Below are 49274 nucleotides of genomic sequence, written 5' to 3' on the forward strand. Positions count from 1 at the left end.
ATTCCGAGCTTGTCGAGGAATCTCGCGTGCTGACGAAAGATAGTATCTGGCATCAGCACGCGAGATTCCTCGACAAGCTCGGAATGACGTTCAATAAGCATTGGCCTTTCTACTGCCCGCTAGCTGAACCAAACCCGGCCGGGTTGTTGTCTGCTCTGTTATGATGCTTGCTGAACTTTTCTTTGCTGGTTTTCTGACGTTCGCGCTGCCCGAAGCGCACGTGCCGTTTGCCGCGCCCGCGAGGGTAGTGACCCTTGGAAGCGTAGACCCCTGCCGCATCTACGGCTCCATCTTCCTCGAAACCGACCCGCGCCGCCGCAACCAGTGTTTTGCCGTCGTGTACGTAGAGCAGGAAACGGCCTTCACCAACCTCATGGTGTACAAAGAAGACAACAAGCTCTTCGCCGACCAGGCCGGCCTGTGGGCCTTCACCGACGCCCGCGACTTTGCCGACTATCGCATTTTTGTGACCGAAAATCGGAATCTGGCCGACTTCACAATTCACTATACCGATGTGCGTTCTTATGCCGGCTGTCGGCCGCAGTAGGGCGCACTCCACCAACTACCGCAGATTTTCCTGCGAACTTGCCGCCCGAACTATCACGGGCGGCATTTTTTTTGCCTTCGCCCATTCTTTCCCCACACTATGGATTTTGTAGAAGTACGCGTTCAGGCCCCGCGCGAGCTGGCCGACATTCTGGTTGCCGAGCTAAGTCAGGTAGGCTTCGATACGTTTGAAGACAACGACGAAGGCTTTTGCGCCTACACCACCGAAGACGTATTCAACCCCGACGACGTAGCCGAAATCATGAGTCGCTACCAGGGTACCGACGTCATCGAGTACGACCACCGCATCATCACCCGTCAAAACTGGAATGCCGAGTGGGAAAAGAACTTTCAGCCCCTCATCATTGCCGATAAAGTATCGGTGCGTGCTCCCTTCCACCCTAAGCCCGACGGCGTAGAGTACGACATCGTGATTATGCCGCGCATGTCCTTCGGCACCGGCCACCACGAAACCACCGCGCTGATGATTGAAAATCAGCTAACGGTAGACCACCAGGGCAAGCGCGTGCTGGACATGGGCTGCGGCACGGGCATTCTGGCCATTATGGCTGGTATGCTGGGCGCCCGCGAAATCCTGGCTGTAGACGTGGAGCCCTGGACTGTAGAAAACGCCCGCGACAACGTGCAGGACAACGGTTTTCCCGAGGCCGAGTGCCGCCTGGGTGGGGTAGAGGTGCTAGAAGGAGAAGCGCCGTTTGATATTATTCTGGCCAACATCAACCGCAACGTGTTGCTGGAGGATATGCACGCTTACGCCGCCCTGCTGCCAGCTGGCTGCCCTATAATATTCAGCGGATTCTATGAAGAGGATTTATCCAAGATTCAAGAGGAAGCTAAGAAGCAGGGATTAGCCTATCAATCAAATAGAAAGAAGAATAACTGGGTTTCGGCAATTTTTACGAAATTGTAGCCTGTTTAGTGGGTTTTGACGGCATTAGTATGAAAAAACAGGTTCTTGGTTGGCTTTGTGCGGTGATGGTAGGCCTGGGTGCACCAGCTTGGGCGCAGCAAACCCGCCCGGCGGCGGGCACGGCAACACCAGCCCCGCGGTTTGTGGGCAAGCTCTCTTCCGACCCGGCGCAGTTCATGCAGGATGTGCAGGTGATGATGGCTTCGACCAACAATGCGGCAGCCAAGGCCTCTGCTGCTCGCTTGCAGGAGCTGTGGGCCAGCAACCGCCTCACGGCCACGCAGCAAGGCAAAATAGTGACGCTGTCGCAGCAGATGCTAGCGAAGAATTTCAAGCCGCGCCCCCACCTCGAAACGCTGTACAACCTGCTGGTAACGGCCAAAACCAAGCAAAACTTTTCCGACCAGCAAACCGACGAGCTGCTGGACGTACTGACCAAAACCGTAGACAAGGACGCCCCCCGCGATGCGGAGAAGTTCCTCTTGGCAGCCACGCAGTTCATCGAAACCCGCTACCTCTACCACTCGCGCTATAGCACGCTGCGCGCCGATGGTGGCTCGTTCAGCTTTGCCTACAACGAGGCAGACATGCCGGCCGTTGCCGAAGCGCTTCGGCCTACCCCAAAGCCCGTAGCACCCAAGCCCGAGCCGGCCAAGCCGGCGCCTACCCCTGCCAAGGCTGCGGCCAAACCAGTTGCGAAAGCTAAGCCGGCTCCCAAGAAGAAGGTCAGCAGTGGCTGGGATACCAGCGACTTATGGAGCAGCAGCGACGGCAGCGGCTGGGGCGATACCGACGATGGCTGGGGAACACCCGTTAAGAAGAAAACGCCGGCCAAACCAGCCGCCGCTGCCAAGGCTACCCCCGCCAAAGAGGCGGCCGCTCCCGAGCCGGAGGCTGAGCCAGAACCGGAATCATCGGCTGCGCCGTCCTACGTATTCGATTCGTATATGGCACCCAGCACAAAAGGACCGGTGCTGGTATTAAAAGACGTGGACCTATACATGGCCAGCGGCGGCGACTCTGTGGTGCTGCGCAAAACCAGCGGCGCGGTAGTGCCCTCTAGCCACCATTTCGTAGGTGGAAACGGTGAATTTGCCTGGACTGTGAACAACAGCCCGGCTACCGCTGTGCTAGGACCGTATGATTTCGACATCAACAAAGCCGAGTTCAAAGCCGAGCCAGTGAAGTTTACCTACGCTGCTGTGCTGGAAGAGCCCATTTTGGGTGCGTTGGCGTATAAGCTGATCAAGAAAAAACCGGGCGCTACCGACACGGGCTACCCGCGCTTTATCTCCCTCACCAACGATGCCCGCGTGAAGGACCTGGGCCAGGACATCCGCTACTACGGTGGCTTCTCCTTGGCAGGCTCGCGCATGTTGTCGGCTTCGCTGGATGGCAGCCTGTCGCGCATTTTGGTGGACGCCAACGGCAAACCCAAATTTCGGGCGTCGTCGAAAGCGTATGTGCTAGGCGACACGCTGATTTCGGCGGCGCGGGCGGCCGTTACCATTTTCGAGGATAAAACGGATTCGCTCACGCACCCCGGTGTGAAAATGAAGTTCTCGAAGCCGCGCCAGCTGCTGCAACTTACCCGCGAAGCAGGCTTGTACAAAAACACGCCCTACTATGACTCCTACCACCAAATGGAAATCGGGACGGAACTGGTGACGTGGCCGCTAAACTCGCCCGACATCAACTTTTCGATGCTGACGGCCAAAAACCAAGTAACAGCCGATTTCGAGTCGCGGGAGTTTTATACCAACACGCGTTATCAGCAGATCAAAGCCATCAACAAGCTGCACCCGTTGCAGATGGTGGTAGGCTACAGCCAGCGCCACAACAATCAGAAGCTGATTACGGTGCAGGAAATTGCGCAGGAGTTGAACATCAAGGAACCCAACGTACGCACCGCCGCCGCCGGCCTAGCCCGCGACAGCTACGTGCGCTGGCGCCCCGAAACCGACGAGATTGTGGTGCTGCCCAAGGCCACGCACTACGTCAACTCGGCCCGGAATAAGAAGGACTACGACCACCTGGCGATTAAGTCGCTGGCACCAAAGGGCAACAACGCTACCCTGAACCTGAACACCAACGACCTGCTGGTGCGCGGGGTAGAGCGCTTCAACTTCTCCGACGACTCGGTGACGGTATATGTGAAGCCGGACTCCTCGATTATCCACATTCAGAAAAACCGGGGGGTGGTGTTCAATGGTACCGTAGTAGCCTCGGCCTTCGTGTTCAAGGGGCAGAAGTTCAAGTTTGACTATGACGGCTTCTACATCGACCTGACCAAGATTGACTCTATTATTGTGAAAGGCAAGGGTGCCAAAGGCTCGGTGATGAAGGCCCGCGTACGCGATTTCAGCATTGCCAATCAAAAAGGTGAGTCGGCTGGTAAGCTCTATATCAATAGCCCCGACAACAAATCGGGCCGCAAGAAGCTAGGTGCCTACCCTGCCTTTGATGCCAGCACTGGTGCAGCCGTGTTCTTCAACAACCCCGACGTACTAGGCGGCGCTTACGACAGCACCATGTACTTCGACATTCCGCCATTTCGCATCGATTCGCTCAACAACCGAAACCGCTCGGCAGTCGGGTTTACGGGCACGTTTCACTCGGGTGGCATCATGCCTGATTTCAAGACTAAGCTGAGCTTGCAGGAAGATGGGGCGCTGGGTTTCACCTACGATGTGCCCAAAGAGGGTTTTCCGCTCTATGGCGGCAAAGGTGTGCTGTTTAACAAGGTGAACATGAGCAACCGCGGGTTGCTAGCAAAAGGGAATATCAAGTACCTGACCGGGGACTTCAGCAGCGACCAATTTATCTTCTACAAAGACTCGGTGGTAACCGTGGGTAAGACTGGTACCATCACGCCGGGGCCGCTGAAGGGGGTAGAGTTTGCCAAGGTAACACTGCAACCCGGCTACCAGATGAAGTGGGCCGTGCTGCGCGACTCGATGTACCTGAGCACTCAGCGCGACGGCGACGCCATGCGCTTCTACGACGGCAACTACAAGTTTAAGGGCACGGCTACGCTCACACCCGGTGGCCTCTACGGCAACGGCGGGCTTGATGGGCCGCAGTCGTTTATCCGCTCGCCGCAGCTGGCCTTTAAGACGAAGAACTACACCGGCAAGCAGTCGACGCTGAGTATTAAATCGGCGGAACCGAACAAACCAGCGCTGGTAGCGAATGAAGTAGCCTTTGAATATGATTTGCAGAAAGGTTTTGCCGACTTCACCCGTGAGGAGGGTAGCAAGGCCAGCATCGAGCTGCCCTATTCCGACTACCGCACTACGCTGAGTGGTGGCCGCTGGGACTTCCAGAAAAAGCTGGTGCAGATGCGCGTGGCACCCGGCGCCGACTCGTCGCGTTCCTACTTCTACTCCACCAAGCCTGAGCAGAACGGGCTGAAGTTCCGGGCCAGTACCGGCAACTACGACCTGAGCCGCTACCGCCTGGTGGCCGGCGGCGTACCCCGCATTGCCTCTGCCGATGCCTGGATTACGCCCGATTCGAGCAAGGTATACATTCTGGCAAATGCGCAGATGCGGCCATTCCAGAATGCAGGTATTGTGATGGATACGCTGGCCAAGTACCACAATCTGTACCAGGGCGCCATCACGATTCAGTCGCGCACGGCGTTCAGCGGTAATGCTATGTTTAAGTACCAGACCGCTGCCGACTCGTTTGCTATTAAGTTTTCCAACTTCCACTCCGACTCTACCGCGATGCGGGGGACGCTGGCCTCTACGGCCAAAACGGGTGGTGTGCTGGGTAAGCTGCGGGGCAACAAAAACGCACTGAATGCTGGTCCAGCTTCGCCGCCGACTATTGCTGTGGGCGGCATTCAGGCGGCCGATAAGTTCTTGCTGGCACCGCGTATTTCCTACCGGGGTAGTATGATTATGAACTCGCAACAGCCGGGCTTTACGTTTGAAGGGCAGGCACGCTTGCAGTTCAGCCAGTTACCCGGAGCTTCCGATTGGTTTGCCGTGAAGGATAGCATCGACCCGAAAGACGTGCGCATTCACCTCAATGAGCCCAAGACGGAAGATGGGACGCCTATGCTCACCGGCTTGTTTTTGTCCAGCGGATCGTCCAAAATCTATCCGTTGTTTGTGGCTGCCAAGCATAACGCCGATGATTTGGGCCTGTTTACGGTGGATGGCGAACTGCGCTACAACAGCAAAAAGCGCGACTTCACCATCAGCCGCCACGATCCGGCGGCCACGGACATCTACGAAGGCGACGTGCTGACCTTTAATGATACCACGGCGGCAATCAACTTTCGGGGTAAGCTGAACCTCATCAACTCCAATAAGGATTATACTCTGGTAGCGGCCGGCTTAGGCTATGCCAAGCCCGATAGCGCTATCTACCAGTTGAATACGATGCTGGGCTTTGACATTAACATGCCCGACAAAGCAGTGCAGGCCATGGCCGACGACATTGCTAAAAACGCCAAGTTTGCCCCCCAGGCCTTGGATGGGTCGCGGGAGGATCTGTACAAAATCGGCGAGTTTGCGGGTAACAGTGCGGCCGTAGCCTTCGACACACGCAAGGGCAATAACGCGTCGTTGCTGAAAGTGTCCAACAAGTTCACCTACACCATTTTGCTGAATAAGGTGAATCTGGTGTGGTCGGAGAAGCAGAAAGCGTGGTACTCGGAGGGTAAGATTGGCGTGGCCAACATCATGAGCAAAGACCTGAACGTACTGATTGATGGCTACGTGGAAATCCGGAAAGATGAGAACGGCGACGTGGTGGAACTGTATCTGGAAGCCGAGCCGCAAACGTGGTACTACCTCAAGTATGCCAACAACCTGCTTCTCACCAAAGCGCAACACGGCTCCTACGACGAGCTGATTGGACAGAAAGCCAAGGGCGACTACAACACGGCCACGTCCTATGGGTTCTTCCTGGGCGATGATCTGGAAGTGGAATCCTTCTTGACGCACTTCCGCAAGGACTACCTGGGCGAAACTGGCAAACGTAAAGTGGTAGTGCAGTCGTCGGGCAGTACGGGCAACTTCGATTTTGCGGAGGACCCCGGTAAAAAGAAGAAAAAGAAGAAGGGCCAAACCGACGAGGTAGCCGCCGATGGCAGCCAACCCGCCGATGAAGCACCAATGGAAGAGCCCAGCAAAAAGAAGAAAAAGGCCAAGGAAGAAGTAGCGGCCGACGCAACAAACGCCGACGCCCCGCCCGCCGAGGAATCGAAGAAAGACAAGAAGAAAAAGGAAACTGCTACCGAAGCCAAGCCTGACGAGCCCAAGGCAGAGGACGACAAAAAGAAGAAAAAGAAACGCGCCGCCAACGACCCCTTCGGCGAAGACTAAGCAAGCAGCCCTACCCCGATAATCAGGGTAGGGCTGTTTCGTGCTAGGCGGTTCCGGTGCCTCGTCATTTGCTGGTAGAAACCATTGAGAAGTAGGCAACCTTGCCAAAGCCTGTATCTTTGATCGACTTCCTGTTCTCTCCCTTATGCACTTTCTCTACATATTGGGCGCGCTGCTGGGCGCCTACCTGCTTGGCTCTATCCCCACAGCCCTCTGGGTAGGGCGCAGTTTCTACCACCTCGATATTCGGGAGCACGGCTCCGGTAATTCGGGGGCTACCAATACGTTTCGGGTGTTGGGCAAGAAGGCCGGCTCCTTTGTGATGGCCGTAGACGTGCTGAAGGGCTGGCTGGCTACCTCGCTGGCCGCGTGGCTGGTAAGCCAGGAGGCCATTGCGCCGGGACAATTGCTCTACTTTCAGCTAGCCTGCGGAGTGTTGGCCGTGTTAGGGCACATTTACCCAGTGTTTGCGCAGTTTCGCGGGGGCAAGGGCGTGGCCACTATTCTGGGTGTGATGCTGGCCATAGCACCCGCCACGGTAGGCATATGCATTCTGGTCTTTATCACGATGCTGCTGCTGACACGCTACGTGTCCCTGTCGTCGATGACGGCGGGGGTGGCGTTTGCTGTGTTGCAGTTGCTGCCCGCGTTTCGGCCCGATAATCAGCTGCTATTGTGGTTTGGGTTTGTGCTGGCGGCGCTGCTGATCTACACGCACCGGGCCAACATCGGCCGCCTGCGCGCCGGCACCGAAAGCCGCGTGCCCATGCCGTGGGATAAAAAATAAGCCAACATAATAGAAGAAGCCTCCTCCGCGGCGGCCTACCCTGGGGTAGGCCGCCGCGGAGGAGGCTTCGGTTTAGCGGCAATGCTCGTTAGCTAGTGCTACTTCAGCAGCTCGGCGCCTTGGCGCATCACGTCGCGGGCAATAGCCAGGTTGGTGTCGCGGGCATTCACCACGAGGTAGATGAATTTCTTGCCTTCGTCAGCAAGTCTGATAAGGTGCAACTGGTTGCTGAGCGTCATCAGGATGTCTTCAATTTTCTCGCCGGCCAGCTTTAGCGCAGTCATTGCTTTCTGCTTTTGTTTCACTACCTCGGTGTTGTAGGCAGCGGCCGTTTCGGGGTTCAGGCTGGGCGTGTTGGAGTGCGAGGCCAGGGCCATGCCCGATTGCACGTCTACCACCGCTACGGCCATCAGGCCAGGCAGCGAGTTGATGATTTCTTGTACGGTTTGGCCAGCGGGGGAGGAGGTAGAGTATGCCATGATGGTAAAAGGTAGGAGGGGTGATGACGTAAGTTTGTTTGTAGAAAAGAGTTGTTTGGTCTACAGCATTAGGTAAGCAGAGCGTGCAAGGTGCCGCGGTGGCTTTGTTGCGCTGTTGACAATACAAGAGTACTGCGGAAGTTGACCCAGTGCTGGGATTTCTGCCGAATGGGCCACTTTTTGTAGTGAATGGCCGTAGTTTTAGAGTGAATGAAACGCAGCATACCGCCGGATCATCAACCTCATTCTGACTTATGGCTCCTGGGCGTATTGTTCCTACCCTTGCCTGGTAGAAGCGCTACACTAGATTATACTAATTGACGGGACGCTTCTATTGGTTTCGCTATGCTACCTACCCCCAGCTCTATGCTTGCACCCACCGATGCAGCAACGCGTATTGCGGAGCTGGAGCAGGCACTGCTCGCCGCCAACGAGCGAGCCGCCGCCGCCGAGCGTCGCTTGGCTGAGGCGGCAGCCAACAGCAAGCCGAGCGCGTTTGGCATAGATCAGGTACTTTATGATTTGCCGGCGCCTGTGGCCGCGCACGACCTTTACGGTCGATTACGCTTTTGCAACTTGGCCTTTGCCCTATTATTGCAGCGGCCCATGGCCAGCCTAGTAAACCAGCCGCTTAGCGAAGTGATACCCGCTGCCGAGCTGTCCGCCTACCTGGCGCAGGTAGGAGCACCCGGCCAGCCCGTAACGGGGCAGCTGTCTCTGCTACCCACTGGCGGCAAGCAGCCCCGACAACTGCTGTACCGCGCCCAACGCCTCGACCCACCAAGCCAGGCAACGTACGTGCTGCTGTGCGCCCTCGACGTGACGGAACAGGCACAAGCAACGGCCGAGCTGCGCCGCAGCAAGGAAAAAGCCGAGGCCTCGGCACAGGCCAAGGAAGCCTTCCTGGCCAATCTCAGCCACGAAATTCGCACGCCCATGAACGGCGTGCTGGGCATGGCGCGCCAACTCACCAAAACGCCCCTCGACCAGAGCCAACAAGAACTGCTGCGCATTATTCAGACCTCGGGCGAGCATTTGCTGGCGGTGCTAAACGAGGTGCTGGACATGACCAAGATCAGCTCGGCGCGTTTGGAGCTGGAGCAGATGTCGTTTGATTTGCGGGAGTCGATGGAGGTAGCGTTGCAGCCGCTGGCCGTGCAGGCCGCTGAGAAAGGCTTGCTGTTCCACGCTACCCTGCTCCTTCAGCGCGAGCCGCTACCCCGCGTAATGGGCGACGCCTACCGGCTGAATCAGGTCCTGATCAACCTGGTATCCAACGCCATTAAGTTCACGCCAGCTGGCGGCAGCATTTCCGTGGGGGGGTACCTGCTCAGCCAGACCGACACACACCTGACGGCCGGCTTCCGCGTTACAGATACCGGTATTGGCATTCCAGAGAATAAGCTCGATCATATTTTCGAGGATTTTGTGCAGGCTGGTACCGATACGGCCCGGCGGTACGGCGGTACGGGGCTGGGCCTGGGCATTGCCCGGGCGCTGGTAGAGCAAATGGGCGGCACCATTCAGGTAGAAAGCCAGGTGGAAAGCGGCAGTACCTTTCAATTCACCGTGACGCTGCCGCGGGCCGAGGGCATCGAAACCACACCGCGACCGGTGCTGACGGACACCGGGGCACTGCGCAACTGCCGCGTGCTGGTGGTGGAGGATAATGGCATCAACCGCGAAGTGGTGCGCCGGCTGCTGCAAGGCTGGGGCGTGCAGGTAGATGAGGCTGAAGATGGCCCTACTGCATTGCTCCTGCACACCGAAAACCTCTACGATGCCGTGCTGATGGATATTCAGATGCCGGGTATGAGCGGCGCGGAAGCTACCACGCACATCCGGCTGCACCCCGACCCCGCACGGGCACAGGTGCCAGTGCTGGCTCTCACTGCCAACGCTTTTCGCTCCGATCTGGACCGCTACCTCAAAGCCGGCATCAACGATTGCCTGACTAAGCCATTCAAGGAAGAAGAGTTTTACCACAAGCTAGTGGCGCTGCTGCAACTGCCAGCGTTACCCTACGACTTGGCGCAGGTATACGAACTGGCCGATGGCGAAAAGACCTTTGTGCAGCGCATGGTGCGCTCTTTTCTGCTGCACATCCCGCCTAGCTTGCAGCAGATGCAGGCCGCTGCTGCCGCTGAGCATTGGATTGAGGTGGCCAGGTTGGTACACCACATCAAACCAAACCTTATTCAGTTTGGGGTAGCGGGCATTGCACAACCTTTACAGCTGCTAATAGACCCACCCCGGCCGGGAGCTGAAGACCAGAAGTATCGGGCCGCCGCTGTGCAACAGTTGATACGGCAGGTAGAGCAAGTGGTAAATGGATTGGCAGCGGAAATACCGGCTGTTTCTTAAGGACTCCTTTCGTCAGGGGCTTACCCGGTGCAAAGACGCCTGCTTGCATCTTTGCACCGGGTAAGCATTCCTTTTTTAAGGAGAAGAGGAATATTTATTTATAAAGCTTGTAGTCGCTGTACTAGCTCTTCCTGGTAGGCACGGCTCACAGGTACCTCGTATGTTCCGAGCTGCAGCATATTGTCTTCCAGCGCCTCTATACGGTGCAGATTCACAATATAGGAGCGGTGCACGCGCACAAAATGACGGAAGGGTAGGCGCTCCTCCATATTCTTGAGCGTGCCGCCCACGATGTGCTTTTGTTTGCTGGTTACTAGCACCACGTAAGTGGATAGGGCCTCTATAAAGAGTACGTCTTCAAAATTAATGCGTAGCAGCCGGCCATTCGTCTTCACAAACAAATCGGTGCCAGTGGCCGAAAGGTCGGTGGGAATGGTGGGCGCAGCGGGAGTAGGAGAAGCAGGTGGAGTGGCGCGGTACTGCTCCGTCACCCGGTCGATAGCCTGGCAAAAACGGGCGTAGTTCACGGGTTTTACGAGGTAATCGAGCACGCGCAGCTCAAACGCATCTACAGCAAAACTAGCGTGCGTGGTTACTAGAATAACAGCAGGCTTGGGGTCGGGCAGCAGCTTTACCAGCTCCAAACCACTGATATGAGGCATCTCGATGTCGAGCAGCAGTACGTCTACCGGGTTGCCAGCGTGCAGGTAAGTCAGGGCCTCCACAGCATCAGGGAAAGAGGCAGCCAACGTAAGCTGGTCGTGGCGCTGCACGGCGCGCTCCAGCGTGAAGCGATTGATTTCGTTGTCGTCGATGATGACGCAGGCAAGCGGAACAATAGCCGACATAAGTAGGTGATAAGTATAAGTGGTAGGCAACGCGGATACGACTACACTATCATACGTGCAATGGCAAAAGTAGGGAAGCTTTGGGGCTTGGTTGCAGCGCCGAAAGCGGTACAGCCAAGATCAAAAGCACGCAACAGATACAACGTCCATTGCCGAACTTGCCTACTTTCGCATTGCCAACTGATTATCTAACGCCGGGCGCGCCCCGCGTCCCTACCCCCACGATATGCCTACCTACCTCGAAGAAAACCAGAATCGTTTCATTCATGAGCTAATGGACTGGCTCCGCATTCCCAGCGTTTCCGCCGACCCCAAGTTTCACGGCGACGTGCTGCAAGCCGCTGAGTTCCTGAAGCAGCGCCTGGAAGAAATTGGCGTGGACAACGTGGAGCTGTGCCAGACCGCCGGCAACCCCATCGTCTACGGAGAGAAACTGGTAGACCCCGCCCTACCCACCGTACTCGTCTACGGCCACTACGACGTGCAGCCCGCCGACCCCTACGAGCTGTGGAACTCGCCGCCGTTTGAGCCGGTGATTAAAGACGAAAAAATATACGCCCGCGGTGCCTGCGACGACAAAGGCCAGGTGTATATGCACGTGAAGGCTTTCGAAGTGATGCAGCAGCAGGGCGGCGTGCCCTGCAACGTGAAATTTATGGTAGAGGGCGAAGAGGAAATCGGCTCCAACAACCTGGCTATCTTCGTCAAAAACAATAAGGAAAAGCTGAAAGCCGATGTCATTCTGATTTCGGATACCGGCATTCTGGCCAACGATCTGCCCAGCATTGAGGTAGGGCTGCGCGGCCTGAGCTACCACGAGGTGGAAGTGACTGGCCCCAACCGCGACCTGCATTCCGGCCTCTACGGCGGTGCCGTGGCCAACCCCATCAACGTGCTGTGCAAGATGATTGCGAGTCTGCACGACGAGCACAACCATATTACCATCCCCGGCTTCTACGACAACGTGGCCACTCTGAGCGAGGAAGAACGCGCCGAGCTGAACCGCGTGCCGCACTCCGACGACGAGTTCAAGCAAAGCATCGGCCTACCCGCCACCTACGGCGAAACCGGCTACACCACCGTGGAGCGTACCGGCATCCGGCCTACCCTCGACGTGAACGGCATCTGGGGCGGCTATACCGGCGAAGGCGCCAAAACGGTAATTCCGTCCAAGGCTTTTGCCAAAATCTCGATGCGCCTGGTGCCTCACCAAACGTCCGACGAAATTACGGCCTTGTTTCAGGAGCACTTCACCCGCATTGCGCCCGAGGGCGTAACGGTGCAGGTGCGCCCTCACCACGGCGGCGAGCCTGTGGTAACGCCCACCGATTCGGTGGCTTACCAGGCGGCCGCGCAGGCCATGGAAACCACCTTCGGCAAGCGCCCGGTGCCTACCCGCGGCGGCGGCTCCATTCCTATTGTGGCCATGTTCAAATCGGAGCTGGGTATCGACTCGGTACTGTTTGGCTTTGGGTTGGATTCGGACGCCATCCACTCGCCCAACGAGCACTACGGCGTGTTCAACTTCCTGAAAGGTATTGAAACCATTCCGTTGTTTTTCGAGAACTACGCGGCACTGGAAAAGGCGAAATAACCTAACTGAATGCACCAAAAAGGCCGATTCCTAAGGGTAGGAATCGGCCTTTTTGGTGCATTCAGCCTGGCGCTTGCTACAAACGCCCGAACATATAGCCCACGTACAGCTGAATGGCGCTGTTGTAGATATTGCGGGCTGGCAGGTTGATGATGCTTAATCGCCGGTCGTAGCCAAGCTTAGTGGCGCCGCCATTGTAGCGCAAGCCCACCAAAGCGCCTTTAGGGGTTTCGTAGCCCAAGCCCACTGCATAGCCCAGGTCTACATCACGGGTATGGTTTTTCCACTTGATGCTGGCTGAGTTGGTCTTCAACTCTGAGTCGGAACGAAATCCAAACTGCGGACCAACTTCCAAAAAGAGGCCATCGAGCTTGTATTTCAGCATCACGGGCACATCCAGATAAGTGATGTTGTAACGAAGGTTGGTGTTTTCGTAGCGCGAACCCTTCATAGAAACCAGAAGCTCGGGCTGGACAGACAGGTTTTTATCCAGACTCAGCTCCAGCAGGCCGCCACCATGAAAGCCGGGCTTATACCGGGTGCCGATGGCATCATCGCCCACGAAAGAAGTGAGGCTTAGCCCGGCCTTCACGCCCAGACGTATATCCTGGGCGTAGGCCGAGGAAACAGAAAGGCCGCCAGCAAATAGGAGCGACCAGTAAAGTTTTTTCATAGAATGCGGTGATTACAAAGTCTACCGCCGCGGGCCGGCAATATTCCTGCCGAGTTATTGCAAGAAAAAGGTCCATCCTGCTTAGCAGGATGGACCTTTTTCTTGCAATAACTCGGCAGTTGTGCACGCGTCTACTTGCCGCCGAACATGTAGCCTATATACAGTTGGAAGGCGCTGTTACGTACATTACCAGCTTCAATGTCGATACCGTTGTAGGAATCATTTTTGCCTATTTTGCTCAAACCACCATTATAGCGCAGGCCAATCATAGGGCCACTGGCAGCTTGGTAGCCTAAACCTGCCGCATAACCAAGGTCAACGGTTTTGAAAGCTTCTTTAGAATCGACGGATAGGTCGTCAACTTTGAACTTCGAGCCTACTAGAAAGCCAACTTGTGGGCCTACCTCAAAGAACAAACCATCAGCTTTAAATTTTAGTAGGACTGGGACATCGATATAACTCTGGTTAAAACGATAATCACCCATGCCTTCAGCTTTGGCTCCCTTCATTGAGAATAACACTTCAGGCTGAACAGCAAAGCTTTCAGAAAGACCTATTTCCGCTACTCCACCACCGTGAAATCCAAATTTGTATTCAACATCCTCGATATCCTTACCAGTAAAGCTGGTGAGGCTAGCGCCAGCTTTTACACCCAACCGTACGCCTTGTGCATGAGCAGCCGTAGTAGAAAGACCAACCGCTACGAGAACAGATAATAAAACTTTTTTCATACTGAAAAGAGTAAAAAATAATATAAGTAATGCGCGATATTGCGCCGCGGCTGCTAAGCAATATTCTTGCCCGACTTCACTAATTCTTCATATAAAAAGCAAAATGCCCACGCTGGCAAAGCAACGTGGGCATTAAGCATTAGTAGTAAGCGCGCTGCCTAGCGCGAGGTAATCAGGTAGCCCAACGAGAGTTGGAACAAGGAGTTGCGGGCATTGCGTAGGTCGTTGCCCTGGTAGCCATCCTTGGTGAAATCAGTGAACGAGCCGTTGTAGCGCAAGTCCAGGATAAGGCCATTCTCGGATTGGAAGCCCAGGCCAGCGGCGTAGCCTACCTCAAAACGGTTCACGTTGCTTAGGTCATAGTCGCCGGAGTTGTAGTCGGCGCGTGTGCCCGTAACGTTGTTGGTACGTACGGTTTTGTCGTTGCGGTTGAGCAGATAGTTGAACTGCGGACCAGCCTCCACAAAGAAGCCGCCAGCGTTGATTTTCACCAGCACTGGCAGATCGAGGTAGTTGTAGTTGGCGCGGCCCTCGTACTTGTAGGTGCCGAAAACAGACGAGCTGTTGTTCTTGTAGCCTTTCTGCGAGTACAGCAGCTCAGGTTGAATCGAGAGGAAACCATCGGCAATCAGTGGGGCGTTCAGCATGACGCCGCCCACAAAGCCAAACTTGTTTTCGAAACGGTCTTCGTTGGTTACGTCGCCCGCTAGATTGGAGAGGTTAGCACCGGCTTTCACGCCCACGCGCACGCCCTGTGCCCGCGACTCTTGGGCTCCAAATGCAGCTGCAATAGCCAATGAACCAGCAATGATAAAAGACTTTTTCATGAATTTTATGAAAAAAGGTAGGTGGTGTGGCGTAGCCTATCAGAAGCACGCCAGTTAGGGTAGTAAACGAAAAAGAACGTAAATGGGTGGGGTAGTTCAATAAAAAAAGAGCCAGATGACTCACGAAGAGTTACCTGGCCCTTTTTATTCCTCTTGAGATTATTTACCCCAGGGGATGAGGTAGCCAACTTGCGCCGTGAAAGCGCGGTTGAAAGCTTTTGGCTCGTTGCGGGCGCTAGTGTTCTTTGTGTCGAATAGCGTCTTGAAGCCTTGGTTGTAGCGTACGCCAATGCTGAAACCACCAGCCGTCTGGTAACCAATGCCAGCTACACCACCGATGTCGAAGCTAGCGAGGTCTTCTTTCTCCTTGCTAGTGCCCATTTTTTCGTTGCGCTCTGGCGTATTGTCGTTGTACTTAATGTTGGTTTCCGTTTCTTGTTTGGAAGCCACCATGTAGCCTACTTGTGGACCCAGTTCGAAGTACAGGCCCGACCCGCCGGGAGCAGTGTTAATCCGCACCGGAATGGGTAGGTCGATGTAGCTCAACACGCGCTTGTTCTGGTATTTAAATTTATCGACGTTAGCGCCGTAGCCATTGGCCGTGAGGGTACTACGGTCTTTTAGCTCATAACTACGCTCGAAACCTTTACGGTTGTAAAGCAATTCGGGAGCCAGCGTCCAAAAACCGTCGCTGCTCAAAGGAAGCTGGTAAGAGATACCGGCATTGTAGCCGAGCTTGTATTGTAAGTCACCGGCGTAGCCATTTACTTGGTCGGCATCTTTGCCGCCAATATTAGCCAGTGTACCGCCTACCCGAATACCGAGACGAGGACCGGATTGCGCCTGAGCAGCCGAAGCAGCCGAAACAATGGCGAGAGAAAGAAGTGCAATTTTTTTCATGGGAAGTCAGATTTAAAGCCTGAACGGATAGTAGTCAAACTGCTTGACAACTAATTTTAGGGGCTCATACTGCCTAATAGGGAGAGAAGGTTACAGTCATTCGCTCTCGTATAGTCTGCCGGAAATATTCAAGTAAATAGGTATTTATGACTCTGTTTCCGGCTAAATCGTATTCAATCAGCTCTTTGCCTAAGAAGACCAGCTTGGCGCGTTTCGCAAATTGCCTGCGTAATTATTTTTGGCTTTTGAAGTATTGCTTCTCTGCCACGCCCCAGTGGAGTGGTAAATATTGGGTATGGTGCGCTACATTGCTGGGTGGTGCCACGGTTGCTCAGGCCCAGCAAACAGAACGGGTAGCACCCTACATAGTGGGGGCATACGCGCAGGGTAGCTTTATTATGGCGCATACACCAGCCATAACCCATTTGGCAGTGTCGCACCCTACGGGAGTCGAGTTGAATTTGCAACGCCAGACCACAGGCACGGCACCCTGGCACGCCTGGTACCGTTACCCCAAAGTAGGGCTGGCGCTGGTATATTACGACTACCACAACCCCATGCTGGGCCAGTCTTTTGCGGCTACGGCCTACATCAATAAGGCCATTTGGCGCACCGCGCGGCAGGAGCTGAATTTTCGACTAGGTACCGGACTGGGCTACTTCACCACCAGCTACGACCGTTACGATAATAAAAAAAATGAAATGATTGGCTCGCGTCTGAACGCGACTATTCAGACCCGTGTGGAGTACGATGTGGCCGTGTCTGACCACCTGGGGCTGTTGATGGGGGTAGCGTTCAACCACTATTCCAACGGCGCTACCACCAAGCCCAACCGGGGTATCAACCTGCCCTCGGTGGTACTGGGAGTGAACTACCATCAGCAGCGAGCTTTCCAACCGCAGCCCGATGCCATGGCTGCCGAGCCGGACGATATTGGGCGGTTTTTTGTGAACCTGAGCACCAGCTACGCCTTCAAGCAACTGCGGGAAACCGACCAGTGGGTCAACCGGCGCTACTCCGTATTTTCGGCCACGGTGGCGGTGGGCAAGCGCCTCAACCGCAAAAGCAACCTGATGCTGGGCCTGGAGGGCTTTCAGGATCAGTCGCTGCGAGCTGCGCAGCGTATGGATGGCGATACCACGCAGACGGGTGGTAGGCTACCCGACATCAGAAAGGCCGGCGTGTACATCGGGCACGAGCTATTATTCGGGCGGCTGGCTTTTGTCTCGCACCTGGGCGTGTACATCTACAATCCCTACAAATCCAATCCGTTCTACTACGAGCGGCTGGGGCTGAAGTATCATTTCACCAAGCGCGTATTTGGGGATGTGGACCTGAAAGTGCACCGCGCCGCCGCCGATGCCCTGGAACTGCGGGTAGGGGTGAAGCTGTGAGTGAGTGAGTGAGTGAGTGAGTGAGTGAGTGAGTGAGTGAGTGGCGCTATGCGACACTTCGTCCGGTTCAGTTGACAGTTGGGTGGCACGCATTGGGAGGCAGCTCCGTCGGCGGCTATCTTCCGCTCATTGTTCACAACTTCGCAAGGCACTACCATGGAACCCTTTCTGCTCCTCATACGCTGGCTACACATTGCGGCCGGATTTACGGGTTTTTTTGTGGCGCCCGTGGCCATGTGGGTGCGCAAGGGCGGCCCGGCGCACCGGCGCTGGGGGAAGGTGTTCTTCTGGGCAATGGTGGTAGCAGGCGGCACGGCTGTGGCGCTGGCAAGCATCAAGGGCCTTACCTTCTTGCTGCTAACGGGCATCTTCAGCCTCTACCTAGCGTGCTTCGGCTACCGCTCACTCTACCTCAAGCAGCTGGGGCACGGCCAGCGCCCTACCCTTCCCGACTGGCTGGGGGTAGGGGCAGGCCTACTGATTTTTGGCGGCACGCTGCTGTACGGCTTCCTGCGTGGCGTGGTGCCCTCCGCGGTGTTCGGAGCCATTGGAATGATGCTGACGGGACGGCAACTATGGTCCTACATGCGCACGGCACCACCCGTACCGGGGCAGTGGCTGCTCAATCATATTTCGGGGTTTGTGGGCGCCTATATTGCGGCCGTATCGGCATTTTCGGCTACTAGCCTTACGTTCATTCCGTGGCCGGTTAACTTTCTGTGGCCTACGCTACTCATCGTGCCCCCCATGATATGGGTGCAGCGCCGCTACAAGCAGCAGTTTGCCCGCCAGCACTGGGCTGCTCGCATAGAAGCACTGCGTAGAGGGTAGGGAGACAAAGCACACGCTCACCGTGCGAGTCTGTGCGCGAGTCGTGCAACGCGCCCCTACACCAGTGCCCGATTGATACGCCCTACCAAGGCCGGGCCTTCATATACAAACCCGGTGTACAGTTGCACCAGCGACGCGCCGGCGGCCAGCTTTTCCTGTGCATCCTGGGGCGAGTGAATGCCACCCGCCCCAATGATGGGTAGGCCGCCATTGGTGCGCCGGTGCAGGAAGCGAATGACCTCGGTAGCACGCTCCCGCAACGGCCGGCCGCTCAGGCCACCCGCACCCAGGCTGGTTACGTGGTCGGTAGCGGTGCGCAGGTCGGCGCGGCTGATGGTGGTGTTAGTAGCCACCAACCCGCTGAGGTTGGTTTCGCGGGCGATAAGCAGGATGTCGTCAAGCTGCGAATCCGTTAGGTCGGGCGCAATCTTAAGCAGGAGTGGGCGCGGCTGGGGTAGGGACTGGTTACGTTCCTGCACCTGCTGTAGCAGTTGTATCAGGGGCTCGCGCTCTTGCAACTGCCGCAGCCCCGGTGTATTCGGCGACGATACATTCACCACGAAATAGTCGACTACCTCGTGTAGCGCTTCCACGCAGGCTACGTAGTCTTGGGCGGCCTGCTCGTTGGGCGTGTCTTTGTTCTTGCCAATGTTGCCGCCAATGATGAGCTGCTGGTTACGGCGCTGCCGCAGGCGCTGAGCGGCTGCAGTGGCCCCATCGTTGTTGAAACCCATGCGGTTCACCAGTGCCTCATCTTGGGGCAGCCGAAACAGGCGAGGCGCAGGGTTGCCCGGCTGCGGCCGCGGCGTCACCGTTCCAATCTCCACGAAGCCGAAGCCCAATGCCCCCAGCTCATCGGTCAGCACGGCATTCTTATCGAGTCCCGCCGCCAATCCCACTGGGTTTCGGAATTTCAAGCCGAAAACCTCGCGCTCTAGTTTTGGATGCTGGAAGTCGTACAACCCGCGCAGCAACGCTGCCGTACCCGGCAGGCGGTAGGCGCTTTTCAGATTATTGAAAACAACGTGGTGCGCCCGCTCCGCGTCGAGTTGGAAGAGTAGAGGTTTGAGAAGGGCTTTGTACATAGCAGTACAAAGATGGTAATGAATGGTGAATGGTGAGATGGTGAAGAGGTGAGTTAAAAGATGCCTATCATGCTGGGCAGAGCGAAGGACCTGCTCACGTCAGAACGAGTCGTTGTTACGTTCGTCGTTCTCGCGCGAGAAGATTCTTGGCTCTGCTCAGCATGACAGGCATATTTTAACTCACCATCTCACTATCTCACCATCTCACCATCTCACCATTCACCACCTACCCCGCCCAGCCTTCGCGATCCAGCGAGCGGTATTGGATGGCTTCGGCCAAGTGCTCGATGCCGATGGCGTCGGTGGCGGCCAGGTCGGCAATGGTGCGGGCCACTTTCAGGATGCGGTCGTAGGCACGGGCCGAGAGGCCAAGGCGCTCCATAGCCGTCTTGAGTAGGGTGCGGCCGGCCGGGTCTATCTGACAAATGTCCTTTACCATTTGCGAGGGCATCATGGCGTTGGAGTGAATTTCGGGAAACTCCGCAAACCGTGCGGCCTGCACCTGTCGGGCTTTCTCTACTCGCTGCTGGATGTTCTCGCTGCTTTCAGCCTTGCGCGTTTCCGTCATTTGATCAAAAGTCACGGGCGTCACCTCCACGTGCAGGTCGATGCGGTCGAGCAATGGACCCGATACTTTGTTGAGGTAGCGCTGCACCACGCCGGGGCCGCACACGCATTCCTTCTCAGGATGATTGTAGTAGCCACACGGACAGGGGTTCATTGAGGCAATCAACATGAAGTTGGCCGGAAAATCAATGCTGACTTTGGCGCGGGAGATGGTCACGCGGCGCTCCTCCAGCGGTTGGCGCATTACCTCCAGCACCGTGCGCTTAAACTCCGGCAGCTCGTCCAGAAACAGCACCCCGTTGTGCGACAGCGAAATTTCGCCCGGCTGTGGGTTGCCGCCCCCGCCTACCAGGGCCACGTCCGAAATCGTGTGGTGCGGGCTCCTGAATGGTCGCGTTGTCAGGAGCGAAGCATTGCTGCCCAGCTTTCCCGCCACCGAGTGAATCTTGGTGGTTTCCAGGGCCTCGTGCATGTTCAGTGGGGGTAGGATGCTGGGTAGGCGTTTGGCCAGCATGGTTTTGCCCGCGCCGGGCGGCCCGATCATGATGACGTTGTGGCCGCCAGCGGCCGCAATTTCCAACGCCCGCTTGATGTTTTCTTGTCCCTGCACGTCGGCAAAGTCGGCGGCATAACGGTTGGCTTCGTGCTGAAACACGTGGCGCGTATCCATCTGCACCGGTGCAATCATCTGCCTACCCTCGAAGAAATCGATAGCCTCCTGCATAGTTTCTACAGGAATCACATCGAGGTTGTTAACAATGGCTGCTTCAAGGGCATTTTCTTTGGGTAAGATAATGCCCTTGAAGCCTTCCTTACGCGCCTGAATGGCAATGGGCAACACGCCCCGAATGGGCCGCAGGCCCCCGTCGAGTGCCAACTCGCCCATAATGATGTACTCGCCCAGCTGCTCGGTGGCAAGCTGCTGCGACGCGTGCAAAATGCCCAGCGCAATCGGCAAATCATACGCCGAGCCTTCCTTGCGAATATCAGCCGGCGCCATGTTCACCACCACCTTGGTACGCGGCATCCGATACCCCCGAAACTTCAGGGCCGCCTCCACCCGCTGCTGACTTTCCTTAATGGCATTGTCGGGTAGGCCAACCACATAAAAATTAGTGCCTTGCGATACAACAACTTCAATCGTAATAGTGGTAGCATTCACCCCCTGCACGGCCGAGCCGTAGGTTTTGGTAAGCATCGTGAATAGAGAAAAATAAGGTTGACAACGCAAAAGCCAGCCCCGTAGAGCTGGCTTTTGCGTTGTCGAAAAACGTGCCGTAGTGATGTATAAAATACTAAACGGCCCTCTTCATTTATTTTCCAATCACTAGTTGCTCAATCAGCAGAATCATAATGTGAATGGCCTTGATATGGATTTCCTGAATCCGGTCGGCGTAGCCGGTATGGGGCGCACGGATTTCTACGTCGCAGAGGGTAGCAAGCTTGCCGCCGTCTTTGCCTGTGAGGCCTACTACGCTCAAACCAGCAGCTTTGGCGGCCTCGGCGGCGCGCAGAACATTGGGCGAATTGCCGCTGGTACTAATGGCAACCAACACATCGTTGGGCCTACCCAGCGCCTCTACGAAACGGCTAAACACCTGGTCATACCCATAATCATTGGCCACGCAGCTCATGTGGGAGGCTTCGGTGAGGGCAATAGCGGCTAGTGCGGGCCGGTCGGCGCGGTACCGGCCAGATAACTCTTGGGCAAAATGTTGCGCGTCGCAGAGCGAGCCGCCATTGCCACAGGTCAGGATTTTGCCGCCGTGCTGAAGCGCATCGGCCATGAGGCGAGCGGCCTGCTCAATGGCAGCCAGGTTGGCCGGATCGGCCAGAAAGCGGTCCAGCAGGTCACGGGCAGTGGTGAGCTCGGCCCGGATAAGGTCAGATAATGGAGTGTTCGTCACGCCGCGAAGTTAACGGGTTGTGGAGTTATCGGCGTCGTTGGCGGGTGGAATGATGGTATTGGGCTTCTCCAACGGAGCATTGCTGAGGCTAGGATCCTCCTGCGGAAACACTGGCCGCCGCGGAATGGAGCCTACTGGTGCACCGGGGGTAGGCGTCATTACAATTTCGTCGGGGTAGGTGGTAGTGCCCGGTACGGTACCGGGGCGTTGCTGGAAGTCTCGCTCACGCTGCTCCAACTGGTGGTCGTATAGACGCGCTTTCAACTCGTTGATCTTGCCTTCCAACTGTCCTATCTGGCGCCGCAAAACGGTGCTATCAAGATTTTCTACGAGCAGTAGCGCCGCTAGCAATACCACCGCTACTATAAAGAGCGTGTTATAGAAAGTGGCCGGCTCAGTTCCTAGTCCAATGGCCGAAGCAAACGTGTCGCGGGCGGCCGGGCTGAAGATAAACAACAGAGCCAGCAGCAAGTAAACCATTACCAGAATGGTTGTCAGGCGTTTCAGGAAGAGCATATAGGTAGTAAGGCAGAGCGTTAGAAAATGAAGGAACAAGCGTGCAGTCCAGCTCCCGATGCGAAATATAAAATTTTTCGAGTCAGGAGGCCGAATCTGTAAGTATCAGCTACTATATAACGCAGAGTGCATACGTTCCGTTGGCATGCTACACCAGCGCCCCGCTGCCTTGCAATTGGTTGAGGCGCTGATACAGGCCGGCATTCTGTTGCAGTAGCTCTTGGTGGGTACCGCGCTCCACAATGCGGCCGTTTTGCAGCACAATAATCTCGTCGGCGTGCTGCACGGTGCTGAGGCGGTGGGCAATAACCAACGACGTGCGGCTTTGCATTAGGCGGGTAAGGGCTTCCTGCACCAGCTTTTCCGATTCCGTATCCAAGGCCGAAGTGGCTTCGTCCAGAATAAGAATAGGAGGGTTGCGCAGAATAGCTCGTGCAATGCTCAGGCGCTGGCGCTGTCCGCCCGAAAGACGGGCGCCCCGGTCGCCAATGACGGTCTGGTAGCCGTCGGCCGTTGCCGTAATAAAGTCGTGGGCATTGGCAATTTTGGCGGCTTCCACTACCTCTGCTTCCGTAGCCTGAGTGTTGAAGCGAATGTTGTTGAAAATAGTATCGTTGAACAGGATGCTCTCCTGGGTTACAATGCCCATCTGGTCGCGCAGGGAATGGATGGTGACGTCGCGAACGTCGTGACCATCTACCAGAATGCGGCCGCCCGTTACGTCGTAGAAGCGGGGTAGGAGGTCGGCCAGGGTGCTTTTGCCACCGCCCGAAGGGCCTACCAGCGCTACCGTTTTACCCTTGCCAATGGTCAGGTTGATGTCTTGCAGCACGGGCTGCTCGCCGTAGCCAAACTGCACGCCTTGCAGCTCAATCTGATGCTGGAAGCTGGGCAGTACGGCCGCGTTGGGTTGATCTTGAATGGTAGGTTCGGTGTCGATGACGCGCAGCACCCGCTCGCCGGCCACCAGCCCACGCTGGATATTACTGAACGCCGACGACAACGCCTTAGCCGGCACCAGCACCTGCGAAAACAGAATGATGTAGGTGATGAATACCGAGGCCGATAAATCGGACCCACCGCCCAGCACCAGCGTGCCGCCGTAGTACAGCAACCCCGCTACCACTGATACACCAGCAAACTCCGAAAACGGCGAGGCCAGGTCGCGGGTGTTGTCGATGCGGCGGGCCGTGCGGGCGTACAGGTCGTTCTGTTCCCGAAACTTCTCCGTCATATACGCTTCGGCGTTGAAGGCCTTGATAACGCGCACACCGCCCAGCATCTCGTCAATCACCGAAAGCATGGTGCCCAGCGTGCTTTGGCTTTGTTGGGCTTGGCGCTTCAGCCGTTTGGAAATCCCCGAAATCAGCCCCCCCGAAATGGGCAGCAGTACCAGCGTAAACAACGTCAGCTTCACCGACATAGCAAACAGCACCGCGAAGTAGGCAATGATCTTGAGTGGTTCCTGGAGCACGGCCGTTACCGTATTCACCACCGAGTTTTCCACTTCCTGCACGTCGTTGGTGAAGCGCGACATCAAATCGCCCTTGCGCTCCTGCGAAAAATAGCCGAGTTGGAGCGTCGTTACATGCTGGTACAGATCAGCGCGCATGGTTCGAATCACGCGTGCCCGTACGCGCGCCAGAATCCGCAGGCTGAGGTAGCGAAACAGGTTGCTCAGCAGCACCGACAGCACCACAATGCCACACGCAAAAGCCAGGGCGCCCAGCCTACCCTCGGCCGCCAGCACCTGCGCAAAGTAGAAGTTGAATAACTCCTTGATGTACTCCAACGTGAGGGAAAAGGGGGGGAGAGCCGCCGGTATTTCCATCGTGTGCGTGGTATCGAACAGCACGTTGAGCAGGGGCACCAGCATGGCGAAATTGGCGATGCCGAAGAAAATATTCAGCACCGTGTACACCATGTACAGGGGTAGGAAATCGGCGTAAGGCCGCGCGTATTGCAGAATGCGGAGGTAAATCTTCATAAGCCCCGCAAAGGTAGGCAATCGTAGGGGCGCGTGGCACGCACCTGTTACAGAACGAATAGGAGCGTTTTCGCAGACACAACCGGCTGAACTACTACCGAAACGACGGCCCCCCTACTACAACACGGCTACCACCTCAATTTGCCCCATAATGTGGTAATTAAACTCTACCATCTCCTCGGCAGGTACCCTCATAGAGGTAGGGCCATTCTTCGGAGAATGTGTCGGAAAGGCTGCCGCGTATTCTGCATCACTAGCAAAACGCACTAGGTAGCCCGTGTCTGTGGTACTGGCTTGCGTATAGTAAGCGGTAGTGGCTTCTTCGGGCGTAAAATAGAAAGCCGGTTGCCGCAGCAGGCCCACCGGTAGCGCCACCCAATGAGCGGCGGCAATAGCATCCAACTCCTGCTGGGCAACTGGACAATACAGCAGCATGGTAGGCGAATCGTGCCGCATACAGAGGTAGGGTAGTAGGCCGTTGAAGACCGTCATTTCTCCTCTCTGCTTGATGCGCAGAATGGTTGAAATGACGTGTGCTAGTATGACGTTCTATCGCATCAAAACTCGTGCAGGCGCTGGGCAATGTTCCAGCGCAGGGCTACCGAGGTGTAGCTTTCCGTGCCATCAGCCGCAATAGCATACTGTGAGCTGCGGTGACGGATGATCTGCTTGGCGTCGAGCCAGAGGTTGTGGCGCAGCTGGTAGGTCGCCGTTAGGTCGAGATGCAGAAGCTTGCTGCGGTTGCCGTCGCCTACACTGTAGCCGTACTCCCGCAGGCTACCATCTGGGTTCAGCGGACGATTATTATAGGGATAGAGCACATTGCCGCCGTAGTTGTTGGCGGGGCCAATGGCAGGATAATTTGGCACGGGCGGCAGATCCAGCCCTTGCACGGAGTAGAAGGCCTTTCCTACCAGATTTAGACGAGGTAGGCGCGGGGGCTGGTAGCTAGCAATACCAATGAATTCGTACAGGTTGGCGCCCATAGGGTGCGCTAGCGGCTGGTTGTAGTGCTGGTAGTTGCGGTACTTGTCTTCGTGCTGGTAGGTGTAGGGCCGGATGTAGTTGAACTCGCCTTGCAAGTCGAAATTGCTAATCCCGGCCACGTCTATATACTTAGCGCCCAGCTGAATAGCCTGTTTGTTGGCCCACCACCCATCGCCAGAGCGCACCTGGCTGATCGAAAACTCATCCAGCACCAGTTGTCCGTAGAGCTGGTAGCGGCGCTTGATATTCCACTTGAAATCCAGGCCGAGCAGGGAATTGTCTTCCGAGCCTACTTGCTGCTCCACGCTGCGGTAGAAGATAATAGGATTGAGGTAACCTAGCTCGTAGCCGCCCTTGCCCCGCGCAAATACTACCGACTCAAACACGCCCACGTTGAAGTTCGACGTCACGTCGAGACTCAGGTGGTGGAAGGTCATGTACTTTTTCTGGTAAATGGCATCGGCGTTTTCCCGCTCAGCTGTCATCTGCGTGAATAGGTTCTGATAGTTGAACTTCCAGATGCGCGTATTCAGCTTCAGAAACAGGTAGGGCGCCGTGTAGTCCGATAAAATCAGGGAGCGGTAGCCATTGCCGATGAAGTTCCGGTCGTGCCCAAATTGCAGGTTGATATGCCGGCTGGCCGCGTAGGTGATATAGCCCCGAGCCGAAAGGAAATCGTACTGATTGCCGCCCTCGCCTTTGAAATACTTCCAATAGCCTTCGTGCGGCACAATGTTGTCGCGCTGGATGCGGTCCTGCACGTAGCCAGGCACGGCCATCTGGTTGTCGGCCAGGAAAGTATAGAAGCCCAACTTTTTATCGATGGTACCTTCCACCTGAATGCCGCGGGTGTTCACATAGCGTAGCCCATCCATGCGGTTATCGTGTCCCGCACTTAGATAGGCTACCGGATTCACGCGTAGCGTAAAATCGGGCTTTTCTACGTGGAATAGGTCGCTGGTATTGTGGTAAAAGTACTTCAGGATAGGATTTCGGCTGGTGTTCTGCGCCAGCAGCTCCATTGTATACGGCCAGTTGTCGCGCAGCAGGTAGCGGGCGTTGAAACGGTCGGCGCGGGAAAATGTGCCCGCTTCCGTGCTATCAAGCAACATTCGTTCGCCCAGGCGGGCGGCACTGGCACGGGTGTAAGGTCGTACGGAGGTGTGCGGGTCGCCCAGCGAATCGGCGCCGTATTTGATGGCGTAACGGTCGATTAGGCGGTACACGTCCTGGTCGAGCGGCACGTAGGTAGTACCCTGACCAGTCTGGTGCGGCGGCGCCGGTTTGGGCGCCGACTGGTCGTACACCAGCCAAGTAGGGCCGTTGGCGCGGGTGGTAGAGTCCGTTGTTTGGGCCAGCGTGCGGCCCGCCAGCAAACCCAGGCAAGACAGCAGGAGTAAACGAGTAGTCATAGAAGCAGAACTAGCAGCCACAGCGCAGCGAGTGGTAGGACAAACCTACGTAGTTTGTAGTTGGGGTAGGGCGGGGCAGCCGACAAAAAACGGGCCTACCCGATGTAGGGAAGCTAGCTGGGTTTTGTTGATTGCCTATGGTTTGTAATAGGGGCCGCTACTATTGAACACAATTTTGCCTGCTCACCAACGGCTACTAGCTGTTAGTAAGCAGGCAAAATAGTTGCTCAGGGAGTATCCTTTAGTGCTTAGATGCCTGGATAGCCTGGGTTCTGCTTGAGGTTCGGATTAGCCGCTAATTGCCGTTGCGGTATGGCAAACAATCTTTTTTCTGGGCTGCTGGGCTGGTGGTCCCACCACGAGGTAGTGGTAAAGGCTCCGAAGCGAATCATGTCTGTGCGGCGCTTGCCCTCAAAAATAAATTCGCGGCCGCGCTCGGCCAGAAACTCTGGCAGCGTAAGCGTGGCAGCCGTATAGGCAGCCGCTGGATAATCAGCCGCACTAAAAGCCCGCCGCCGTACAGCATTTACCAGTTCCAAGGCCTCGGGGGTAGCAGTGCCGTTGTTTTTGCGCATCAACGCTTCGGCCTTGTTATAGTAGATTTCGGTCAGGCGGTAGATAGCCCAGTCGTTGCTCCAGTATTTAGCTTCCGACTGGCGGCCAGGAGGATATTTGTTGAAGCGGGCTCCGCTGTTTTCCTCTCCATCAATCATGGTAGAGCTGGTTTTGCCCTCGCTGTTGCGCTGAATTTCTTTTACAAAAACCAATTGCTTACCCCGGTATTCTTCCGTGCCCAGCACGGGCTGGGTAGGGTTAGCGGCCTGAAACTGCGGCCCGATGAGCATCCAGGTCGATTTACGCAAATCGTTGTCTTTGAACGCATCGTACGCGCTGGGAATCACCACCACGCCGTTGTTGCCGTTGGCGTCGCCGTCGTAGATCAGGCGCTGGTTGAAGTGGTAAAAGTCGCCGTTCCAGCCGCACCGGGTAGGGGTGGCCTGGTAGTCGTATACCAGCTGAAACAGGATTTCCTTCGACCGGTCGTTGGTGTTGCTGTAGGTTGCTTTCAAGTCTGTGTCCAGCGCAGGAGTGCCGTTCAGCCCGCCCGTCTGGCCCTGTATGATCTTGTCGCAGGCGGCAATGCAGTCGTCCCAGCGCGGTGTGCCCGACCATACCTCGGCATTCAGATACAACTCTGCGAGCATGGAGTAGCCAGCGGCCTTCGTGATACGGCCAATCAGGGCCTGGCTTAGGTTGGGTAGCAGGTCAACGTTCTCTTTCAACTCCTTTTCAACAAAAGCAAACACCTCGGCCCGTGGTGCCGTGGCTGGGCTTAGCGGCTCGCCTACCGTCGTTACAATTGGAATATTGCCGTACAGATCCATGAGCTTCATGTAATGAAAAGCCCGGAATACTTTCAGTTCTGCAATAAAAGCGGCTTTATCTTGTTCATTGACGCCGGCGCGAGCAAAGTCTACTCGCTCGAAGTCGCCCAGTACGCTGTTGCAAAACCCTACCCCCGTGAATAGCAACGACCACGGGTTCCACATCAAGTTTTCGGTGAATACCCAACTGTGGCCATGCAGACGAATCCACTGGGCATCGTCGTAGCCGTGGCGGCCTTTCTGCGGCCAAGCCAGCTGGTCGGCCGTAAACTCGTTGAGGCGCCAGTAGCTATTCTGACCAGTTGGGGCTATCCAGGCATTTGCGTGCGTATAGGGGCGTAGCACACCCGAAAGAATTTCCTGCCGGTTATTATAGAACTGGCTAGCATCAATCTGGCTATACAGCGTTTCATCCAGGTTTGTGCAGGAGTTCGTGCTAGCTAGCATCAACGCTAGGCCAGCGAAGAGGTATTTTTTAGAGAAGCTTTTCATATATACAGTACGAATTAGAAGCCAACGATAAGACCAGCGGTGAAGGAGCGGGTGCGGGGGTAGAAACCGCGGCCGTCAATGCCAGGCGCCAGGCCCGTATCGTTTACTTCAGGGTCTAAACCCCGGTATTTGGTGAAAGTGAGCAAGTTGCGGCCCGTGAGGTAGAGGCGCAGGTTGCGGATGGCGGGCGTGTTCACAAACTTGAAGTTGTAGCCCAGCGTCACGTTGTCGAGCTTCACGAAACCGCCTGGTTCCAGGTAATAGTCGGAGTATTGCAGGGCGTCGTTGATGTCGTTGTTACGCGTAATGGCATCCTTCAGCACGTTGTTGGGCAGATACACTTTGTTGCCGAAAAACACCTGCTGCAGATTGAGGATGTCGTACTTAAACTTACCCCGGAAAAACAGCGTCAGGTCCCAATTTTTATACTGGAAGCGGTTGTTCCACGAAGCGTAGTATTTGGGCACACCATTGCCGATGTAAGCATAGTCGTCGTTAGGCACAATCTGGCTGGCCGGTACAGCATCGCCGTTGGCTTTGTAGAACAACCATCTGCCATCTTCTGTCAGGCCGGCATATCGCTTACCGTAAAAGCTACCCAGTGGGCCGCCTTCAATTGTGCGAATAGCCGGGCCGAGTGCGCCAAAGCCTCCAATATCCCCGAAGGTCAGGAAAGTGGTCTTGAACACTTCATCAGAGAAAGAGACCAGCTTGTTGCTCTGCGTGCTCCCTACCAGGTCCATGCTCCAGCGAAAATCCTTCTTCTGCATCACGGTGCCGCTCAACGTCAGCTCCAAGCCTTTGTTGTCGATTACCCCCACGTTGGTGAAAAGGGTAGACTGCACGAAGGGAGGCAGCTGCGTGTTGAAGTTGCCCAGCAGATCCGATGTGCGGCGGTAGTACGCGTCAACGGCACCGGTCAGACGATTGTCAAACAGGGCGAAGTCGATACCGGCGTTGTACTCCGCCTTGCGCTCCCAGCGCAGGTTGGGGTTGGGGTTGTTGGTAGGGCCGTAGGTTTGGCGCCATACACCGTCATCGTTCAGGTAGAAGTTACCCGTGCCCAGGCGCACCAGCGACTGGTAGTTGGGAATGCCCTGGTTGCCGGTCACACCGTAGCCGGCGCGTAGCTTCAGCAGATTCACGAAGGATACATCACGCATGAAGTTCTCCTGGCTGATAGCCCAGCCCACCGACACAGCCGGGAAGTTGCCGTACTTGTTGTTGGCACCAAAGCGCGACGACCCTTCGTGGCGCAGAATAAATTGGGCGAGGTATTTATCCTTATAAGAATAGTTGAGGCGCCCGAAGAAGGCAATTAGTGTATTGTCTTCTTTGGCACTGCCCAACGATGCTTTGCCCAAGGGTAGGAAGTTACCAGCCCCTAGGTTGTTTTCCTGGAACGCATCGTTCAGGAAGCCGCTGTTACCTGCTTCGAACGATTCTGCAACATTGTATTGGTAGCTATAACCTACCAAACCCCGTATAGTATGGTCCTGATGAATCTCTCTGTTATACTCCAGTGTCGATTCAAACGTATAGCTGCTCGATAGATAGTTGCGTTTGCGGGCGTAGGCCGTGCCGCGCACCGGCGTGCCATTCAGAGTGCCTATTTGCGAGAAACGAGAGCCGGCCTCGCGGTATTCATTATCATTTTGCGCGTCGCGTACAACCGAGCCAAAAGCCGTAGCCCGCAGTCCTTTGATGGGCTCCAGCGCAAGACGACCGTTGGCGGAGGTAGTGTTCTGGTCACGCTTTAGGCTCTCCTGATTCAGGCGGCCCAGTGGGTTCGTGGTAGAGCCTTCCTCGTAGTAGGTGCCATCGGGGTTGAAAATAGGCTGGGTAGGATTGCGCCCCAGCGCGTTTTCGAAGTCGCCGGAATTGCCGCCCAGCAGGTTGGCTTTGCTGAAGTTGGTGGCCACGTCCAGTTGCGCGGTCAGCATATCATTCAGGCCAGTCTGATTGAAACTCACGCGCCCACCATACTGCCGCCGCCAGTTGCGGATGGTAATGGGGTCGGCACCGTTGTAGTACACCGATGCCCGGTAGTTGCTAGTTGCATTGCCGCCCGACAACGCAAAGTTGTGGTACTGGCTCAGGTTGTTTTTGTTGAGCAGGGCATTGTAGAAATCTGTGGAGGCCCCTAGGTCCTGCATCTGCCCGGCCTTGGGATTGCTCGGATCTTCGCGGTAGGCCCGCCATTCTTCTGCATTCAAAAACCGGGGGCGCTTGGCTACCGACTCGTGCTGCACGTAGGTGGAGTAATCGAAGCGTGCCGGACCGGCTTTCCCTTTCTTTGTGGTAATCAGAATAACGCCCGCGTTGCCGCGCGTGCCATAAATGGCCGCGGCCGAGCCGTCTTTTAGTACGTCAAAAGATTCAATGTCATCCTGTTGAAGCAAGTCGAGGTTGCCGCCCGGAATACCATCAATAACAATCAGCGGCGCCAAGCTACCATTTACCGAGACAATACCACGAAGCTGAATAGCCGGGCTGGAGTTGGGGTTGTTGCCCTCTGTGCGAGTAACGGATAGGCCCGCTACCTTGCCCTGAATAAGATCAAGCGCATTGCGCGTACCGCCTTGGTTGAAGTCTTCGGCCTTCACCGATGCCACAGCTGATGTTACCTCGGCCCGGCGCTGCGTACCATACCCTACCACCACTACTTCTTTCAGCGACTTAGAGTCAGTAGCTAAGGTTACGTTAATCGTGGTGCGGCCATCAATAGGTACTTCCTGCGCAGTGAAGCCAATTGAAGAAATGACAAGCGTCGTAGCGCCCTCCGGGACGGTTAGGGTGTAGGTCCCGTTCACGTCCGTAGCCGTGCCTACCCCCGTGTTGCCCTTTACCAATACAGTAGCGCCAGGAATCGGCTTGCCTAGCTCGTCAACAACGAGCCCCTTTACTGTGATAGGTGGAACAACTGCTTTGCGATGCAGCGTCTTGTCTGCACTGCCTACTTCGGCATGAGCCGTAACGCCGAGTGATAAGCTCAAAACGAGTGGGAGAACCGCTGGCCTCCATATTTTTCCCGCCTGAGTATGATTTGGTAAAAACGAGAGCATAGAGTGTTGGAATGTGGTTGGGGAAAGGACAAATAGAGAGTGAATATTCTGTTGTCTTACACCATAAGCAGAAGGTTAAGAGTGGGGTATCAACGAGCATCTAACTCAGAATTTAGACTGGTCTAATTCTGCTAAATCGTTTTAGCAAAATTTAAAAAAGACTACCCTGCAACCCTTTATAGGGGTTGACTTGAAGACCGGATGCGAGAGAATGTAGCCAAGTAAGCAGTAGATGCTTATTAATAGCTATGCAGGCTTACTGGCTAGGTTTGCAAGAGCAGGCTTTCCTTGAAGCCAGGTGGGTGCCCCTCAAACGATTAATGTATTAGTGACTTCATAAAGGTCCTGCGCATAAAAGATTGAAAATGAACTTGCTGTATTGCTGAAAGGATGTTCTCTTACAAAGTGGCGGTTGCTACTTCGGGTAGTAAAAGCTGACTTTTTAGCGGCGTTATTTCAACTGCGTAGGATAGAATAATACGGATCATATATTGTAAAGAAGCTAAGATCTTAAGAAGTAACTAATTGATTAGTACTTATAAATGCTCATAAAATCATATTGGGCTCTAATATATGTCTTTTACTAAAAAATCATCAAAATTTCATCTAGGAAAATTTCCGCATGAATTCGGTCGCAATGCCAAGTATAGCACTGGGACTGCCAAAAGTTTGCTATAAGTGTAGTCTATACTTTTATAGCAGCATTCATGAAGCTATTGAAGAAATTGATGCAACGCCATATTCCAGTAAGCTTAGTGTGGCTTCTCAAAACAGCGTAAATGTTGAATAGCGCATTTGCAGGCGTACGTTCTTTAGTAAATCGTTGGACTTCTGATGATGTTAAGAACCGACTGGTATAGATTCTATTCATTCCTTATTGGTCATGCTGTGTGCACAATGTTGTTCAACTACGAGATATGAGGAGGTAGTCCTATCCTTATTTCAGTGGTCTTTCAACTGGCGTAAACGACTTATTATATCGCACTTCACGTGTCGCTCCAATACCTCCCTTTCTCCGCGCTCAACTTTGCTGCCTGGGACGCCTGTGTTGCCACCGCTCAGCCGGAGCTGCCTTACGCCTATGCGTGGTGGCTGCGCATGGTGGCAGGGCATTGGGATGCTGTAGTGGAGCTAGGCCCCGCTGGTGAGTATCGCTCTATACTGCCACTGCCATATAAACGCTGGCCGTGGGGTAGGGAGCTTTTTCAACCAGCTTTTACCCAACAACTTGGCTTGTTGATAACTGAGGATAGTCAGTATAAAAACGTGGCAGAGTACTTAGTGTTGATAACTGGTCGATATAGGAGAGGTTATCAACAGCTGAATGTGGATAACTCGCTGTTTTCCACCAGCTCCGCATACAAAACGGACCAGCGCGTGACCTACCACTTGTCCCTTGCCCCTAACTTTCCTACCCTGCTACAAGCATACGATTCCAGTAGCAAGCGGCGCTTGCGCCAAAACTTAGCGCGTTCGGCACCATTAGTAGTGCAGGAAGCTACTACCCTCGAACCCCTCATCGCCTTATTCAAACAGACAAAAGGGGAAGCGGCTTCACTTTCCGCTCGGCACTATACCCGGCTGCGCCACTTAGCGGCGGCAGCTCAGCAGCGCGGGCAGGCGCTTCTGTATGAGGTCCGGATGCCGATGCCAGATACTGAGCTGCTGGCAGCGGCGCTATTCATCCGGGAGCGGAATACGATAATCTACCTATTTGCGGCTGCCTCGCCACGTGGGCGCCAACTATCGGCGCCTACCTTGTTACTGAACCATGTGATAGCGCAGCACGCGGGCACACCCGGTTTGGTGCTGGATTTTGAAGGCAGCGTTATCCCGTCGATTGCGCGGTTTTTTGCCAACTTCGGTGCCCAGCCCGTACCTTACACTACTTTCACCCTAACTCCCCGACCCTGGTATCTGCCATGGATGCGCTGAACTCTACCCCCACGCCTTACGCCCCCGAGCGCGTACACATTGTATGTGCCGAGCCCTCCGTGGCTAATCACTTTCTGGCCGAGCTGCGCGATGTAAATAAGCAGCGTGATTCGCTGCGTTTCCGCCGAAACCTGCAACGCCTCGGCGAAATTATTGCCTACCGCATCAGCTCCCAGCTCAGCTACACCGATCAGACTATTACTACGCCACTAAGCGAAACAAACGGCAAGCTGCTCCACGACTTTCCGGTGTTGGCTACGGTGCTGCGCGCTGGCCTACCCTTTCACCAGGGCTTTCTAAATTACTTCGATCAGTCACCTTCCGCCTTTGCGGCGGCCTACCGCATCGAGGGTACCGCGCAGGTACAAGTGCAGGTCGACTACCTCTCGGCGCCGAGCCTGGATGAGCGGGTGCTGATCCTGGTGGATCCTATGCTGGCCTCCGGCAAATCGTTGGTGCAAACGTACCGAGCTATGCTGCGCTTTGGTACGCCTCGGCAGGTGCATATTGCCGCCGTTATTGCCTCCCCCGAGGGAGTTGATTACGTGACCCGCGAAATCCCCGAAGCCACGTTGTGGGTAGCAGCCGTAGATGAAGGTCTGAACGATCAGGCCTATATTATACCCGGCCTTGGTGATGCAGGCGACTTATCCTATGGTAGCAAGCTATAGCAAGGCTGATCTGCGGCACAGGTGCGGCCCGAATTTTGAAAGTTTAATCAGCGCGGTTGAACCTGACTGGCTGCATACCGTTATGATACCGGCTGCGTAAGCGGCCTGTGTCACGTTTTCCATCGCCTGTATTCGTGCTTGCCACGTGCTTTCTGCTCTCCTCAAATACGCTTCTGTTTTCCTGCTCGGGATGGTTAAGTTCGTAGCGGCTCCCATTGCGGGTGTGCTGGCGGGCTTGTCGTGGGCTACGTGTTGGGGCTTATCGGTAGCGGGTATGATGACCAGCGTGCTCCTGATTTCGGGGCTTGGACGCATGTGGGCTTTGCACCTGCGGGCGCGGCGCACGGCCAAAGGTAAGCCGTTGTTCAGCCGGCGGAGCCGGGGGGTAGTGCGTATCTACAAGCGTTTCGGCATGCCGGGTATTGCCTTCCTTACACCTATTTTGTTTAGCCCGGTAGGCGGCACTGTCATTGCCACGCAACTGCATGTGCCGCGCTGGCGCATCATGCTGCATATGTTCTGGAGTGCTCTGTTGTGGGGTGCCGCTTTCACAATGGTAGCAACGCGCTTCAGCCACTTGGAAATATTCCAACACTTCGCCCCGAAATAAGTGGTGAGTGGTGAGGTGGTGAAATAGTGAGTTAAAAAAGTGTGTCATCCTGAGCAGAGCGAAGGACCTTGTCACAGTTGAACGACAAGCGTAACAACGACTTGTTCCATCATGATAAGGTCCTTCGCTCTGCTCAGGATGACACACTTTTTTAACTCACTATTTCACCACCTCACCACTCACCACTTATTTCCGCTTGCCTCGCGCCCGTGCCTTGGCTGCTTTCACCGCTTTCACGGCGGGTGCCGATGATTTACCTTTCGACGGATTCACCTTCCGGCCTTTCTGACTACGGTTGGGACCCTCCACGTAGGCTTTGCCGGTGCGCTTGTCGATGGTTACGCCGGGCTTCACCCATTCTTTGCGCTCGTGAAACGCGCCTTGGAAGGTAGGGTCCTCGCGGCGGCGCCGCTCGTCCATTTCGCGGTTCATGTTCTGCTGCTCCTCAAAGGGAGTATCCATCACCTTCACCTCCGCGGGTAGGGGTAGGAGTGGAATGTCTTGCTTGATGAGCACCTCGATTTGCTCGATGTGGTGCATTTCGGCCTCATTGGCAAAGGTGAGAGCCGCGCCGGTGTGCTGCGCCCTACCTGTGCGGCCAATGCGGTGCACGTAGTCGTCGTAATTCAGCGGCACGTCGAAGTTGATGACGTGGCTCACCAACGGCACATCGATGCCGCGGGCCGCTACGTCGGTGGCTACCAAGAAGCGCGCCTCACCGTTGCGAAACGAGTCCATACTGTTGAGACGGGCGTTCTGGCCTTTGTTGCCGTGGATGGCGCGCACCTGCCCCGGCGCCACTTTGCGTTCCAGAAAGCTGGCCACGTTATCGGCGTGGGTTTTGGTGCGCGTGAAAATCATGACGCGGTTAAACGTCTCCTCGTCCTGAAACAAGTGGTCGAGCAGGTTGATTTTGGTGAGTAGGTTGGGCACTTCGTACAGCACCTGCGTCACGGTTTGGGCTGGCTGGGCGGGCGGCGTCACTTCCACGCGTACCGGAAACTCCAGGAACTCCTCACTTAGTGTGGTCACCTTGTCGGGCATGGTGGCCGAGAACAGCACGTTCTGGCGCTTGCGCGGAATCACCTCCAAAATGCGCCGGATTTGGGGCATAAAGCCCATATCCATCATCTTGTCGGCCTCGTCGAGCACCAGCGTTTTCAGTTCTTTCAGCACCAAGTCGCCCTTCAAATACAGTTCCAGCAGGCGGCCAGGGGTAGCAATTAAAATGTCCACGCCCTGGGCAATAGTTTCAATCTGCGTTTTCGGTCCCAGCCCGCCATAAATAGCAAAGATGCGCAAGTCTGTGTAGGTAGAAAGCTGCAATAGGTGCTTTTCAATCTGGATAGCCAACTCGCGTGTAGGGGCTAGCACCAGGGCACGCGGGTGGGTTCCCTGTGCATACTTCACCTTCATCAGGAGAGGCAAGCCGAACGCGGCCGTTTTGCCGGTGCCTGTTTGGGCAATGCCCAGCACATCGTGCCCGGCCAGCAGCAGCGGAATAGTTTGCTCCTGCACGGGGGTAGGCTCCGTGAAGCCCGCCTCGGCCACGGCATTCAAAAGCTGTTTGTTTAGCTTGAAATCAGCAAAAGAGAGCGGCGTGTGGGACGTGTCGGACATGGTATTGAAGATAAAGCGAACCACAAAGGTACGCGGAATAGTCGGGCAAGAGGCGGTTGTGTAGTACAGCGCTGTGTTCAGAGCAACAAACAGTTAGAAAAAAGTTGCTCAAAAAATATTGTCAAGTAATTGAAAAGTTCGATCAACCTGCTACTTTTGTGGCATCAATACCCAACACGGTAGATATAGCTCAGCTGGTTAGAGCGTCGGATTGTGATTCCGAAGGTCGTGGGTTCGAACCCCATTATTTACCCACCGTTTTTGCAGAAAGTCCCCGGAAAAGTATTTTCGGGGACTTTTTTTATGAATTGCACCGTTGCAGGGGCATCTTTTCGCATGAATCACTTTTAATCCTCTCTGCTTATGAGTCTGGTTGTTATCGGTACGGTGGCTTTCGATGCCCTGGAAACGCCCTTCGGCAAAACCGACAAAATCATTGGTGGCGCCGCCACGTACGCTTGCCTGTCGGCTAGCTACTCGGTGAAGCCCGTGAAACTGGTAGCCGTGGTAGGCGATGATTTTCCGCAGTCGGATATTCTACTGCTCGAAGAGCACGGCGCCGACACCGAAGGCCTACAGATCAAGCAAGGCGAGAAGTCGTTCTTCTGGTCGGGCAAGTACTCTACCGACCTTAACTCGCGCGAGACGCTGGCCACGGAGCTGAACGTACTGGCCGATTTCGACCCTGTGCTGCCCGACTCTTACCAAGATTGCAAGTACCTGATGCTGGGCAACCTCACGCCTCAGATTCAGCGCCTCGTGATTCAGCGCCTCGTAAACCGGCCCAAGCTGATTGTGATGGACACCATGAACTTCTGGATGGACGTGGCTCTGGAAGAGCTGAAAACGACCATTGAAATGGTAGACGTGCTCAGCATCAACGATGAGGAAGCCCGCCAGCTTTCCGGCGAGTATTCGTTGGTGAAAGCCGCCAAAGTAATTATGGCTATGGGCCCCAAAACCTTGATTATCAAGAAAGGCGAGCATGGCGCTTTGCTATTTTGCAAAAAAGGCAACAAAGCGCAGATGTTCTATGCGCCCGCCCTACCCCTGGAGGAAGTATTCGACCCCACTGGCGCCGGCGACACCTTCGCAGGTGGCTTCATCGGCTACCTCGCTGCCACCGACAATATTAGCTTCGACAACATGAAACGCGCCGTGATTCACGGCTCGGCCATGGCGTCGTTTTGCGTGGAAAAGTTTGGTACAGAACGCCTGTTGAACTTGACGCAGGAAGAGATTGAAACCCGCGAGCAAATGTTTGCCGATCTGGTGAACGTGCCTACCCTGTCGGTAGCCGAATAGCCGCCGACTTGCGCAACTTCATGAAAGGCCGGAGCTGCTTTGTGCAGTTCCGGCCTTTTTGACATCACAACTTTTCGGCAACTCTTTCTTCGTGCAAGGGGTAGAATATAAGACAGAAGTAATCCACCCTAAAGCATTACGACGATGAAAAAGAACGAAATAGCCGCCTCCCAGCTGGCCGAAACAGATAAGACTAATATCGACCCGCGCCCAAATACCAACAGCACCACCACGCAGGTGCAGAACCTGGATAATACGTATGTGTCGCAGCAAGGCAATACCACAGATGGTAAGGCCACGACAGACCCCAAAAAAACAACGCCTATCCGTAGCAATCCACAGAACAACAAGCCTATGTCGGTAGACGGTAACAGCAAAGCCGGCCGGGGTAGCGATAAAAGCTAATTTCTGAAATCATCCCATAAAAAAGGCTCCGTTGCTAAACGGAGCCTTTTTTATGGGATGATGGTAAGACGCACCAAGCGAGTCTCCACATCACCCTTTTCGAGATAATCTTGTTCAAAAAGAATCGTACGGTTGTCGAGCCAGCGCGGGCCGGACACGCCCCACTCCACTTGCCGCTCCCAAAGCTTGCGCAAGCGCAGGCCATCGGCAGCCCATAGTTGCAGGCCGCTGGGGTCGTAGTGGGCCAACACATCGGAGTTACCACACACGAAGTGGAGCCCGTCGGGCGATATAGCAGGCGGACTCCACACCTCCGTGCGGCGGCCCGTGCGCTGGTCTACCAGTAGAAAGTAACCGCCCTCGTAGAGATGCACCGAAATCAGCCATTGATGAATAGCTGGAATGGCGTCTACGTACTCGTAGGCAATATTATCCTCGTTTTCCACTGGGTTATCGACGAAGCGCACGGGCGGGGCGGCGCTGGGGCGTAGCCAGAGTGTGCGGCCCACACGCTGGGCGGTGCGGCCAGTGGTGCGTAGGCGGGCGCGCTCTTCAGCAGTGAGGTCTAGTTCTTCGTCGGCAGCCGAGGGGATAGGGCGCAGCCAGGCGGGAGTAGGTAGGCTTTCGTAGATAGGGCGCGGGGCAGGGTAGAGCGTAAGTATGCGGCCTGCCGGCAGGATAAGTGTGTCTAAATGAGCCCGCTTGTAGATGGTAGGCTGGCGCAGGGTTGGGCGTGTGTAGGTACTCGGCGCCGGCAAAGGCAACGGCGTAGCTGGATGCCCCCGCTCCTGGCGCGGCATAAGGGTACAGGCAGTGCTCAACAGAAACGGCCCTACTAATAAAAAGGCCCGCAGCCGACTCATGGTACTACTCAATTCAGCTCAACGGACGTTAAAATTCCTGTTTCAGCCACTGCCGGAAGCTGGCGCGCTGCTCAGCCGTTGCATCAGGCAATTTCTCGACCATTCTTTTCGACCAATACTGTTTAGCATCGTCTGCCATCAGCGTAACGGTACACAGCTGGTTTTGTCGAAACACCGCCAACTCGTAGCGCCCAGTGCTGCTGCTCAGCAGCGTGTGCAGGTTCTGGGAGACCCGTCGGCCATTCACCGCCACTATTTCATCTTCCACGGCCAGGGCGTCGGCCGCTGGCGTACCGGGTAGAATATCGGTTACTTCGGTGCGCTCATTTCTAACCACTGCTCTGAAACCGAATACACTTTCGGAAACGGAGCCATTTTCAGCTGTGCGCAGCGTGCAGCCTACAAAGCGTAGGGCTTTGTTCAGGGACTCCTCCAGCGGCGCTGTTCCGTACACAAACTTGTCGAAATACGTCTGCATGTCACGGCCAGCTACCTCACGCACTACTTGCTGGTAGTCCTCCTCCGTGTAGCCTACCCCAGTTTTGCCGAAATCTTCGTAGAGACGCCGCATCACGTCGTCTAGGCTGCGTTGGTGTTGGCTGAGCTGCCGCAGGGTAAGATCGAGCAGTAAGGCTACCAGTGCGCCCTTATGGTACACCGACACCTTGCGGTCGGGCGCGCCGGGTTTGTAACCGTCTAGCCAAAGATCCATCGACGCATCGGCCAACGACAGGTTCTGGTGGCCGTAGTTGTCGAAGTGCTTGTGCAGTACGCCGTTTAGCTCCGTGAAATACTGCGCTGCCGAAAATACGCCGGACCGGGCCAGCAGGTAGTCTCCATAGTAGGTCGTTACGCCTTCGGCTATGTAGCAAGTGCGGAAGTAGTTTTCCTTTGTGAAGTCGTAGGGCTGCATCTCGGCCGGCCGAATACTCTTCACATTCCAGGTATGGAATAGCTCGTGGCAGCTCACGCCCAACAATTCCTTATACAAGCCCGGCGTCATGAGTAGTTCTGCCGGACCCAGCGTAATAACCGTGGAGTTGTGATGCTCTACGCCGTGGTAATGCTTGTAGGGTAGGATTTGGTTGAGGAAATGGTAGTCACTCACCGGAAAATCACTGCCAAATACAGCTAGATTTTCTTCCGTGAAAGCCCCAAAATCCCTGATGATTTGTGGCCAATCGGGCACGCAAGCGCCCTGTATCCAAATATGGAATGGAATACCCTGCACCTCGTAGGTGCGTTGCAGCAGGGTAGGGCTGGCAATCAGCGGCGCATCTACTAGCTGGTCAAACGATGTAGCCGTCAGCGTATTGGGAGCACTCTGTGGCAGGCCACAAGCAATATGCCAGGCATCGGGTAAGGCCAATTGTAACTGGCAGGGCTCGTCTTGCCGGCCTTCGGCATAAAGCAAGGCTTGTACCGGATTCAGATAGAGCTGGTTTTCGTCGAGCCAAGAGCCGCCGGCGTCCATCTGGTGGGCGTAGAAATTGTAGCGCACCCGCACCGTACGGCCCGCTGTGTTAGGAACCGCCCAACGGTCCTTGGTGATTTTGCGGTAGGAGAGGGCCTCGCCTGATTGTGCGTCTTCCACTTCCACACGCTGAATCTTCTGGGCGAAGTTTTGCAGCTCATAACGGCCCGGCCGCCATGCCGGCAGTTGCAGTTCCAGCGGCTGGGGCGCATCAGTAGATACTTCCAGCGTGAGTTGCACCTGGAGGTAGGACGTCAGCGGATTTTCAAAGGAAAGGTAGTAGTGAATCATGCAGTCGGCCCCACGTGCTAGAGAGCGAATATGGTCGTAAAACTACGCTTATCCCTAGGAAATAGCAGGATAAGTTAGCAGGTAAATTCTACGGATTTTAGCAACGGAAAGGCTACGATTTGGTAGAAAAAGCAGTTGAGCATTGCCTTTTACAAAAAGGCCTTGTACCTTTGCCGGCCTTACAACTGTCATTGAGTCACTTACCCATATCATGAAACGTACTTTTCAGCCCTCGCAGCGCAAGCGTCGTAACAAGCACGGTTTCCGCTCGCGCATGGAAACCGCTAACGGCCGCAACGTGCTGGCCCGCCGTCGTGCCAAAGGCCGCAAGCGCCTGACCGTATCCGACGAAGGTCGTCATAAGCGCTAAGCCGCTGCCGGCTGAAGCCGGCACCACGCCGCCGATGAATACTACAAAGCCGGACGTGCGTTCCTACCGATTTCCGAAAGAAGAACATCTGTGTCGTAAAAAGCTCATTGAAGAGCTTTTCGGCCGGGGTTCTTCTTTTGGTTTATACCCGTTGCGGCTGGTGTGGCTGTCTGCTGCTTCGCCTACCACCGCGCCACCGCAAGTATTGGTGAGTGTGAGCAAGCGTAGCTTTAAACGCGCCGTAGACCGTAACCACCTCAAGCGCCTTTTGCGCGAGGCCTACCGCCTCAACAAATACCGCCTGCTGGAAGCCGAAGGTGGCCATCTGGTAGACCGGCTGGCCATTATCTATACCGGCAAAGAAAAAAAGCCTTTCGCGCTGGTTGAAAAAAAATTAATTTCAGGGCTGGAGCGTTTGCTGAGCGACGCGCGCCCGACTGCCGCACCGGCAGGGTAGGGCACGTAGGACTTTTACCTTCGCTGCTACTACCCTATGCGCAAACGATATATTGCGGGCTTGGCCCTAAGCGGCGCCCTATCTCTCGCTGCTTTCCGCGCCCCGGACAATGAGCGCTATTTCGAAATAGCCAAGAATCTGGACATCTTCGCTACGTTATTCAAAGAGGTAAATACCTATTACGTAGATGAGATTACGCCCTCAAAGGTGGTGAAAACGGGTATCGACGCCATGCTCAAGTCGCTGGACCCTTACACCAATTACATTCCGGAAGACGATATCGAGGATTTCCGGACGATGGTGAGCGGGCAGTACGGCGGCATTGGGGCTATGGTGGCGAAGCGTAATGGCAAGACCATTGTGCAGGCCGCTTACGAAGGCTTTCCGGCCCAAAAAGCCGGACTCCTACCCGGCGACGAAATCCTGACCATCAACGGCGTCAACGTCGAGAAGAAATCCAATGCCGACATCAGCAAGCTGCTAAAGGGGCAGGCCCAGTCGGTGGTGAAGCTGATGGTGACGCGCTACGGCCAGGAGCAACCCACCGAAATCAGCATCACCCGCGACCGGATACAGGTAGAAAACGTGCCCTACTACGGCATGCTTTCCAATGATATCGGCTATTTCCAGCTTTCTGGCTTCACGGTAGATGCTAGCCGCGAAGTGCGCACGGCCGTGACCAAGCTCAAGGAAATGGGTGCCAAGAAAATCGTGTTCGATATTCGCGACAACCCCGGTGGCCTACTCAACGAAGCCGTAAACATCTCCAACCTATTTGTAGACCGTGGCCTCGATATTGTGAGCACCAAGGGCAAGGTGACCGACTGGAATAAGACGTACAAAGCGCTGGATCAGCCCCTGGACACGCAAATTCCAATTGTCGTTATCACGAGCAACCGCTCGGCTTCGGCTTCAGAAATCGTGTCGGGCACGTTGCAGGACTACGACCGTGCTGTGCTGGTTGGCGAGCGCACGTTTGGGAAAGGACTAGTGCAAGCCACACGCCCACTCAGCTACAACTCGCAGCTGAAGGTGACGACGGCCAAATACTACATTCCCAGCGGCCGTTGCATTCAGGAAATCGACTACTCGCACCGCGCCGATGATGGTACGCTGGGCAAAGTGCCCGATTCGTTGCGCACGGCGTTTAAAACTCAGGCCGGCCGCGTGGTGTATGATGGAGGCGGTGTGGCACCCGATGTGGCCGTAGAGGAGAAGCCTCTGGCGGACATTTCGCGGGTACTGATTCAGAAAGGATACCTCTTTGACTACGCCACGCGTTACCGTTCCGAGCACCCGACGATTGCTGCTGCCCGGCAGTTTAAAGTTTCGGATGCTGACTATCAGAAGTTTGTGCAGTACGTTTCGGGTAAGGATATCAATTATTCTACCGACATGGAGAAAAGCTTGGCTACCCTCACCAAACAAGCCAAGGCCGAAAAGCACTATGAGGATATAAAAGCCGAGCTGGAGGCTATGCGCAAGAAAGTATCCACCAATAAAGCCAACGACTTGGTGCGCTTCAAACCCGAAATCAAGGAGATGCTGGAGCAGGAAATCGTGTCGCGCTACTACTTCCAGAAGGGCCAGATTGAGGCCACCTTCGATGACGACCCCGATATCCTGATGGCGATGAACGTTCTTAACGACCAGCCCCGCTACCAGGCCCTGCTGAAACCCGGCACCCCAGAAAGCAAAACCCGACCCGACGCGAAAAAGAGCGGAAAATAGGTCGCTAACCGGAATAAGTAGCCCCGCCACTTGCCACTAATGCAGGTAGCGGGGCTACTTGTTTGTAAGCATTTGTATGAGGTAGTAGAAAAGACAACACAAGCTTGTAGCTGAGCCAACTTGATTTTGTGTAGCACAACCAACCCAATCATCTCCCTACCTTTGCACTATGTCTGCGCTTATTCTCTCTCTCGAAACGTCTTCTCCCATTTGCTCCGTAGCCTTGCACCGTGCCGGCGAATTGGTGGGCCAGTCAGAGCTGCGGCTGGAAAAGTCGCATTCCTCGCATGTAAGCGTCCTGACCAACCAACTCCTAGAAAACACCGGACATTCCTTACGCGACTTAGCTGCCGTAGCTGTGTCCGATGGTCCTGGGTCCTATACGGGCCTGCGCATTGGGGCCGCTGCCGCTAAGGGCTTGTGTTTTGCCTTGGATACACCCTTGCTGGCCGTGAGTACCTTGCAAGCATTGGCCGTGCAGGTGGCCGCTACCACAGCACAGCCTGAGCACTACTTGTTCTGCCCCATGCTAGACGCCCGCCGCATGGAAGTATACACGGCGCTCTACACGCACGCGGCCGAAACGGTGCTGGCGCCTACCCCCCTCATCCTCGATGAGCACAGCTTCGCCGAACAATTAGCCCACTATCAACTGTTATGCTTTGGTAGCGGCGCCAGTAAATTTCAACCGTTGGTAGCTGCCAGCTCCCAAGTGCAGTTTCTGACTGGCGTGCAGCCGTCGGCTATTGCTATGGGGGTGTTGGCATACGAGGCCTACCAGCGGCAAGAGTTTCGGGACGTAGCCTATTACGAGCCGTTTTATCTAAAGGAAGTTTATACCACAACGCCCAAACCCAGAGTGTAGCTCTGGCGCACTAGCATGGAAGAAATTATTAACCGCGTAGCCCAGAGTGGCTTGGTTACCTTCAATCTGGAAGAATTGCTGCATCCCGGCGAGCGGGTGGTCTATGACATCAAAGACAACCTGTTCCACGGCCTGATACTGCGCGAGAAGGACTTTCGCGAGTTCGTGAAAAACCACGATTGGTCGCAGTACGATGGGAAAAACGTGGCCATCATCTGCTCCGCCGATGCCATTGTGCCTACCTGGGCCTATATGGTACTGGCCGCAAAGCTGCAAGGCCATGCCCACCATTACGTGTTTGGCGATTTGGCCGCGCTGGAGCAGTCGCTTTTTCAGGAAGCCATTGCCGCCGTCAACCCTGAGGACTACCGCGACGCCAAATTGGTAATCAAAGGCTGTGGTGAAAAGGAAGTGCCTACGTATGCTTACGTGGCCATTATGCAACGTCTCTTGCCCGTAGCCAGCAGCATTATGTACGGTGAGCCGTGCAGCACTGTGCCCCTTTACAAGCGCCCGAAGGTAGTGGCGTAGCCACAGCGCCTAGGTTGCTCTCTGCGCCTACTTCTACAAGCCCGCCTGTCATGCCCGACAGCGCGGGCTTTTTAATTCTGCATCTTTAGGTTGACTATTCCGCTGATGGCTTCTTCTACCTCTTCCTACAAAATCAACTTTACTACCGGCGTCGCTATTGTAGTGGCCAACATGGTAGGCACGGGCGTTTTCACGAGTCTGGGCTTTCAGGTGGTAGACATCCAGAGTGGCTTTGTGCTCCTGGCGCTGTGGGCCGTGGGTGGATTGATTGCGCTGTGCGGGGCGCTTAGCTACGGTGAGTTAGCTGCCGCCCTACCCCGCTCGGGCGGCGAGTATCATTACCTATCCCGTATTTACCATCCGGTTCTAGGGTTTCTGTCGGGATGGGCGTCGGCTACGGTAGGCTTTGCGGCGCCTACTGCTTTGGCGGCTATGGCATTGGGCAGTTATGCCGCTAATGTGTGGCCCGGCCTAGAGCCCAAGGTGCTGTCCATTGTAGTTGTGTTGTTGCTTACGGCGGTGCATGCTACCAGCACACGGGCAGGTAGTCGGTTGCAAGTAATCGTGACGGTTGCGAAGGTCGTGGTGCTTGTGGTGTTCATTGGAGTAGGCGTGGCGGTGGCAGTGCCTCAGCCCATTCGCTTCATTCCTCAGCCCGGCGATTGGCACCTACTGCTGAGTCCGGCCTTTGCCGTATCGCTCATTTATGTATCGTATGCCTACTCCGGCTGGAATGCGGCAGTGTATCTGGCTGGCGAAGTAGCACAGCCGCAACGCAATCTGCCTCGCATCCTGCTAACGGGCACCAGCCTTGTGCTCCTCTTATATATAGGACTGAATTTCGTATTTCTCTATGCAGCGCCGCTCGCTAAGTTAAAAGGGCAGGTAGAGGTAGGCTTCGTGGTGGCCAATCAGCTGTTTGGTTCTGCTGGCGGCCGACTCATGGGCGGCTTGATTACCGTTTTGCTGATTTCCACCATCAGCTCCATGATTTTTGCCGGACCGCGCATTGTGCAGGTAATGGGGGAGGACTTGACAGGGCTGCGTAGCCTCGCGGTGGTGAGCAACGCTGGCGTGCCGGTGCGGGCCATGCTGCTACAAACCGGGCTTACTCTCTTGTTTATCCTAGCATCAAGCTTCCAGCAAGTGTTGGTCTACGCCGGGTTCGTGCTCAACCTGTTCACGTTCCTCACGGTGCTAGGGCTGTTTGTACTGCGCTGGCGACAACCACATCTGCCGCGACCGTACCGGGCCTGGGGCTACCCATTCACGCCACTGCTCTTTCTACTCCTCAGCGGCTGGACGTTGCTGTATCTACTGCGCGACCAACCTACCGAGTCGCTATACGGCCTCCTGACACTCCTGAGTGGGGTAGGCGTGTACTTCCTGAGCCGCCGTCGACCCACAAATACCGCCTAATGGTAGGGGTATGTAACTAATAAGTAACTCAGGTAGCAGTTACAATGCGCTTACTCAAAGTCAGCTAAGGCGAATAACTTGCCTGTTCATAGCTTTGCTGGACTTCCGTTTTCCTACACAATACTGTATGCGTACTCGCTTGTTTCGCTTTGTAGCGCCGTTTTGTTTTCTACTAACAGCAGCGTGTTCCGAACAAAAAACTTCTACTCCTGAGCAACCAGCAACGCCCGCTGTGGCTCCACTTCCCCCCATTTCCGATACGGTTGCTGCTACTCCTACCCCGCCACCGGCGCCCGATACCACTGCCGTGCAAGACGTGGCGGCCTACCTCGCTGGTCAGCGCGTCAGCCGGGGTAGCAATTTATATCCTCTTACAACTCAATCGGCCTGGCAGGCATTTGCCGCCAATCAAGCGCAAAGTTGGGCCAAGTATCATCAAACCCGGACCGAAAAGATTCAGCAATGGGCAGCCACAGAACTAGATTCCGTTCGGCAGCATAGCGCCACCGTTTTCTACCCGTTCAGCGGCCCCGATCTGCTCAACGTTGTCACTGTGTTTCCCAGCAGTCAGAAATATGTATTGATAGGCTTGGAACCAGTGGGCACTATACCTGCGCGTGCTACTCTCGAAAACCCTACGTTATTTCCAGCTATTAAAGCCTCGCTTTGGTCTGTGTTGAACTTCAGCTTCTTCCGCACCAACGACATGGCCGTTAATCTGAAATCAGTGGAATTGGATGGTGCCCTACCACTGCTATTGCTCTTTGCTACGCGCACTGGACATCTGGTAGAGCAAGTGCGCTACGTGCAGCTCGATGCTCAGGGCCAGCTTACGGAAGCAGACACAGCCATCATTCACCACCCTGGCCCTAAGGTAGTTCCCGGCGTCGAGTTGACCATGCGCAACAAAGCCGGACAGGAGCAGCAGGTCTACTATTTTTCGGCTGATCTCAGCGACTGGAAACTAGGAGCTACCAAAGCGGCGGCACTACAGTATGTGCGTAGCCTCGGGCCGTTGACTACCTATGTAAAGTCGGCTACTTACCTCATGCACAAAGCCTACTTCAGCAAAGTGCGCAACCTAATCCTGACGCGCAGTAACGTCGTATTGCAGGATGACTCGGGTATTGCTATGAAATATTTCCGCTCTGCGGAGTGGCAGTTCACGTACTACGGCACCTACAAGCGTCCTATCAATCTGTTTGCGCGGCATTATCAGCCCGAACTCACAACTGCCTACACCGATTCGTTGCATGCCCCGCGCCCCCTACCCTTTGGCACGGGCTATAATTGGCGGCAAAACGACTCCAATCTGCTGCTGGCCCAACGCCGCACTGTCGTTACAGAATAACTCAGCATGAATATTTTTAACAGCATAGCATCAGGTAGTAGCTGTATCTGCCTGCTGATGGTTATGTTGATCGTCAATGGCTCTGAGGGTAGGGTAGGGGCTATCCCAATACAAAGGGCGCCACCATCCGCATACTCATCGCCTGTCGATAGCCCGTTATTAGATAGCCTGCTGCATACTAATCCTCTGTTGCAGCCTGTGCTTCAACGCGCCAGTACATACGAGGTGCAGATACTGTATACCCAGATTGACCGCGATAGTCAGAATAACCCTCATTTTACGCAGCATACCTTTCATCTCGATGATAAGCGGTATTTCAATCCTGCCAGCCTAGTAAAATTGCCAACCGTTGCACTGGCTCTGGAAAAAATCAACCGGATCCATCAACCTGGTCTCACACGCAACAGTCCAATGGCAACCGGCGTCGCTTATCGTTGCCAAACGGCTGCCCCCTACTACCCCTCCGCCGATTCGGACCAAGTAAATACGATAGGCAATTATACAAAGCGAATGTTGCTAGTAAGCGATAACAACGCGTACAATCGGCTCTATGAATTTGTAGGACAACAACAACTCAACGAGCGACTCCAGCAACTAGGATATCCTGCTGCTCGCATCACCCGCCGCTTTGCCCCGTGCGACACGGCTGCGAACCGGCATACCAACCCTATCGATTTTTATGATGCAGCTACCGGACAGGTTATTTATCAGCAGCCAGCTGCTGTAAATCCACGTTCCTATTCTCCCCCACTTGGACACATCAGCAAAGGTCGAGCATATCAGAGTGGCGGCCGGCTTATAAAGAGTCCCTATGACTTCACTACTGCTAATTATCTATCCTTACAAGATGCCACTACCATATTGAAGACTATCCTGTTCCCTGAAGCGGTACCCGCAACCCAACGATTTAGGTTAACTGCTAACGACTACGCCTTTCTTCGACACTATCTATATAGTACGCCTCACAGTTCTCACTATAAACCATATGCGGCCTCTAGGTTTTTCGATTCCTATAAAAAGTATCTTTTCTACGGCCGTCAAGCAAGTATCCCCAGCCAACCCAATCTGCGCATCTACAATGTAGTAGGCATGTCACACGGGTATCTCTCCGATGTCGCCTACTTTATAGATACCACACAGCAAACCGAGTTTATGCTCAGTGCTGTTTTATATGTAAACAAAAACGGCATTTTGAACGATGGTACGTACGAATATGCTTCCATTGGCTTGCCTTTTTTACAACAGCTAGGTCAATCCATCTATTCGTACGATATGCAGCGCCCCCGCTTGTTTAAGCCTGTTTTCACTAATTTCTCCGAGGGTGATTGAAAAAACAGAAGTGTGATGAACTATTGAAGCATAGTAATGAGTTACTAATCAGCGTAATGAAACCAAGCAGAGTTCTCGCATTGAAAAAAGTATAGAATCATATTTGGAAAGTTGCGAATCAACCACCACTTTTGCACTCCCAAACCGAAACGCGGGTGGGTTGAACTGACAAGCAGGACTCTTAGCGCTTGGCAACGAGTCGGCCCGACAAAAAAAAGTTTTTGCCGGATGCTTGCAAATTCAAACAAGCTGCTTACTTTTGCACCCCGCTTCAACCGGAAGCGCCTGCTACGAAAGCGTTGAAAAAAAGTTTTCGGTAATAGTTGGAAAGAAAGAAAAAGCAGTTACCTTTGCAGCCCGCTTCGAGAGGAAGGGACGACAAGGAAGTCGGTAAGAA

The 49274-nt window shown here is 55.0% G+C and carries 39 protein-coding genes and 1 tRNA gene; 22 read left to right on the forward strand and 18 right to left on the reverse strand.

Annotated features, from left to right (window positions below; all coding sequences use genetic code 11):
• Positions 1-160 precede the first annotated feature (160 nt).
• From H8B15_RS19475 to plsY, 4 genes are all read left to right on the forward strand, one after another.
• Positions 161-547, forward strand: a complete 387-nt coding sequence (locus H8B15_RS19475; RefSeq protein WP_246455747.1) for a 7(1) septoil knot domain-containing protein — start codon at positions 161-163, stop codon at positions 545-547.
• 99 nt (positions 548-646) lie between these two features.
• A complete protein-coding gene (gene prmA / locus H8B15_RS19480) occupies positions 647-1477 on the forward strand; it encodes a 50S ribosomal protein L11 methyltransferase (protein ID WP_187321329.1) in 831 nt (276 codons plus the stop codon).
• Between the two features lie 29 nt (positions 1478-1506).
• Complete coding sequence (locus tag H8B15_RS19485) at positions 1507-6819, forward strand: hypothetical protein (protein WP_187321330.1); 5313 nt, start codon at positions 1507-1509, stop codon at positions 6817-6819.
• A 145-nt stretch (positions 6820-6964) separates the two neighbouring features.
• On the forward strand, positions 6965-7606 hold the full coding sequence (gene plsY, locus H8B15_RS19490; protein WP_187321331.1) for a glycerol-3-phosphate 1-O-acyltransferase PlsY: 642 nt from the start codon (positions 6965-6967) through the stop codon (positions 7604-7606).
• A 98-nt stretch (positions 7607-7704) separates the two neighbouring features.
• On the opposite strand, the gene H8B15_RS19495 is transcribed toward plsY, so the two are convergent.
• Positions 7705-8085: a hypothetical protein gene (locus H8B15_RS19495; RefSeq protein ID WP_185282361.1), complete on the reverse strand. Its 381-nt coding sequence runs from the start codon at positions 8083-8085 to the stop codon at positions 7705-7707.
• Positions 8086-8451: 366 nt separating this feature from the next.
• On the opposite strand from H8B15_RS19495, the gene H8B15_RS19500 reads away from it, so the two are divergent.
• The gene (locus H8B15_RS19500) at positions 8452-10449 is read left to right on the forward strand and encodes an ATP-binding protein (protein ID WP_187321332.1); all 1998 of its coding nucleotides are present in this window, start codon (positions 8452-8454) and stop codon (positions 10447-10449) included.
• Positions 10450-10547: 98 nt separating this feature from the next.
• Here H8B15_RS19500 and H8B15_RS19505 read toward each other — a convergent pair whose 3' ends face one another.
• Positions 10548-11297: a LytR/AlgR family response regulator transcription factor gene (locus H8B15_RS19505; RefSeq protein ID WP_187321333.1), complete on the reverse strand. Its 750-nt coding sequence runs from the start codon at positions 11295-11297 to the stop codon at positions 10548-10550.
• Between the two features lie 226 nt (positions 11298-11523).
• Between H8B15_RS19505 and H8B15_RS19510 the strand changes: the two genes are divergently transcribed.
• Complete coding sequence (locus H8B15_RS19510) at positions 11524-12891, forward strand: dipeptidase (RefSeq protein WP_187321334.1); 1368 nt, start codon at positions 11524-11526, stop codon at positions 12889-12891.
• 76 nt (positions 12892-12967) lie between these two features.
• Here the strand turns inward: H8B15_RS19510 and H8B15_RS19515 are convergent, their stop codons facing one another.
• From H8B15_RS19515 to H8B15_RS19530, 4 genes are all read right to left on the reverse strand, one after another.
• Entirely contained in the window at positions 12968-13564 is a 597-nt protein-coding gene (locus H8B15_RS19515) for a porin family protein (protein ID WP_187321335.1), read from the reverse strand.
• A 131-nt stretch (positions 13565-13695) separates the two neighbouring features.
• A complete protein-coding gene (locus H8B15_RS19520) occupies positions 13696-14295 on the reverse strand; it encodes a porin family protein (RefSeq protein ID WP_187321336.1) in 600 nt (199 codons plus the stop codon).
• A gap of 158 nt (positions 14296-14453) precedes the next feature.
• A complete protein-coding gene (locus H8B15_RS19525) occupies positions 14454-15122 on the reverse strand; it encodes a porin family protein (RefSeq protein WP_187321337.1) in 669 nt (222 codons plus the stop codon).
• Between the two features lie 159 nt (positions 15123-15281).
• Positions 15282-16022: a porin family protein gene (locus H8B15_RS19530; RefSeq protein WP_187321338.1), complete on the reverse strand. Its 741-nt coding sequence runs from the start codon at positions 16020-16022 to the stop codon at positions 15282-15284.
• Positions 16023-16267: 245 nt separating this feature from the next.
• Between H8B15_RS19530 and H8B15_RS19535 the strand changes: the two genes are divergently transcribed.
• The gene (locus H8B15_RS19535; RefSeq protein WP_187321339.1) at positions 16268-17416 is read left to right on the forward strand and encodes an acyloxyacyl hydrolase; all 1149 of its coding nucleotides are present in this window, start codon (positions 16268-16270) and stop codon (positions 17414-17416) included.
• A gap of 156 nt (positions 17417-17572) precedes the next feature.
• Positions 17573-18247 (forward strand): DUF2306 domain-containing protein, encoded by a 675-nt coding sequence (locus H8B15_RS19540; RefSeq protein WP_187321340.1) that lies wholly within the window; start codon positions 17573-17575, stop codon positions 18245-18247.
• Between the two features lie 56 nt (positions 18248-18303).
• Here H8B15_RS19540 and H8B15_RS19545 read toward each other — a convergent pair whose 3' ends face one another.
• The 9 genes from H8B15_RS19545 to H8B15_RS19585 form a co-directional block, all read right to left on the reverse strand.
• On the reverse strand, positions 18304-19332 hold the full coding sequence (locus H8B15_RS19545) for a quinone-dependent dihydroorotate dehydrogenase (protein WP_187321341.1): 1029 nt from the start codon (positions 19330-19332) through the stop codon (positions 18304-18306).
• A gap of 226 nt (positions 19333-19558) precedes the next feature.
• A complete protein-coding gene (locus H8B15_RS19550; RefSeq protein ID WP_187321342.1) occupies positions 19559-21097 on the reverse strand; it encodes a YifB family Mg chelatase-like AAA ATPase in 1539 nt (512 codons plus the stop codon).
• A gap of 115 nt (positions 21098-21212) precedes the next feature.
• Complete coding sequence (gene lpcA / locus H8B15_RS19555; protein WP_187321343.1) at positions 21213-21806, reverse strand: D-sedoheptulose 7-phosphate isomerase; 594 nt, start codon at positions 21804-21806, stop codon at positions 21213-21215.
• Between the two features lie 9 nt (positions 21807-21815).
• On the reverse strand, positions 21816-22322 hold the full coding sequence (locus tag H8B15_RS19560) for a hypothetical protein (RefSeq protein ID WP_187321344.1): 507 nt from the start codon (positions 22320-22322) through the stop codon (positions 21816-21818).
• A gap of 148 nt (positions 22323-22470) precedes the next feature.
• Entirely contained in the window at positions 22471-24309 is a 1839-nt protein-coding gene (locus tag H8B15_RS19565) for an ABC transporter ATP-binding protein (RefSeq protein ID WP_187321345.1), read from the reverse strand.
• Positions 24310-24426: 117 nt separating this feature from the next.
• Positions 24427-24765, reverse strand: coding sequence for a hypothetical protein (locus H8B15_RS19570; protein WP_187321346.1), 339 nt, complete (start codon positions 24763-24765; stop codon positions 24427-24429).
• Between the two features lie 101 nt (positions 24766-24866).
• On the reverse strand, positions 24867-26708 hold the full coding sequence (locus H8B15_RS19575) for a hypothetical protein (RefSeq protein WP_187321347.1): 1842 nt from the start codon (positions 26706-26708) through the stop codon (positions 24867-24869).
• A 248-nt stretch (positions 26709-26956) separates the two neighbouring features.
• Positions 26957-28585 carry a RagB/SusD family nutrient uptake outer membrane protein gene (locus tag H8B15_RS19580; RefSeq protein WP_187321348.1) on the reverse strand — a complete coding sequence of 543 codons (1629 nt, stop codon included), beginning with the start codon at positions 28583-28585 and terminating at the stop codon, positions 26957-26959.
• A gap of 14 nt (positions 28586-28599) precedes the next feature.
• The gene (locus tag H8B15_RS19585; protein WP_246455749.1) at positions 28600-31581 is read right to left on the reverse strand and encodes a SusC/RagA family TonB-linked outer membrane protein; all 2982 of its coding nucleotides are present in this window, start codon (positions 31579-31581) and stop codon (positions 28600-28602) included.
• Between the two features lie 1059 nt (positions 31582-32640).
• On the opposite strand from H8B15_RS19585, the gene H8B15_RS19590 reads away from it, so the two are divergent.
• The 3 genes from H8B15_RS19590 (at position 32641) to H8B15_RS19600 (ending at position 34866) form a co-directional block, all read left to right on the forward strand.
• Positions 32641-33585: a GNAT family N-acetyltransferase gene (locus tag H8B15_RS19590; RefSeq protein WP_187321350.1), complete on the forward strand. Its 945-nt coding sequence runs from the start codon at positions 32641-32643 to the stop codon at positions 33583-33585.
• Entirely contained in the window at positions 33573-34256 is a 684-nt protein-coding gene (gene upp, locus H8B15_RS19595) for a uracil phosphoribosyltransferase (protein ID WP_187321351.1), read from the forward strand. The genes H8B15_RS19590 and upp overlap by 13 nt, the downstream gene beginning before the upstream one ends.
• Before the next feature lie 190 nt (positions 34257-34446).
• Entirely contained in the window at positions 34447-34866 is a 420-nt protein-coding gene (locus tag H8B15_RS19600; protein WP_187321352.1) for a hypothetical protein, read from the forward strand.
• 186 nt (positions 34867-35052) lie between these two features.
• Here the strand turns inward: H8B15_RS19600 and H8B15_RS19605 are convergent, their stop codons facing one another.
• Positions 35053-36486, reverse strand: coding sequence for a DEAD/DEAH box helicase (locus tag H8B15_RS19605; protein WP_187321353.1), 1434 nt, complete (start codon positions 36484-36486; stop codon positions 35053-35055).
• A 179-nt stretch (positions 36487-36665) separates the two neighbouring features.
• Here H8B15_RS19605 and H8B15_RS19610 point away from each other — a divergent pair.
• The 3 genes from H8B15_RS19610 (at position 36666) to H8B15_RS19620 (ending at position 38196) form a co-directional block, all read left to right on the forward strand.
• Positions 36666-36739 (forward strand) — tRNA-His (locus H8B15_RS19610).
• A gap of 110 nt (positions 36740-36849) precedes the next feature.
• Complete coding sequence (locus H8B15_RS19615; protein WP_187321354.1) at positions 36850-37791, forward strand: PfkB family carbohydrate kinase; 942 nt, start codon at positions 36850-36852, stop codon at positions 37789-37791.
• A 144-nt stretch (positions 37792-37935) separates the two neighbouring features.
• Complete coding sequence (locus tag H8B15_RS19620; RefSeq protein ID WP_187321355.1) at positions 37936-38196, forward strand: hypothetical protein; 261 nt, start codon at positions 37936-37938, stop codon at positions 38194-38196.
• Positions 38197-38246: 50 nt separating this feature from the next.
• Here H8B15_RS19620 and H8B15_RS19625 read toward each other — a convergent pair whose 3' ends face one another.
• Both H8B15_RS19625 and H8B15_RS19630 read right to left on the reverse strand, forming a co-directional pair.
• A complete protein-coding gene (locus H8B15_RS19625; RefSeq protein WP_187321356.1) occupies positions 38247-39059 on the reverse strand; it encodes a hypothetical protein in 813 nt (270 codons plus the stop codon).
• 28 nt (positions 39060-39087) lie between these two features.
• Complete coding sequence (locus H8B15_RS19630; protein WP_187321357.1) at positions 39088-40824, reverse strand: M61 family metallopeptidase; 1737 nt, start codon at positions 40822-40824, stop codon at positions 39088-39090.
• Positions 40825-41035: 211 nt separating this feature from the next.
• Between H8B15_RS19630 and rpmH the strand changes: the two genes are divergently transcribed.
• From rpmH to H8B15_RS19670, 8 genes are all read left to right on the forward strand, one after another.
• Positions 41036-41194 carry a 50S ribosomal protein L34 gene (gene rpmH / locus H8B15_RS19635; RefSeq protein WP_086596110.1) on the forward strand — a complete coding sequence of 53 codons (159 nt, stop codon included), beginning with the start codon at positions 41036-41038 and terminating at the stop codon, positions 41192-41194.
• A gap of 34 nt (positions 41195-41228) precedes the next feature.
• Positions 41229-41651: a ribonuclease P protein component gene (locus H8B15_RS19640; RefSeq protein WP_187321358.1), complete on the forward strand. Its 423-nt coding sequence runs from the start codon at positions 41229-41231 to the stop codon at positions 41649-41651.
• A gap of 36 nt (positions 41652-41687) precedes the next feature.
• Complete coding sequence (locus H8B15_RS19645) at positions 41688-43382, forward strand: S41 family peptidase (protein WP_187321359.1); 1695 nt, start codon at positions 41688-41690, stop codon at positions 43380-43382.
• A 169-nt stretch (positions 43383-43551) separates the two neighbouring features.
• Positions 43552-44247, forward strand: a complete 696-nt coding sequence (gene tsaB / locus H8B15_RS19650) for a tRNA (adenosine(37)-N6)-threonylcarbamoyltransferase complex dimerization subunit type 1 TsaB (protein ID WP_187321360.1) — start codon at positions 43552-43554, stop codon at positions 44245-44247.
• 15 nt (positions 44248-44262) lie between these two features.
• The gene (locus tag H8B15_RS19655) at positions 44263-44778 is read left to right on the forward strand and encodes a DUF2480 family protein (protein ID WP_187321361.1); all 516 of its coding nucleotides are present in this window, start codon (positions 44263-44265) and stop codon (positions 44776-44778) included.
• 105 nt (positions 44779-44883) lie between these two features.
• Complete coding sequence (locus tag H8B15_RS19660) at positions 44884-46197, forward strand: APC family permease (protein ID WP_187321362.1); 1314 nt, start codon at positions 44884-44886, stop codon at positions 46195-46197.
• A gap of 232 nt (positions 46198-46429) precedes the next feature.
• Positions 46430-47548, forward strand: coding sequence for a hypothetical protein (locus H8B15_RS19665; protein WP_187321363.1), 1119 nt, complete (start codon positions 46430-46432; stop codon positions 47546-47548).
• A gap of 6 nt (positions 47549-47554) precedes the next feature.
• On the forward strand, positions 47555-48877 hold the full coding sequence (locus tag H8B15_RS19670) for a serine hydrolase (RefSeq protein WP_187321364.1): 1323 nt from the start codon (positions 47555-47557) through the stop codon (positions 48875-48877).
• Positions 48878-49274 lie beyond the last annotated feature (397 nt).

The organism is Hymenobacter citatus (assembly GCF_014333615.1).
Taxonomy (GTDB): domain Bacteria; phylum Bacteroidota; class Bacteroidia; order Cytophagales; family Hymenobacteraceae; genus Hymenobacter; species Hymenobacter citatus.

Coding starts and splice junctions, on each gene's coding strand:
- H8B15_RS19475 (WP_246455747.1), top strand. CDS start 161: ATGATGCTTGCTGAACTTTTCTTTGCTGGTTTTCTGACGTTCGCGCTG.
- prmA (WP_187321329.1), top strand. CDS start 647: ATGGATTTTGTAGAAGTACGCGTTCAGGCCCCGCGCGAGCTGGCCGAC.
- H8B15_RS19485 (WP_187321330.1), top strand. CDS start 1,507: ATGAAAAAACAGGTTCTTGGTTGGCTTTGTGCGGTGATGGTAGGCCTG.
- plsY (WP_187321331.1), top strand. CDS start 6,965: ATGCACTTTCTCTACATATTGGGCGCGCTGCTGGGCGCCTACCTGCTT.
- H8B15_RS19495 (WP_185282361.1), bottom strand. CDS start 8,085: ATGGCATACTCTACCTCCTCCCCCGCTGGCCAAACCGTACAAGAAATC.
- H8B15_RS19500 (WP_187321332.1), top strand. CDS start 8,452: ATGCTTGCACCCACCGATGCAGCAACGCGTATTGCGGAGCTGGAGCAG.
- H8B15_RS19505 (WP_187321333.1), bottom strand. CDS start 11,297: ATGTCGGCTATTGTTCCGCTTGCCTGCGTCATCATCGACGACAACGAA.
- H8B15_RS19510 (WP_187321334.1), top strand. CDS start 11,524: ATGCCTACCTACCTCGAAGAAAACCAGAATCGTTTCATTCATGAGCTA.
- H8B15_RS19515 (WP_187321335.1), bottom strand. CDS start 13,564: ATGAAAAAACTTTACTGGTCGCTCCTATTTGCTGGCGGCCTTTCTGTT.
- H8B15_RS19520 (WP_187321336.1), bottom strand. CDS start 14,295: ATGAAAAAAGTTTTATTATCTGTTCTCGTAGCGGTTGGTCTTTCTACT.
- H8B15_RS19525 (WP_187321337.1), bottom strand. CDS start 15,122: ATGAAAAAGTCTTTTATCATTGCTGGTTCATTGGCTATTGCAGCTGCA.
- H8B15_RS19530 (WP_187321338.1), bottom strand. CDS start 16,022: ATGAAAAAAATTGCACTTCTTTCTCTCGCCATTGTTTCGGCTGCTTCG.
- H8B15_RS19540 (WP_187321340.1), top strand. CDS start 17,573: ATGGAACCCTTTCTGCTCCTCATACGCTGGCTACACATTGCGGCCGGA.
- H8B15_RS19545 (WP_187321341.1), bottom strand. CDS start 19,332: ATGTACAAAGCCCTTCTCAAACCTCTACTCTTCCAACTCGACGCGGAG.
- H8B15_RS19550 (WP_187321342.1), bottom strand. CDS start 21,097: ATGCTTACCAAAACCTACGGCTCGGCCGTGCAGGGGGTGAATGCTACC.
- H8B15_RS19560 (WP_187321344.1), bottom strand. CDS start 22,322: ATGCTCTTCCTGAAACGCCTGACAACCATTCTGGTAATGGTTTACTTG.
- H8B15_RS19565 (WP_187321345.1), bottom strand. CDS start 24,309: ATGAAGATTTACCTCCGCATTCTGCAATACGCGCGGCCTTACGCCGAT.
- H8B15_RS19570 (WP_187321346.1), bottom strand. CDS start 24,765: ATGCGGCACGATTCGCCTACCATGCTGCTGTATTGTCCAGTTGCCCAG.
- H8B15_RS19575 (WP_187321347.1), bottom strand. CDS start 26,708: ATGACTACTCGTTTACTCCTGCTGTCTTGCCTGGGTTTGCTGGCGGGC.
- H8B15_RS19580 (WP_187321348.1), bottom strand. CDS start 28,585: ATGAAAAGCTTCTCTAAAAAATACCTCTTCGCTGGCCTAGCGTTGATG.
- upp (WP_187321351.1), top strand. CDS start 33,573: ATGGATGCGCTGAACTCTACCCCCACGCCTTACGCCCCCGAGCGCGTA.
- H8B15_RS19600 (WP_187321352.1), top strand. CDS start 34,447: ATGGTTAAGTTCGTAGCGGCTCCCATTGCGGGTGTGCTGGCGGGCTTG.
- H8B15_RS19605 (WP_187321353.1), bottom strand. CDS start 36,486: ATGTCCGACACGTCCCACACGCCGCTCTCTTTTGCTGATTTCAAGCTA.
- H8B15_RS19615 (WP_187321354.1), top strand. CDS start 36,850: ATGAGTCTGGTTGTTATCGGTACGGTGGCTTTCGATGCCCTGGAAACG.
- H8B15_RS19620 (WP_187321355.1), top strand. CDS start 37,936: ATGAAAAAGAACGAAATAGCCGCCTCCCAGCTGGCCGAAACAGATAAG.
- H8B15_RS19625 (WP_187321356.1), bottom strand. CDS start 39,059: ATGAGTCGGCTGCGGGCCTTTTTATTAGTAGGGCCGTTTCTGTTGAGC.
- H8B15_RS19630 (WP_187321357.1), bottom strand. CDS start 40,824: ATGATTCACTACTACCTTTCCTTTGAAAATCCGCTGACGTCCTACCTC.
- rpmH (WP_086596110.1), top strand. CDS start 41,036: ATGAAACGTACTTTTCAGCCCTCGCAGCGCAAGCGTCGTAACAAGCAC.
- H8B15_RS19640 (WP_187321358.1), top strand. CDS start 41,229: ATGAATACTACAAAGCCGGACGTGCGTTCCTACCGATTTCCGAAAGAA.
- H8B15_RS19645 (WP_187321359.1), top strand. CDS start 41,688: ATGCGCAAACGATATATTGCGGGCTTGGCCCTAAGCGGCGCCCTATCT.
- tsaB (WP_187321360.1), top strand. CDS start 43,552: ATGTCTGCGCTTATTCTCTCTCTCGAAACGTCTTCTCCCATTTGCTCC.
- H8B15_RS19655 (WP_187321361.1), top strand. CDS start 44,263: ATGGAAGAAATTATTAACCGCGTAGCCCAGAGTGGCTTGGTTACCTTC.
- H8B15_RS19660 (WP_187321362.1), top strand. CDS start 44,884: ATGGCTTCTTCTACCTCTTCCTACAAAATCAACTTTACTACCGGCGTC.
- H8B15_RS19670 (WP_187321364.1), top strand. CDS start 47,555: ATGAATATTTTTAACAGCATAGCATCAGGTAGTAGCTGTATCTGCCTG.